Origin of the sequence: Burkholderia sp. BCC1208 (assembly GCF_902833095.1) — a bacterium.
Classification (GTDB): Bacteria; Pseudomonadota; Gammaproteobacteria; order Burkholderiales; family Burkholderiaceae; genus Burkholderia.
Map to the genome: position 1 here is coordinate 288,358 of NZ_CADFDY010000007.1, position 56,282 is coordinate 344,639.

Here is a 56,282-nt window from a genome sequence, read left to right on the forward strand (position 1 = left end):
GGCCGCCGTGGCCAAGGGCGAGACCGCCTGCCCGCTGATCTCGCGTGCACGCGCCACCGAGCTGCTCGGCACGATGCTCGGCGGCTACAACATCCAGCCGCTGATCGAGCTGCTGTCGGACGAAGCCGTCGCCGCGGTGGCCGCCGACGCGCTGAAGAAAACCCTGCTGATGTTCGACCAGTTCCATGACGTGAAGGAACTCGCCGACAAGGGCAACGCGCACGCGAAGGCCGTGCTGCAAAGCTGGGCCGATGCCGAATGGTTCACGAGCCGCCCGGAAGTACCGGAAAGCCTGACCATCACCGTGTTCAAGGTCACGGGCGAAACCAACACCGACGACCTGTCGCCGGCGCCGGACGCCACCACCCGCCCGGACATCCCGATGCACGCGCTGGCGATGCTGAAGAACGCACGCCCGGGCATCACGCCGGAAGAAGACGGCAAGCGCGGGCCGGTCAAGTTCATCGAATCGCTGAAGGAAAAGGGTCACCTGGTCGCCTACGTCGGCGACGTGGTGGGCACTGGCTCCTCGCGCAAGTCGGCCACCAACTCGGTGCTGTGGTTCACCGGCGAAGACATCCCGTTCGTCCCGAACAAGCGCTTCGGCGGCGTGTGCCTCGGCGGCAAGATCGCCCCGATCTTCTACAACACGATGGAAGACGCCGGCGCGCTGCCGATCGAGCTCGACGTGTCGCAAATGGAAATGGGCGACGTGGTCGAACTGCGCCCGTACGAAGGCAAGGCCCTGAAGGACGGCCAGGTCATCGCCGAATTCCAGGTGAAGTCCGACGTGCTGTTCGACGAAGTGCGCGCCGGCGGCCGCATTCCGCTGATCATCGGCCGCGGCCTGACCGCGAAGGCACGTGAAGCGCTCGGCCTCGCGCCCTCGACGCTGTTCCGCCTGCCGCACCAGCCGGCCGACAGCGGCAAGGGTTTCTCGCTCGCGCAGAAGATGGTCGGCCGCGCCTGCGGTCTGCCGGAAGGCCAGGGCGTGCGCCCGGGCACGTACTGCGAACCGAAGATGACCTCGGTCGGCTCGCAGGACACCACGGGCCCGATGACCCGCGACGAACTGAAGGATCTCGCGTGCCTCGGCTTCTCGGCCGACCTCGTGATGCAGTCGTTCTGCCACACCGCCGCTTATCCGAAGCCGGTCGACGTGAAGACGCACCAGACGCTGCCGAACTTCATCAGCACGCGCGGCGGCATCGCGCTGCGCCCGGGCGACGGCGTGATCCACTCGTGGCTGAACCGCATGCTGCTGCCCGACACCGTCGGCACCGGCGGCGATTCGCACACGCGCTTCCCGATCGGCATCAGCTTCCCGGCAGGCTCGGGTCTCGTCGCGTTCGCGGCCGCCACCGGCACGATGCCGCTGGACATGCCGGAATCGGTGCTGGTCCGCTTCAAGGGCAAGATGCAACCGGGCGTCACGCTGCGCGACCTCGTCAACGCGATTCCGCTGTACGCGATCAAGCAAGGCATGCTGACGGTCGCCAAGCAAGGCAAGAAGAACATCTTCTCAGGCCGCATTCTCGAAATCGAAGGCCTGCCCGACCTGAAGGTCGAGCAAGCGTTCGAGCTGTCGGATGCGTCGGCCGAGCGTTCGGCTGCCGGTTGCACGGTGCACCTGAACAAGGAGCCGATCATCGAATACCTGAACAGCAACGTCACGCTGCTCAAGTGGATGATCGCGCAGGGCTACCAGGATCCGCGCAGCCTGCAGCGCCGCATCGCGGCGATGGAACAGTGGCTGGCCGACCCGCAACTGCTGTCGCCGGATGCCGACGCCGAATACGCGGCCGTCATCGAGATCGACCTCGCCGACATCCACGAGCCGATCGTCGCGTGCCCGAACGATCCGGACGACGTGAAGACGCTGTCGGACGTCGCCGGTGCGAAGATCGACGAAGTGTTCATCGGCTCGTGCATGACCAACATCGGCCACTTCCGTGCCGCGTCGAAGCTGCTGGAAGGCAAGCGCGACATTCCGGTCAAGCTGTGGGTCGCGCCGCCGACCAAGATGGACCAGAAGCAGCTGACGGAAGAAGGCCACTACGGCGTGTTCGGCACGGCCGGCGCGCGCACCGAAATGCCGGGCTGCTCGCTGTGCATGGGCAACCAGGCACAGGTGCGCGAAGGCGCGACGGTCATGTCGACGTCGACCCGCAACTTCCCGAACCGCCTCGGCAAGAACACGAACGTGTACCTCGGCTCGGCGGAACTGGCGGCGATCTGCTCGCGTCTGGGCAAGATCCCGACCAAGGAAGAGTACATGGCCGACATGGGCGTGCTCACCGCCAACGGCGACAAGATCTATCAGTACATGAACTTCGACCAGATCGAAGACTTCAAGGAAGTGGCCGACACCGTGCAGATCTAAGCATGCAGTCGGGTTGCGGCGGGTGGTCGACGTCGCAGCGCACCGAAAGGCGCCGCGGGCCGAATGGCCGCGGCGCTTTTTTTATGCGTCGGCGAACGGAAGCGCCTGCGCGGTCAGTCGTACAGCGCGTGAAGCCGCTCGACCACGTCGAACGGCAAACCTTCGTCATAGCCGTCCGCTTCGTCGAGATCAACGTACTCGCGACCGTCGGCGGGCTGCAGCATCAGTGCCGGCACGGGCCGCGCGACCGGTACATCCGGATAATCGTTCGGGCCCGCGCCATCGAAGTCATGCGGATCGAACCAGATTCCGCGACCGGCGTAATAGCCTTCCGCATAACGTTGCTCGATTTCGCGAAGCAACCGGAACGTCTCCAGTTGATACGACGTGTCGCCCAGATCGCTTTCGTTCGCATACTGCACGAACCACGCGGCGCCGAGATTCCAGTAGATCAGCAGCGCGGTCGCGCGATCGATGTTGCGGTTGTCCAGCAGCCAGCGCAACGCACGGCCGTTGTCGTCGTAATTGGAGCGTGCGGCGAACCGGTGCCACTGCTCGGGTGTCGCGCCCTCGAGCCAGGTCCGGACGATGTCCCACGCCTTCTGTTCGATTTCGGAGTCGTCCATGGATTGCGCCTTGCGGAATGAGCGGTAACGGGAAGGGCTTCGATGACCGGCGATTCCAGCGCCGCTTCGCGACACTCATGCGGCGCCGCCGCCCGGCTCGCGACGGATCACCAGTTCGTTGAAGCCGGTGCCCGCATCGGGCTCGCGCGAGAAACGATGCGCGGGCAGCAGCGCGAGCAGGATCTCGGCCGTCGTGCGCACCACGCAGCCGTGCGCGACATGGCCGCCCGTCACGCGGCCGTCTGCGTCCGAGACCGACATATGCAGATGCGCGCCGTCCGGCGACACCGAACCGGCCAGCGTCAGGATTTCGAGGTCGCCGCGCAGCTCGGTCGGCTGGTCGGCGCCGGCGAAGCGCAGCTGCGCGACGCTCAGGCTACCGATGCCCTGGATCACGAAGGCCGCGTGCGAGTCGTGGCGACGCAACGCCGCTTCGATGGCGCCGCGCAGATCGTCGCCGGGGGAAAGGCGCAGTGGATGGGCTTGCATGGTCGATAACCTGTTCGTCAGCGGATTGTCGACCAAGGGTAAGTTCACGCCGACAATCCCGCAAGTCACCCCGCTCCGCCCGTCCCAGCCCGCCTCTCCCGCCTGCGTCTGCGCGCCATGCCGGCACCGCACTCATGAGAATTGCTGATGAATCCACCGCCAAAGAATCGTTTGTTGCGGTGGAATCCGACTTCGATAATTTGTCCCGAGGCCCGCATCCTGCCCCGCTCAGGTCAGGGCAACACATTCAACAGATGCCCAGGAGACGAGACAATGAACGCCCCCGCCGAAGTCAAACAATTTCCGCTGGTCCAGCTCGAAACCGTACTGAAGCCGATCGACCAGGCCACCGGCCTCGGCAACGAGTTCTACACCGACGAGCAGTATTTCAAGCACGAGCGCGATGCGGTGCTGAGCCGCGACTGGGTCTGCATCGGCTTCGCCGACGATATCAAGCAGAACTCGTCGGTCCGACCGATCGATTTCATGGGCCTGCCGCTGCTGATGATGCGCAACCGCGAAGGCGTGCTCCAGGTGTTCCACAACGTCTGCAGCCATCGCGGCATGAAGCTGGTGCACGAAGCCGGCGAGATTCAGGGCGTGATCCGTTGCCAGTATCACTCGTGGACCTACGATCTCAACGGCGTGCTCAAGGGCACGCCGCACGTCGGCGGAATCAACCAGCACAAGGACCCGCGTTTCGCCTGTGAAAAGCACGGCCTGAAGGCGCTGCGCAGTCACGTGTGGATGGGCATGGTGTTCGTGAACCTGTCGGGCACCGCGCCCGATTTCGACGAAGCGATCAAGCCGCTGACCGATCGCTGGCAGCCGTTCCTCGGCACCGATGGCCTGTCGCTGATCCGCGCGCCGCACGACAGCGGGTCGTGGTCGCTGGAGGTCAACTGCAACTGGAAGCTGGCCGTGGAGAATTACTGCGAGGCCTATCACCTCCCGTGGGTTCATCCGTCGCTGAACTCGTATTCGCGCCTGGAAGACCACTACAACATCGCGTTCGCCGACCGCTTCGCCGGCCAGGGCAGCCGCGCGTACAACCTCGCCGACGTCGAAGGTACGTCGCTGCCGACCTTCCCGACGTGGCCTCGCGATCGGCTGCGCACGGCCGAATACGTCGCGCTGTTCCCGAACGTGCTGCTCGGCATCCAGGCCGACCACGCGTTCGCGATGGTCCTGCAGCCGGTGGCGGCAAACCGCACGGTCGAGCATCTGCGGCTGTTCTTCGTCGGCGACGACGCCGCGCACGATCCGGGCTATGCGGCAAGCCGGCACGCGGTGCTGGCCGCGTGGCGCGTGGTGTTCTCGGAAGACATCGGCGCCGTCGAAGGCATGCAGGCCGGTCGCCAGTCGCCGGGCTTCAAGGGTGGCGTGTTCTCGCCCGAAATGGACGCGCCCACCCATTATTTCCATCGCTGGATGGCCAGCCAGGTGCTCGAGAACGGACAGGCGCACTAGGAGCCCGCAATGGAAAACGCACTCAACCGACACTGGCTGAACTATATCGACGGCGAATGGGTCGACAGCCCGCGCCGCCTCGACGTCGCGAACCCGGCCGACGCGGAACCGTTCGCGACCGTTGCATTGGCATCGACCGACGACGCCGAGCGCGCACTCGACGCCGCGACGCGCTGCGCGGACAGCGGCGCGCTGACCCGCCCGCGCCCTGCAGAACGCGTCAAGTGGCTGCTGCGCATCGCTGACGAAATCCGTGCGATAACGGAGGAAGGCGCGCGCATTCTTTGTCGTGAAAACGGCAAGCGCCTGAGCGACGCACGTGACGAGTTCGTCGAGGCCGCGCGCTACTTCGAATACTACGCAGGCCTCGCCGACAAGCTCGAAGGCATCTCGGTGCCGCTCGGCGACGACTACGTCGACTTCACGCACTACGAACCGATGGGCGTGTCGGTGCAGATCGTGCCGTGGAATTTCCCGGTGTCGATCTGCGCGCGCTCGCTGGCGCCGGCACTGGCCGCCGGCAACGCGGTGATCGTGAAGTCGCCGGAACTCTCGCCGCTGGGCATGTGCACGCTGTTCGAGGCAATCGAACGCGCAGGCCTGCCGCGCGGTGCGGTACAACTGCTGTGCGGCCTCGGTAGCGAAGTCGGTGCCCATCTCGCCGCGAGTCCGAAGACCCGGCAAATCGTCTTCACCGGCTCGGTGCCGACCGGCCGCGCGATTCTCGCGGCCGCCGCGCAATGGGCGACGCCCAGCGTGATGGAACTCGGCGGCAAATCGGCGGCCATCGCGTTTCCCGATTGCGACCGCGAACAACTGCTCACCAGCGTGAAGAGCGGCATCTTCTTCAACGCGGGCCAGGTGTGCTCGGCGATGTCGCGCCTCGTCGTGCATCGAAGCATTTACGACGAAGTGGTTGCCGCTGTCGCGAATCTGGCGCGCGACCTCGTCGCCGGCCGTGGCGAACACGACCCCGACCACACGCCGCTGATCAGCGCGGACCAGCTCGACCGTGTCGCGTCGATGTGCCGCGAGGCGATCGAAGCGGGCGCGCGGGCCGTCGCCGGCGGCGATCGGCTCGGCGGCCGCGGCGGGCACTACATGCAGCCGACCGTGTTCGCCGACGTGCATCCGCGGATGAAGATCGCACGCGAGGAAGTGTTCGGACCCGTGCTGGCCGTGATCCCGTTCGACACCGAAGACGAAGCCGTCGAGATCGCGAACGGCACGCCGTTCGGCCTCGTGGCCGGCGTGTTCACGCGCGACGTCAATCGCGCGCTGCGCTTCACGCGGCGCCTGCGCGCCGGACAGGTGTTCGTCAACGAATGGTATGCCGGCGGCATCGAAACGCCGTTCGGCGGCATCGGCCTGTCCGGGTTCGGCCGCGAAAAAGGCCAGGAAGCGATCTACAGCTACGTGCGGACGAAGAACGTGGCGTTCCGCGTCGCCCGCGACTGAGAGAGACACGACGATGAAGAAGTGGCTCTGTGTCATTTGCGGGCTGATCTACGACGAGGCCGAGGGCTGGCCCAAAGACGGCATCGCCGCCGGCACGCGCTGGGAAGACGTGCCGGACGACTGGAAATGTCCCGAGTGCGGCGTCGGCAAGTCCGATTTCGAAATGATCGAAATCGGCAACGACGCGGCGTCGGCCGCACCGGCCGTGCCAGTCGTGCCAGCCGTGCCGATGCCGTCGCCGCCGGCCGTCGCCGCCGGGCCGACGCGCGCGCCGATCGTCATCGTCGGTTCGGGTCACGCCGGCTACAGCCTCGCGCAGGCCGTGCGCCAGCGCGATCCCGACGCCGACATCGTGATCCTGACACGCGAATCGGGTCATCTCTATTCGAAGCCGGCGCTGTCGATCGCGACCTCGCAGGGCCGCAGCGCGGACGCGCTGATCGTCGAATCGCCGTTCGACATCGAGCGGCGCCTGAAGCTGCGCGTGTACCCGCACTGCGACGTGCTGGCGATCGATGCGGCGTCGCACGTCGTGCGCACCGCGTTCGGCCCGATGCCGTATGCGAAGCTCGTCCTCGCGCTCGGCGCGAGCCCGATCCGCATCGACGTCGCGGGGCGCGCCGACGCGCTGCTCAGCGTCAACAACCTCGACGACTATCGCGAACTGCGTGGCCGGCTGCACGGCGCATCGCGCGTCGCGATCGTAGGCGACGGGCTGATCGGCTGCGAATTCGCGAACGACCTGGCCGCCAGCGGCTTCGACGTGAACGTGATCGGTCTCGGTCAGTGGCCGCTCGAACGCCTGCTGCCGAAGCAGGCCGGCCAGCACCTGCAACGCGCGCTCGCCGGCCTCGGCGTCGGCTGGCATCCGCGCAACTCGGTCGCGGCCATCGATGGCGAGCCCGGAAGCTGGACGCTCACGCTCGCGAACGGCAGCCGGCTCGACGCGGACGTCGTGATTTCCGCGGTCGGCCTCGCGCCGAACGTCGCGCTCGCGGCCGCATGCGGAATCGACGTCGGCCGCGGCATCCGCACCGATGCGCAACTGCGGACCAGCCTGCCAGACGTGTACGCGCTCGGCGATTGCGTCGAGATCGACGGCCGGCCGGCACCGTACCTCGCGCCGATCAATCACGGCGTGAGCGCCCTGGCACGCACGCTGACCGGCCAGCCGACCGACGTGTGCTACCCGCCGATGCCTGTCCATGTGAAGACGCCCGTTGCACCGCTGAGCTTCCTGCCGCCGCCCGCAGCAGCAGCCGGTGAATGGCGCGTCGACGCAACCGCCGACGGCTTCAGCTGCGCGCACGTCGACGGCGCGGGCCGCCTGTGCGGCTTCGCACTGATCGGCCAGCAAGCGCAGACGCTGCGGGCCGGCTGGGTGAACGCGTGCAAGTCCGCCACCGGCCAAACCGTGTCCTGACATTCCAAGAACATCATGAACCTGCCCCACGACGACAGCAGTTGCGGCTGGTATGCTGCACTGCCCCTTCCCGCGCCCGCGAACCGGCTTGCCGGTCGCCAGGTGGCCGACTACGCCGTGATCGGCGCCGGCTTCGTCGGCCTCGCGGCCGCCCGCCGGCTCGCGCTTCACGAGCCCGACGCCCGCATCCTGCTGGTGGATGCGCAACGCGTCGGCGAAGGCGCATCGGGCCGCAACTCCGGCTTCGTGATCGACCTGCCGCACAAGTTCGCGCTCGAAAATCCGGACCCGGAATTCAAGCAGCGCCTGTTGCGCCTGAACCGCGCGGCAATCGCGCAGCTTCAGGCGCTGATCGGCGAACACGACATCGCGTGCCAGTGGTCGCATGCCGGCAAATATCAGGGCGCGGTCGGCGAACGCGGCCTCGCCTATCTCGAACACTTCGAGAAGCTGATGAGCGGTCTCGGCGAACCGTTTCGCTCCGTCGAAGGCGCGGCGCTGAACGCGGTGCTCGGCACGTCGCACTACAGCCGCGCGGTGTACACGCCGGGCTGCTATCTGATGCAGCCGGCCGCGCTCGTGCGCGGGCTCGCCCGCTCGCTGCCGGAAAACGTCGAGCTACTCGAGCACTCGCCGATCCTGCGCGTCGAGCGCGACGTCGGCGGCTACGCGCTGCACGGCGCGAACGGGCAGATCCATGCGCGGCGCCTGCTGCTCGGGACGAGCATCTTCACGCGCGAATTCGGCTACCTGCAGAACCGCCTGCTGCCCGTGATGACGTTCGCGAGCTGGACCGCGCCGCTGGACGACGCACAGAGCCGACGCTACCGTGGCCGGTTCGACTGGGGGCTGACGCCGGCCGACCATGCGGGTACGACCGTTCGCATGACGCAGGACCGACGCATCATCATCCGCAACACGTACCGGCACGTGCCGAAGTACGGCCGCAGCGTCGACGAAGCCGCGCGCCACGCAATTCGCGCCGATCACCGCAACGCGTTCCTTGCGCGCTTCCCGGAACTGTCGGACGTGCCGTTCACGCACACCTGGGGCGGCGTTTATGCGATCTCGCGCAACTTCACCAACTTCTTCGGCGAACTGGAAGACGGCGTGTTCGCATCCGCATGCGACAACGGCGTCGGCGCGGCATGGGGCACGATCTCCGGCACGCTGCTGGCCGACCGCGCGGTCGGCGCGTCGTCGCCGCTGCTCGACGACATCCATGCGGTCACCGGCATGCCGTCGCTGAACCCGCCGGAGCCGTTGCTCGGGCTCGGCGTGCGGACCCGCATCCGGCTCGCCGCGTGGAAAAGCCGGAGCGAGCTGTGAACGCCCGTGCCGACGCGACCGCCTCGGCCCGGCTAGTCGACCACGCCGATCTCGGCTTCGTGGTGCGCGGCGGCCCGCCGGGCGCCGCGTATGTTGCGCGTGCGCTGCCGGACGACGTGTCGCCGAACCTAGGCATCGGTTTCGCCCGCTGGGAAGGGGCGAAAGTGAGCTGGACCACGCTGTACGAAGAGGCGATCTTCACGATCGAAGGCTGCCTCGAAGTCGATACCGGCGGCGTCACGCATCGCGTCAGTCCGGGCCAGGTACTGTGGCTGCCGAAGTACACGACGCTCGTCTACTCCGGCTTCGCGCTGTTCGGCTACGTGGTCTATCCGGGAAACTGGAAACAGACGTGCGACGACGCGGATCGGGACGAGCCCGAGCGCCACGCGCCGCCTCGCTGAGCGGCGGGTTCGGGTAGTGTCGTTCTCGACTTGACGGCGCCCGCGGCTCGGGCAGAATTCGGTCGAGAACCAGCCCGACCAGCAGGACGCCCGGCGGGAAACGCGCGCCGGGCGCGTTTCCCGTCACGCCGCCGAAACGGGACTCGACTGACAAAAAGCTGTACGGAGACACCCGTTCCCCCATGAAGATCCAGCCATTGCCGCCGTTCAAGGCATTGATCGCTTTCGAGGCGACCGCGCGCCTCGGCAGCTTCACGCGCGCGGCGGACGAACTCAACGTCACCCAGGGCGCGATCAGCCGGCAGATCGGCCTGCTCGAAGACATGCTCGGCGCCCATCTGCTCGATCGCACCACCCGTTCGGTGCGCCTGACGCCGACCGGCGAGCAGTACTTCCAGTCCTGTCGGGAGTCCTTACTATCGCTCGCCGAGGCCACGCAACTGGTCAAGCGCTGGCACGGCGATCAGCAGGTGACGGTCGCGACCAGCACCGCGCTCGCGTCGCTGTGGCTGCTGCCGCGCATTCCGGAATTCAACGAGACGCACAGCGGCATCGACCTGCGCATCGTCGCGTACGACCACGTAAAGGATTACCGCAAGCTGGAGTGCGACCTCGCGGTCTACTACTGCAAGAGCCCGCCCGAATCGATCAAGAGCACGCCGATCTGCAGCGAGGAAATCTTTCCGATCTGCAGCCCCGCTTATCTCGCGCGCCGTCCGGAGGTGCGCCGTGCGGAAGATCTCGCGTCATGCACCTGGCTGTGGCTCGACGAATCGGAGCGCGACTGGGTCACGTGGCCCGACTGGTTCCGTCGCCTCGGGCTGCCGGCCGTCGCTCCGCGCAACAAGATCAACCTCAACAACTATGCGATGGTGATCCAGGCCGCGTTGAGCGGGCAAGGCGTCGCGCTCGGCTGGCGCAACCTGATCGACCCGTACCTGCGGGACGGCACGCTGGTGCGCGCGGTACCGGAAACGCTCGAAACGGACGGCCAGTTCCTGATTCTCGAGCCGTCCGGCCCGCATGAACGGCGCAAGAGCGTCGGCAGTTTCCGCGACTGGCTGCTGTCGCTCCGCTAGATTCGACACGTCGCGTTTTTCGTTATTCCTTCACGGCGTTTTCGTCGGACGGAATGCGTTCGCGTGCGCGCACCGCAAGCGCGCCGGACAACGGTTCCGCACGCTGCGTCTATTACAAAAAATGATGAATCGACGCACGAAATATCGTTTGTCCGGCCCGGCCGATTTCCACACACTCTCCTTGCCAGTTGATCCAGATCAGGTCGTCAGAACCTTCATCGGCTGGACCTGCCGTCCTGCACAAACACAAGGAGACATCATCGTGTCAAAAGCCCTATCTTCCACGCCGAGCGCGCGCACGCAGCGCGCCGGCGCGCAATCCGTCAAGCACCGGCGCTTCCTGGCGAAACTCACGACCGTGATTTCCGGCGGGATGTTCATTGACGGTTTCATCCTCGGCTGCATCGGCATCGTGATGCCGGCGATCAGCCGCGACCTGCAACTGTCGCCGGCCTGGGAAGGCCTGATCGGCGCATCCGCGCTGATCGGCATCTTCATCGGCGGCCCGCTCGGCGGATGGCTCGCCGACAAGGTCGGGCGCCGACCGATGTTCACGATCGATCTCGCGATCTTCCTCGTCGGGTCGGCCGCGCAGTTCTTCGTGACCGATGCATGGCAACTGTTCATCGTGCGCGTGCTGATGGGCATCGCGATCGGCGCCGACTATTCGATCGGCTGGCCGCTGCTCGCCGAATTCTCGCCGGCCCGCCTGCGCGGCAAGCTGCTGTCGATCGTCGAGCTCGCGTGGTACGTCGGATACCTGATTTCCTATGCGGTGGGCTACGGTCTCACCGTATCGTCGACGGCCGGCTGGCACGTGATCCTCGGCCTCAGCACGGTGCCGACCGTCATCGTGTTCCTGCTGCGCCTCGGCACGCCCGAATCGCCGCGCTGGTTGATGAGCCAGGGCCGCACGGACGAAGCACGGGCGCTCGCGGAAGAGCACATGGAGCCGGAAGAGCTGCACGACCTCCAGTCCCAGCGCGCGACCGGCAAGCAAGGCTTCGGCCGCCTGTTCTCGGCCGACTACCTCAAGACCACGATGTTCGTGTCGATCTTCTGGGTGTGCAACGTCACGCCGTACTTCGCGATCGGCTCGTTTGCGCCGATCGTGCTGGAGAAGCTCGGGCTCAAGGAGGGACTGACGGGCGGCCTGGTGCTGAACGGCGTCGCGGTGCTGGGCACGATCGTCACGGTGATGTTCGTCGAGCGTGTCGGCCGTCGCATGCTCGGCATCCCGCCGTTCTTCATCTCGGCGGCCGCGCTGGTGGGCGTTGCACTGTTCGCGCATGTGTCGCCCGTCGTCATTCTCGTCTGCTTCTTCACGTTCTCGCTGGTCAACGCGATTTCCACGACGCTGTGCGGCGTCTATCCGGGCGAAGTGTTCCCCACGGAAATCCGCGGGATCGGCGTGGGCTTCGCGACCGCGTTCTCGCGCATCGGCGCCGCGCTCGGCACGTTCCTGTTGCCGCAGGTCATCAGCGCGTACGGGGTCAACGTCGCGCTGCTCATTGCCGCCGGCATCTGTCTGTTCGGCGGGATCGTGTCGTACTGGCTGGCACCTGAAACCAAAGGCAAGCTGCTGAGCGAAGTGTCCGCCCCGCAACGGGGAACGGCAGCGGTCCGCACGGCCGGCTGACACGGACATCCGCCGTCGAGGGCGGGCGCATTGAACGTGCATGCGCTCGGCCCCGGCGACGACGTGCTTCGCGAATGGGCCGACGCCGGGCTCGCGCTGCTGGGTCTAGCGAAAGCAGATCGACGGACAGTGCCGATGCGTGGCGAGCCGAACGAACGCAAGCCTCACACCGCAAACCGCTCGCTCGCGAACTGCGCATCCGGCACGCCCGCGGCAATCGCCGCATCACGCGCCGCCTGCACGAGCGGCGGCGGCCCGCACACGTAGATATCCGGCGACGCCCCCGCTTCTTCGAGCGCCGCGCGCAACGCGTCGACCGGCGTGCCGCGATAGCCGCCCCACTCCCCGCCCGGCCGCCATACGCACAGCTCGACGCGCAACTGCGGCAGCTCCGCCTGCAAGCGCGCCAGCTCGTCGAGCATGAACAGTTCGCTTTCCTGATTGACGCCGAAGAACAGTCGCGCGTCCGCCGTCTCCTGATAATCGGCCATGCGTCGCAACATCGACAGGATCGGCGCGAGCCCCGTGCCGCCGGCGACGAGCCAGCGTGGCCGCAGGCTATCCGCGAACATCCCGAAGCCGCCCATCGGCACACGGACGGTCAGCGGATCGCCCGGCCGCGCCCGCTCGCGCAGGTAGGTCGAAAACCATCCGCCAACCCGCAGCCGGATCAGGAATTCGAGGCGACCGTCCCAGTTGCTCGTGTTCGCCAGCGAATACGGGCGGCGCAGGCCGCTGCCCGGCACCTCCAGCTCCGCGAACTGGCCGGGCTCGAACTCCACGGCCGAACCGGAAGCGTCGTCGGGCTGGACCTGCAGCTCGATGCGCATCGTGTCGGCCGCGACCGTCTCGAGCGCCGCGATCCGCGCGGTGCGCACGGGCACCGGATGCAGCAGCACCTTGGTCCGGTCATACGGCGCGGCGATGCGCAGATCGCCGCGCGGCGTGGTCCGGCACAGCAGGACCGCACCGCGCTGGCCGGCGGGCAGCACGCCCGCGCTGTCGGGCTGCATCTCGTACGCGCCGTCGACGACGGTCGCCTGGCATGCGCCGCAGCTTCCGCGCCGGCATTGCGACGGCAGCGTGATGTCGGCGTCGGCCGCCGCCGACAGCAGATCCTGTTCGGCCGCGCAACCGAAGCCGAACCGCTCGCCGTCGCGTGTCGTGATCTCGATCCGGTAAGTCATCGAACGGTCCCGGTCAGGCGGCCGTGCGCGCCAGCGACGCAGCAAGGTCGGCGCCGGCGTCGCCGATCGGCTGGATGCCGAACTGTTCGACCAGCACCGCGAGCACGTCCGGCGTGATGAAGGCCGGCAACGTCGGCCCGAGGCGGATGTTGCGCAGGCCGAGCGCGAGCAGCGTCAGCAGCACGGCCGCCGCCTTCTGCTCGAACCACGAGATCACGAGCGACAGCGGCAGGTCGTTCACGCCGCATTCGAACGCGTCGGCGAGCGCCGTGGCGATCCGGATCGCCGAATAGCTGTCGTTGCACTGTCCGACGTCGAGCAGGCGCGGAATGCCGCCGATCTCTCCGAACGCATGCCGGTTGAACCGGTACTTGTTGCAGCCGAGCGTCATCACCACCGTGTCGTCGGGCGCCTGCTCCGCGAACTCGGTGTAGTAGTTGCGGCCCGGCGCCGCGCCGTCGCAGCCGCCGATCAGGAAGAAATGGCGGATCCGGCCGGCCTTCACCGCATCGATGACCTGGTCCGCGACGCCGAGCACCGCATGGCGGCCGAAGCCGACGGTGATCGTCTCCTGCGGCGCGGTGGCCGGGAAACCGGGCAGCGCCTGCGCGGCGCGGATCAGCATCGAGAAATCGTGATGCTCGAGATGGCGCACGCCCGGCCAGCCGACCGGCCCTGTCGTGAAGATCCGCTGCCGGTATTGCGCCATCGGCTCGATGATGCAGTTGGACGTCATCAGGATCGGCCCGGGGAAATGCGCGAAGTCGCTCTGCTGGTCCTGCCACGCGCCGCCGTAGTTGCCGACGAGATGCGGAAAAGCCTTGAGCGCCGGATACGCGTGGGCCGGCAGCATTTCGCCGTGCGTGTACACATGGATACCGGTGCCGGCCGTCTGTTCGAGCAGCGCGTGTAAATCGCCGAGATCGTGGCCCGACACGAGGATCGCCTTGCCCGCGACCGGCGACACGCGCACGGCCGTCGGTTGCTGCGCCCCGAAACGGCCGGTGTTCGCGCCGTCGAGCAGTTCCATCACCGTCAGGTTCAGTCGGCCAAGTTCGAGAGCCTGGGCGAGTAGCGCGTCGACGTCGTCGGGTTCGCTGGCGAGAAACGCGAGCGCCGCTTCGACGCCTTCGTAGATGTCGTCGCGCTCGTAGCCGAGCACCCGCGCATGATGCGCATACGCACACACGCCCTTCAGCCCGTACAGCACCAGCGCGCGCAGGCCGACGATGTCCGCGCCTGCGTCGTCGAGCCCCTTGTCCACCCCGACGGTGGCCGCCTGCGCGAGCAGGCCGGTCAAATCGGCCGCCGGCTGCCACGTCGCCGGCCCCTGCGGTGCCGGCACGATCGTTCCGGCCGCGCGCGCGTGCGCTTCGCATAGCGCCTTCACGCGGTCGCGCGTCTGCGCTGCTTCACGCAGCAGCGCGACGAAACGCGCCGCGTGGAAATTCACGTTGGTCAGCGTCGTGAACATCGCGTACAGCACGAACCGGTCCGCGTCGCGATGGGGCTTGCCCGCCGCCCGCGCGATCGCGCCGTATTGCGCGACGCCCTTCACCGCATGGATCAGCAGGTCCTGCAGATCGGCCGTCGTTGCATCCTTGCCGCAGTTGCCTTTCGTCGACGCGCAACCGGGCCGTGCGCCGGTCCGGTCGGTCTGTTCGCATTGGTAGCAAAACACGGTGCTCTCCTTTCTCGATCATGGGGGCGCGGATCGGCGCGACGGCGGCGGAACGCAGGTTCCTTGCCGCCGGGCATCTCGCCCGCTTCAAGATGCGTGTTTCATGCATCTTTTTCATGATGTTTCGGCGCGCCTTTCGCTGCCGTGATGCAGATCAACAAACGGCACGCACGCGGTGAGGCAACTTGTCGCTACGACCGCTCGCCGGCCTCGGTTGCGGGTTCGTTGTCGTTGCCGTCGCCGTTCTCCTCGCCGGCATCCGCGCATTCGATGCCCCAGTCGCCGTACCGGTACCAGTCGTCGCCGAGCAGTTCGCTCGGGTGCTGCGTGCGGCTGGAGCCGTTGCCGCAACGCATCGCGTGGGTCGGACAGTAGTTGTCGCATCCCCAGCAGATCCGCTCCGGATGGACGGGATGCAGCGGAAACTTCTTGGCCATGACGAGTCGTCCTCCCGGTGTCGTGTCGTGCGTAACCGTTCGACTCTAGTTCACCGGCGCAACGAGCCCCCTGCGGCATGGTTTCGCACCGGCTGTCGCCCGTCGGCTAGGCATGCGGACGCGATTGGTCTAGTCTGCACGGTATTGCGCGACGCAAGCCGCCTCAACCCGAATTCCGTGTGATGACGACCATTCCGAACCGACGATCCCGCCTGCGCGGCGGCCTGCTTGGCGTGCTGTACGGCGAACAGGCGTTGCCCGATCGATGGATCGCGACGCTGCGCGGGAAAGAGACGGTCGAGGACTGGCTCGCGAAGTTGTGAATACAACCTCACAGGCCGGCCGCCCAAAGCAAAAAGACCCGGCCCACATCGGCCGGGTCTTTCCGTTCACTTCATCCGCCGCGGCGGAGTGCGCTTACGCCTCCAGCGCCTCCAGCACCTTCCCCTTCGTCTCGATCCCGACGAAGTGCACGGTCAGCGCCGCGATCAGCGGCACGACGCCGATCAGGTAGAACGCCGGCGCGAGGTTCCCGCCGATGATCGCGTGCGGCACGACCATCGGCGCGACGAACGACGCGATCTTCAGCCACGCGCTGCCGAGTCCGCAGCCCGACGCGCGGATGCTCGTCGGATACTGCTCCGGCGTATAGACGTATGCGGTAATGAATCCCGACGCCATCAGCCCGAGCGACAGCGAGCAGAAGATCGCGACCACATACACCGACGACGCGTGATAGATGCCGGCGAGCGCCAGCGACAGCGCGCACAGCACGAACGACCACACGATCACCGGCTTGCGGCCGAGCTTGTCGACCAGCAGCGCGGAGGCCAGCGACCCGAGCACGCCCATCACCGAGCCGATCACCGCGAGGTTCAGCGCGAGCTGCAGCGGCGCGTGATAGAAGTTCTTGTAGATCGTCGGCAGCCACGTGGACAGCCCGTACTGGATGAACCCGCAGGTCGCCCACAACGTCGCCACCGCGAGCGTGCGCTTGCGATAGGCGGCGCTGAACAGGTCGCTCATCCTGCGCTTCGGATGCTGGCGCACCATCTCGTCGAACGCGGCCACCTGCGTGACCGGCGGCAACTCGCCGCGCACCGATCCTTCGAACACGCCGACCGCGTGCCCGGCTTCCGCGAGACGCCCGCGCGACGCGAGCCAGCGCGGCGATTCCGGCACGAGGCGCGTGAGCACGAGCGACAGGATCAGCGGCAGCCCGCCGACGAAGTACATGATTTCCCAGCCGAAGCGCGGCACGAGCCATGCGCCGAGCGCCATCGATACCAGCAGGCCGATCGGGAACACGATCTCGTACAGCAGCACGAAGCGGCCGCGGCCATGCGCGCGCGTGATTTCGTTGATGTACGTGGCCGCGACCGGCAACTCGCCGCCGAGCCCGAGCCCCTGCAGGATCCGCAGCAGCACGAACACCTCGAACGTCGGCGCGAAGCCGCACGCGATGCTCGTGATGCCGATCACGGCCGAACTCCACGCGATGGCCTTCACGCGGCCATGCTTTTCCGCGAGCGCGGGAAACAGGAATGCGCCGATCAGCTGGCCGATCGCGCCGGACGCGATCAGCATGCCGATCTGCGTCGGCGACAGCCCCCATTTGTGAATCAGCAGCGGCAGCGTCGCCGCGATCGTGATCACGTCGAAGCCGTCGAAGAACGTCGCGGCGCCGATCAGCACGCGTGCGCGGATCTGCATCGCGTTGGCCGGAAGCCGCTCGAGCCGCGCGATGATCGCGCCGGGCGTGGAAGCGGCAGCTTCCATCGTGGCCCTGCCGGCCACGACGTTGTCGAAAGTGCTCATGCGGGGTGTCTCCTGGATCTCTTTCCGGTCGGGCCGGTTCAGGCAAGCGCTTGGGTCGTGTCTGCCAGGGCTTCCGTATCCACTGCCCGGCCCTGATTCATCCACTTGCGCGCGAGCTTCAGCTCACGCGCGTTGTTCACGGCGATGACACCTCTCACATGCCCGTCGCCAACGAAAAACAGCGTCGCACGGCGCGCGGCGAGATCGCCGCGCACGACGAGCTGCGCATCGGCCGGCAGATCCCCGAGGATCTGCAGGTTCACGTCGTACTGATCGGACCAGAACCACGGAATCTCCGCGTACGGCGCGCGCACGCCGAGCACGGCTTTCGCGGCCGCGATCGCCTGGTTCTGCGCGTTCGCCCACGATTCGAGCCGCACGCGCCGCTTCAGCCAGCCGTTGTGATGGTTCGCGACGTCGCCGCACGCGAAGATCGCGGGGTCGCTGGTCGCGCCGTATTCGTCGACGACGATGCCGTCGTCGACCGCGAGCCCCGCGTCGCTCGCCAGCGACGCATTCAGCGCGAGACCGATGCCGGCCACCGCGAAATCGGCGTCGATCGTCGTGCCGTCGGCGAGCGTCGCGCGCACCTTCGACGCGTCGTCCGGCTGCGGGCCGAGCGACGCGAGCGCCGCGCCCATGCGCACGTCGACACCGTTCGAACGATGCAGGTCGAGCAGGAAGTCGGACACGATTTGCGGCACCGAACGCCCGCACAGCCGCGGCGCGCCTTCGACCACGACGGCGTCGACGCCGAGCTTGCGCGCGGTCGCCGCGACTTCGAGGCCGATCCAGCCGCCGCCGATCACGAGCACGCGGCGGCTCGCCCGCAGCTTCTCGCCGAGCGCGGCCGCTTCGTCGAGCGTGCGCAGATAGTGCAGGTTCGGCGTGTTGACGAGCGCATCGGGCAAGCGGCGCGACGTGCCGCCGGTCGCGATCACGAGCCGGTCGTATTCGATCTCGCGGCCGCTTTCGGTCTTTACCACGCGGCGCGTGCGGTCGATCGACGCCGCGCGTTCCGGTTGCCATGCCTCGACGTTCAGCGCGTCGAATTCGTCCGGCCGCACGACGCGCACGGTGTCGATATCGGCGTCGCCGGCCAGCACGGCCTTCGACAGCGGCGGACGCTCGTACGGCAGGTGCGGCTCGTCGGCGATCATCACGAGACGGCCCGCATACCCTTGCGCGCGCAACGTCTTCAACACCCAGCCGGCGGCCTGGCCGCCGCCGATCACGACGACCGTGCCCGGCGCGGGCTGCGCGGGCGTATTCGCTTCGGTCATGATTTGCGCTCCGTCATGAACTTGCCTTCCGGCGCCTTCGCGTTCTTCTGCCGGCGCGTGTTGCCGTCGAGGCCGCCGTCGACGGCCCACTCGGCGAACACGGTCGGGCCCGGTTCGAATTCGCGCGGTTGCCATTCGGGCGTCAGCACGTCCTCGTCCGCGTAGTACTCGATCAGCGCGCCGGCCGGATTCTGGAAGTACCAGAAGTACGCGGACGACACCGGGTGACGCCCCGGGCCGAGTTGCGTTTCCCAGCCGCAGCGGTCGATGTGCATGCCGCCGCCGAACACTTCGTGGATGTCGCGCACGGTGAACGCGACGTGATTCAGGCCGCGTTTGCCGTTCGGCAGCGCGAGCAGGAACAGGTCGTGATGGCCGCCGTGCGGCGCGCAACGCATGAACGCGCCGCGGCCCGGATAACGGTCCGACGTCTCGAAGCCGAGCAGCTCGTGATAGAACCTTTCCTGCGCGTCGAGGCAGTTCGTGAAGAACACGACGTGCCCGACCTCCACCGGCTCCGCGCGTGCATAGATCGGGCTCGGCTGGTCCACGCGCAGCGTCTGGCCCCAGACGTTCGACGGCGAGCCCGCGATGTCGAGTGCGCGCTTGCGCGTGACTTCGACGCGGATCGCCATCCCGTTCGGGTCGATGCAGCCCACCGCATCGGCATGTGCGTAGTAGCCCGGCTGGCCGGCGAACCTGTCGCGCAGCACGTCGAGTTCCTGTTGCGTCGCGACGCCCCACGTGACTTCCCGCAGCGTCGGGCCCGCTTCGAACGCGGGCGGCAGCGACGGATCGTCGGCTTTCACGACCAGCACGGTGCAACCGTTCAGCGTCTCGAAGCGCGCACGCGTGTCGTCGTGCGCGACTTCCTTCAGCCCCCAGTCGGCGAAAAAGCGCCGGCACGTCGCGAGGTCGTCGACACCGTACGTGATCTGCTCGATACCCAAGATGCTCATTGCGTCATTCCTTTTCGCTCAGTTCGCCCACGGCAGCGGCGCGTCGTTCAAGCCCCAGTAGAGGCTCTTCTGCTGCATGTACTCGCGGATACCGAGACGCCCCTTCTCGCGCCCCATCCCGCTCTCCTTCCACCCCGAGAACGGCGTGGAGATCGAGAACAGCTTGTACGTGTTGATCCAGACGGTGCCCGTCTCCAGCGCACGGGCGATACGCCACGCGCGCTTGTAGTCGCGCGTCCAGATGCCGGCCGCCAGCCCGAACACGCTATCGTTCGCCTGCGCGATCAACGACGCTTCGTCGTCGAACGGCATCGCCACCAGCACCGGCCCGAAAATTTCTTCCTGGCAGATGCGCGCGCTGTTCGGCAAGCCTTCGAGAATCGTCGGCTGATAGAAGAAACCGTTCTCGCGCCCATCGCCCGCCGGCCGCTCGCCGCCGCACAGCAGGCGGCCGCCTTCTTCCAGCCCGAGCGCGACGTAGCGTTCGACCGATTCGCGATGCTTCGCGGTGATCAGCGGGCCCATCTGCGTGTCGGGCCGCGTCGGGTCGCCCACGCGCAGCTTGCGTGCACCGGCCACCAGACGCTTCATGAATTCTTCGTACACCGAACGGTGCACGAACAGCCGCGAACCGGCGATGCACGCTTCACCCGACGAGCTGAAGATGCCGTACAGCACGCCGTTGACCGCGTGATCGAGATCGGCGTCGTCGCACACGATCGTCGGCGACTTGCCGCCGAGTTCGAGCGACACCGGCATCAGCTTCTCGGCCGCGATGCGCGCGATGCCGCGGCCCACTTCGGTGCCGCCGGTGAACGACACCTTCTTCACGAGCGGATGACGCACGAGCACGTCGCCGATCACCGAGCCCTTGCCCGGCAGCACGCTCAGCACGCCCTTCGGCACGCCGGCTTCCTCGCAGATGCGCGCCAGCGCGAGCGACACGAGCGGCGTGACCTCGGCCGGCTTGAGCACCACCGCGTTGCCGCCGGCCAGCGCCGGCGCGAGCTTCTGCGCGTCGGACGCGATCGGCGAATTCCACGGTGTGATCGCCGCGATCACGCCGATCGGCTCGTACACGCTCATCGTCAGGTAGTCGCCGCGCGACGGCGTCAGTTCCTCGTCGAGCGTTTCGAGGCAGGCCGCGAAATAGCGGAACGTGTTCGCGGCGCTGGCCACCAGCACGCGCGTCTCGCCGATCGGCTTGCCGTTGTCGCGGCGCTGCAGGTTCGCGAGCGCCTCGTGGCGCTGCATGATGAGATCCGCGATGCGGTACAGCACCTGCGCGCGCTGGTGCGGCTTCAGCCCGGCCCAGTTGGCGCGGCGCCATGCGGCGTCGGCCGCCACGACGGCGTCGGCCGCGTCTTCCGCGTTCGCCGTGGATACTTCCATGTTCAGCGACTGGTCGGCCGGATAGATGCTCGCGTAAGGCGCGCCACGGCCGCGCCGCCACTCGCCGCCGATCAGGATGTCGCCGTTGGGTACGAGGCTCGTATCGAAAGGAGTCATGTCACAAGTCCACAAATCTGTCTCTGCACATCCGCCCTCGCCGTGGCGCGGGCGGACGCTCGATGGTCCGGTCAGATCACGCAGCGGGCCGCGCGGTTGCGCAGCGCGCGAATCGCGCTGTACGCCGTCAGCGCGGACGTCTTCGGGTTGTCGGGCAACGGCTTGCCGCTCATTTCCAGCGACATCTCGCCAAATGCGCCCCGCGCGGTGATGCGGTGCACGTTGCGCGCGATCGCCGGATCGGCGATCAGGCGCACGTGCGTCGCGTCGAGGCCGAGGCCCGCGAGCGCAACCGTCGCCGCGACGTTCGCGTTCTTCGGGTACAGCCGCGCGGCATCGCGCGCAGTGCCTTCGAAAATCACCATTTCCTCGGTCATCGCGCGCAGGTCGCACAATTCCTCGGCTGGCGTGCCGAGCCAGCCGAGCGGCGGCTTGCGCCCGACGTACAGCACTTCGTCGAGGCCGCCCTGCTTCGCGGACGCCAGCGCGTCGATGCCGCCGATCGCGCCGGACAGCAGCGTCACCGTCGTGCCGCCTTCGTCGGCCGCTCGCGACAGCACGTCGAGCAGCGCGAGATCGGACAGCGCGCCGATCGATGCGACCGCGCAGTCGGTGCCGGCCTTCAGCAGCGGCACGACGTGATCGACGAGCGCGCTGTGGCCCGCGCATTCGAGCGCGAACTCGGGGCGACGGGCCAGCGCGTCGACCGACGACACGACCTCCACCGCGCCGCCGAGCTCGCGCTGAACCGCCGCGCGCTGGTGTTCCGGCACGATCACGTGCGCGACGCGCAGCGACGCATCGTGCTCGACCGCGTGGTACACGGCCGCGCCGATCGCGCCGAAGCCGATCATCGCGATGTCGACGGGTGCGTCGGCCCGCTTTTGCCCGTTACGCATACTGGCGCTCCGTCGGCGCTTCCTTCTTCACCGGCGGGCCCGCGAATGCCGACGCGAACGAGCCGACCGACAGCATGTCGACCTCGACCATCACCGGCCCTTCCTTCGCGATCCCTTCGCGCACGATCGCCTCGGCCTGGTCGAGCGACGTGATCCGGTAGTGCGTGAGGCCGAAGCTCGCGCAGAACTGCGCGAAATCGGGCTGGTGCAGCTGCACGAAGCAGCGGCGGCCGCCGTAGTGCGCGTCCTGGATGTTGCGGATCACGCCGTAGCACTGGTCGTTCATCAGCACGATCATCACGTTCGCGTTTTCCTGCACGGCCGTCACGAGCTCGCCGACGTTGACCATCAGGCCGCCGTCGCCGACGAGGCAGACCGTCTTCGCCGCGGCGCCCGCGAGCGCCGCGCCGATGCCCATCTGGATGCCCTGGCCGATGCCGCCGCCGAGCGCATGCACGCCCGAGCGCGGCTCGAAGATCTTCAGCAGGCGGTTGCCCCACGTGCTGTTCGAGATCGTCACGTCGCGCACCCAGTTGTAGTCGCGGCCCACCGCGCCCTGCAGCGTGTCGACGAGCTTCTTGTATGGCCCGAGGCCCTTCGCCACGTCGGCCACTGCCTCCTCGCGGGCCGCCGCGAGATCGGCCGCGAATTGCGGATCGACCGACAGGCGGCCTTCGAGGCGGTCGGCCAGCTCGGCCAGCACGCGCTTCGAATCGCCATGCACGAACAACGCGTTGCGATAGCCGCGGTTGTCGGCGAGCGCATCGGCATCGACACGGAACAGCGGCTGCGGCAGCGCGAGCTTGTACTTCAGCGTTTCGTTGCCGCGCAGGCGCGAGCCGACCACGACGAGCGCATCGCAGGTCTTGTAGAACGCTTCGATCGACGCGTGCACGTTGAACGCGCCGAGCGTCGCCGGATGATCCTCGGGCAGCACGCCGCGGCCCTGCACGCTCGTCACGACGCCGAAGCCGAGCTTCACGAGGCGTTCGACTTCCGCGCGCGCGTGCCGCGCGCCGCCGCCGAGCCACAGCAGCGGGCGACGCTTGGCCGCGAGTGCGTCGGCGAGCTTCGCGACGCGTGCTTCGTCGTGCTCGCGCACCGCGACGTGTGCGGGTGCGAGGTCTTCCGGCCATTCGATTTCGGCCGCCTGGATGTCGATCGGAATCTCGACGGACACGGGGCCCGTCGGCGCGGTCTGCGCGATGCGCACGGCTTCGCGGATCGTCGGCAGCACGGTTTCGACCGTGCGCACCCGGAACGCGGCCTTCGAGATCGAGTCGAGCATCGACAACTGATCGGGCGCTTCGTGGATGTACGCGAGATCCTGATCGAGGTACGGCGTCTCGATCTGCCCCGTCACGTGCAGCAGCGCGGTGCCGGCCGTCAGCGCCTCGACCATCGCGCCGGCCGCGTTGCCCGCCGCCGTGCCGGTGCTCGTGAACGCGACGCCGAGGCCGCCCGACACGCGGGCCAGCCCGTCGGCCATGTTCAGCGCACCCGCTTCACCGCGCGCACCGACATACCGGATGTTGCCGCGCGAATTGATCGCGTCGAGGATCGGCATGTTGTGGATCGAGATGACACCGAATGCGGTTTTCACGCCGCACTGCTCGAGAAAGGCGGCAATCAGCTCGCCAACCGTGGTTTTTTCAGACATGGCGTGCAAAGCCTCCAGAAACGTCGATATGGCTGCCCGTCGTGTAGGACGACAGATGCGTTGCGAGATAAAAAAGTGCCCAGGCGGCCTCGTCAGGCTTGCCGAAGCGATTCAGCGGAATGTGCTTCTTGCGGGCGAGCGCGCCCGTCCAGTCCTCCCAGCTTTCGCCGGGCTGCGCCTGCGTGTCGTAGCGGCGGCGCCACTGCCCCGACTCGACGATGCCGATCAGGATCGAGTTCACGCGGATCCGCTGCGGCGCCAGTTCGGTCGCGAGCGACTTCACGAGGCTCAGCACGCCGGCGCGCGCCGACGACGTCGCGACCATGTGCGGCTCCGGCTGCAACGCGAGCAGCGAGTTCACGCAGGTGATCGTCGGCGCCTGCGCGTCGCGCAGCAGCGGCAGGAACGCGCGCGTCGGGCGGATGATGCTGAAGTACTTCAGTTCGAGTTCTTCGCGCCACGCGTCGTCGGTCGTATCGGCGAAGGTCGACACGCGGCCCTGGCCGGCGTTGTTGACGAGCATGTCGGCGCGGCCGAAACGCGCGGACACCGCTTGCGCGAATCCGGTCACGTCGGTTTCGTCGAGTACGTTGCAGCGCACGGCCAGCAGTTGCGCATCCGCATACTTGTCGCGAAGCATCGCTTCGGCGCGGGCGAGGCGGTCGCCGTCGCGGCCGCAAATCGCGACCGATGCGCCTGCCTGCAGGAACCGTTCGGCCGTCGCGAGGCCGATGCCGGACGAACCGCCCGTCACCGCCGCCACCTGCCCGGTCAGATCGATCTGGATCATCGGAGTCCTAAAGCCTTGAGAAACGTGTGCTCGTCATCCGAGCGGTAATTGAGCCGCCGCGACAATTCCGCCGCCGCGCGCTGCACCTTGTCGATCAGCCCGTCCGCGATCAGCGCCGCGTCGATCTCCGGACGCGGCACCGTCACCGTGATGCACGCGACGATCCGCTGCGTCTCGTTGCGCACCGGCGCCGTGACGACCGAGATCCCGCGCTCGAACGACGAATTGCTGACGCCGTAGCCGCGCAGCGCATCCTCGCGGATCACTTCGTACAGCGCATCGACCGTTTCCGGCGTCGCGCTCGTCATACGGTTCAGCACGCCTTCCGGATACAGCGCATGCAGCTCCTTCAGCGACAGGTCGCCCATCAGCACGTGGCCGTGCGTCGTCGCATACGCGGGCAGCCGTGTGCCGACGTTCACGCGGATCGAGCTGAACACCGGCGACTGGCTCTGCGCCTTCGCGACGAACACCACGTCGCGGCCGTCGCGGATCACGATGTGCGTCGTGAAGCCGGTCGCATCGCGCAGGCTCTCGATCACCGGCAGGCCGAGATCGGTCAATTCCAGCGAGCTCAGGTATTCGAAGCCGAGCCGCAGCACGGCGATGCCGAGCTTGTAGTTGCGATCCTTGTCCGCGCGTTCGAGAAAGCCGAGCGATTCGAGCGTCTGCAGCAGACGGAACACCGTCGTGCGCGGAATGCCGAGCCGCTTCGACAACTCGGGCGCGCCGAGCACGGGCTCGCGCGGCGAGAATTCGGCGAGGATGCGCAGCCCGCGCTCGAGGCCCGGTACCACGTAGCTGGCCTCGGCCTTCGCGTTTTCGGATTCGTTTTGTTGCAGCGGTTCGCTCATGCCAGCCCCCACTGCTGATCGCATTGCCGGCAGAACGAGTCGATCAGTGCGGAATAAACGGCCGGCGCCTCCACGTAACCCGCATGCCCCGCCTGCGGAATCACCTGCAGCCCGACGTGCGCGGCCGCGGCGATCCGTTCGCACGCGGCAGGCGGCGTGATCGCGTCGTTCGCGCCGACGGCCACGGCCGTGCGGCCGCGGAAGCCGGCGAGATCGGCCGCGAGATCGGCGTTCGCGAGCAGATGCGTGGCCTGCGCGTAGCCGGCCGGCACGATGCGCGCCATGTTCCAGCGCACCCACGCCCGAGCCTCCTCGTTCGCGAAACCCGACAGCATGTTGCCGCTGCGCTGCTCGGCGAGCCCGGCCGGACCGAGTTCGGCGAGCATCGCGAGCCGCGCGTCGCGGCGCGATTCGCGAGTGTCGGCCGGTGCGCTGCCGTAGCCGCCCGCGGGCGACACCAGCAGCAGGCCGGCGATCCGCGCGGGCATCACGCGGGCGAGACCGCCTGCGATGATCGCGCCGAGCGAATGACCGACCAGCACGCAGCGTTCGATGCCGAGTGCCTCGAGCCACGCGTTCAGCGATGCCGCGTAATCGGCGGCGGCGGGCGACGCGCCGTGCACGGGCGTCGACACGCCGTAACCGGGCGCATCCCACGCGAGCACGCGACGCGACGCGCCGAGCGTGTCGAGCTGGCGGACCCACGATGCGGCGCCCGAGCCGATCCCGTGCAGCAGCACGACGGGCAGCGCGCGGCCCGCATGCTGCGCGCCGGCCTCGCGGTAGCCGATCGTGCCCGCCGCGCCGGCTGCGCAACGCTGCTCGGGAAACTGCCCGAGCAGCGCGGCGAATGCCGCGTTGCGGTCGCGTTCACGTTTGTCGATGACACTCATTGCTTTACCCGCTCCGTCTCAACGCTTGATCTTCGCGAGCGGCGAATCGGGCGGATACGTCGGCGTGATCGGCTTCGACGAACCGAGCATCACGCACATCAGCGCGTCTTCCTCGCCGATGTTGATTTCCGTGCGATACACGCCCGGCGGCACCGAGATCAGGTCGCGCTCGCCGAGGATCGCTTCCCACGTCTCGCCGTCGCGTTCGCAGATCACCTTCATCTTGCCGCGCAGCACGAAGAAGATTTCCTCGACGTCGACGTGGATGTGGCTCGGGCCGATGTTGCCGGCCGGGATGACCATCGTCGAGAACGTGAAGTTGCCGGCCGGCACCGTGTTGACGTCCTTCGCGACTCCCGTGCCGCCCGTGCCGACATAGCGCATCTGCGCACGGCGGTACTTCGGGTCGTAGTCGGCCTGGAACTTCAGTGCGTCCCAGTCGTAGCGTCGCGTCGCGTAGCGCGCGACACGCCCTTCCATCCAGTCGTTGAAGCTTGCGCCTTCCGGCTGGTCCCACGACTTGCGTTCGAGATCGGCGTCCGCCATCGTCCTCTCCTTCATTCCGAGTGAAAACTTCGATTCAATTCGATTCAATTCATGACGAAGCCGCCGTTGACCGGCAGCAGTTGCCCCGTCACGAAGCGCGCGCCGTCCGACAGCAGGAACAGCACGGGGCCCGTCACGTCGTCGGGCACCTGCGCGCGTGCGAGCGCGCGGCCCTGCAGGTAGAACGCGTGGCGTTCCGCCGGCACGTACGCCGTCGCCTCGACTTCGGTCAGCCCCGGCGCGATCGCGTTGACCGTCACGCCGTGCGCGCCGAACTCGCGTGCCTGCGCATGCGTCATCGCGATCACCGCGCCCTTGCTGGCGACGTACGCGAGCAGCTTCGGCGCACCCCACAGCGCGGTGTCCGACGCCAGGTTCACGATCGCGCCGCGACCCGACTGCGCAAGGTGCGGCAACGCCGCATTGCTGACGAGCCACACGCCGCGCACGTTCACGTTCATCACGGCGTCCCACGTCGACACGTCGAGCTCCGTCGACAGCTTGCCGCCCGAGTTCGTGATCGCCGCGTTGTTGATCAGCGCGTCGATACCGCCGAGCGCCGCCGCGCCCTGCGCGACGAATGCGTCGATGCTGGCCGGATCGGCGAGGTCGAGCGGGAAGAAATGCGCGGTGTGGCCGGCTTGCGCGAGCCGCGCGGCCAGCGCGCGGCCCTCTTCCGCCAGCACGTCGCCGAACGCGACCTGCGCGCCCGCTTCGACCAGCGCCTTCACGAATGCGGCGCCGAGACCGCGCGCGCCGCCCGTGACGAGCACGCGGCGACCGGGCAGTGCCACGACCGGTGCGGACTCAGCCATTCGCGGGCTCCGAAGCGGCGTGTGCCGCGCGATGCGCGTCGAGCGCGGACAGGTGCTCCTGCGCACGCTGGCGCAGCATCCGGCGCACGCGCGTGATACCGATGTCGTGCTGGTACAGGTATTCGTGATCGCGCGCATGCGGCGCGAGGCTTTCGAGGACGTAGCGATCCTGTTCGAGCACGTCCCAGTGCAGGCCTTCGAGACGGTTGCGGTACATGAAGCGCCACACGTCGCGCTGCCAGCCGCTGACCTTGCGGGTACGCCAGAAATAGACCTGGCAGTGGTCGCCGTCGACCGGCGTCGCGAAGCCGATGATCCCGAAGTTGCCGCCGGGGCCGAACTTCTGCTTGTACGGAATCGCGAGGCGCATCCACAGGCAGCCCGTTTCGCCGAGTTCGACCCAGTCGAAGTTCACGTCGCGCTGGCCGATCTTCTCGAACATCAGGCCCGTTTCCGTCTTGCGCACGCGCATGTCGGCCTGCTTGTCGCCTTCGGCCATCGAGTGCGACGTCGCGTGCAGATACGCGCCGTGCATCGGGTCCATCACGTTGTCGATCGCGTACTGGTAATTGCACTTCCAGTTCGACACGCACAGGAAATGGCCGTACTCGTCGGCGACCAGTTCTTCCGGCAGATTCAGCGGCGCCGGCTCGCCGTGCGCTTCGTCGCCGAACCACAGGAAGATCGCGCCGGCTTTCTCTTCGACCGGATACGACTTCACGCACTTCGTGCCTTCCATCGGACAGTTCGACACGGCCGGCACGCGGTTGACCGTGCCGCCGCCGTCGACTTCGATGCCGTGATACCAGCACGCGATGTTGCCGCCGAGGTTCCAGCCGAGCGACAGGCGCGCGCCGCGATGCGGGCAGCGGTCTTCCAGCGCGTGGACTTTTCCTTCGTGATCGCGCCACAGCACGATCTGCTCGGACAGGCGCGTGAGGCCGACCGGTGCGTTCGACACCTGCCAGCTCGGCGCGACGGGATACCAGTAGTTCTTGATGCCGCGGTCGAGGTAGTCGCGAACCGGGTCGTGTTGGGCTTCGTGTTGTGCGGGGGACGTCATCAGTGTGCTCCGGATGCGGTTGTCGTCGGGTCGGCGGTCACGCGGCACGCGCGCTCATTCCGCCAGCGAGGCCATTTCGGCGCGGAAGCGCTCCGCGGTCCACGCGGTGCCGTCCGGCGCGCGGAAGCCGATGCGGTTCAGGCCCGCGACGACGTCGTCCAGTTCGGTCGCGCCGCTCTCGAACACGCGTTCGAGCGCATCGCCGAGGTCGTTCTCGTACTGGGTCGGTTCGGCCTTGCGGTTCTGCCAGACCTGGTTCTCGACCTGGCCGGGGATTTCGATCTGCCCCTTGCCCGCGATGTTGTTCGGCTGCGGCGCCACCCACGGCTTCAGGAAGGGATTGAAGTTGACGGTTGCTTCTTTCATGTCATTCCACCTTGATCTGGATTTCCTCGCCGGCGAGGCGCACCGCGTACTGCTTCAGCGCCCGTCCGCCCGGCCCCTTCAGGCATTCGCCCGTCTTGATGTCGAACACGGCCTCGTGCAGCGGGCATTCGACCGTGCCTTCGTCGACGAACCCCTGCGTCAGCAGCGCGTACGCATGCGGGCACACGTTCTCGAGCGCATACACGTCGTCGCCGACGCGGTAGATCCCGATTTCCACGCCGTCGGTCCGCTTAAACTCGATCGGCGTGTCTTCCGACAGCGCGCCGGCATGACCGGCGCAAATCCATTGTTCAGACATCTCGCACCCTTCCTTCTGATCGACTCTCGGTTTGTTCCGATTTGTTCCATATTAGGAACAGCAGTTTATGGATGGTGATTATAGGAGCGACTTTCCACGAGTAAAACAAAAAGCTGCATGTCCTAGGGAAAACACCGACCGTCAGGTCGACGAACCCTTTCGCCTACCTGATCGAATGTAATTTTTTGTTATGCAGCGGGGATTTATCGGCTTTTTTGAGACCTCGCGCCGGGTCGGCTGGCATCGGCACGGCGCCCATCCGTCCCGAAAAATTTATTTTTGTTCCGGCGCTTGACGCCTCTATACTCCATTCCATCAGAGGCACATTGTTCCTTATATGGAACATACAAATGCCCATGTGGCGATGAACATGCGCGACGGCCGGCCGCCGCTGCGCAAGCCGCCACACACGTTTTCATCAGGTTGGAGAGTCAGGAGACAAAATGGTCAAGCATGCGGTAGCAGCGGCAGTCATCGGAATGGGCGCCGCGTCGGGCGCGTGGGCGCAGAGCAGCGTGGTGCTGTACGGCAGCCTGGATGCGGGTGTCGCGTACGTGAACAACGTCGGCGGCCACGCGAAGTGGGCGATGATCCAGGGCAATACGCAGCCCGATCGCTGGGGACTGAAGGGTAAGGAAGATCTCGGCAGCGGGCTGTCGGCGATCTTCCAGCTGGAAAACGGCTTCTATACGAACAACGGGCAGTTCGCGACCGCGAACACGATCTGGAATCGCGCGGCGTTCGTCGGCCTCAGCTCGGAGCGCTACGGCACGCTGACGCTCGGCCGCCAGACGCCGCTCACGTTCGACTATCTCGATCCGCTCAGCACGGCGTACCTCGCGATGAGCTGGTACGCGTTCCACCCGGGCAACATCGACGGGCTGGCCGCGACCGGCAACGTGCCGTACAACAATTCGGTGAAGTACCGCTCACCGACCTTCGCGGGCTTCTCGGCCGCGGCGACGCTCGCGCTCGGCAATACGACGAACTTCTCGACCGGCAAATCGGTCGGCGTCGCGCTGAACTATGCGAACGGGCCGTTCAAGGCGTCGGCCGTCTACTCGAACGAGCACGACCGCGCGATCCTGATCAGTCAGACGGGCATCGCGTCGTTCCAGGGGCAGAACACCGCGAACGGCTATCTCGCGAACAAGGTCGAGAACATCGGCGCGGGCGCGTCGTACCAGATCGGCGACTTCCTCGTGCACGGCCTCTACACGCGCGTGAAGATGCAGTCGAACGGGTTTTCCGACACGTTCCAGAGCTACGACGCGGGCGTGAACTACCGCAGCAGCGCGTTCAACACGATCGCGGGCGGCGCGGCGACCACGACGCTGGCCGGCCGCCGCTGGACTCAGGTCGAACTCGGCGACATCTACGCGTTGTCGAAGCGCACGCAGTTGTATGCGAACGTGCTGGTTGAACACGGTTCGGGCGGCGCAAAGGCCGCGTTCTTCACGGCCGGCACGTCGAGCACCGCGAACCAGGTGATCGTGCTGACCGGGATTCATCACTCGTTCTGAGCGACCTCGGGCGTTCGGCGCCCGAAAATGACAAGAGCGGCCCGCGGGCCGCTCTCTTCGTTTGCGATGCCGCGCGCCGCGGCCGGTTCGACGCGCGCGTCAGAACATCGCGACCTTGTGGCGCGCATGCGCGAACGTCGGGTCGCTTTCGAGCGGTCGATAGTTCAGCCGTTGCGACAGGTCGACCGCCGCGCCGCACACGGCTTCGACGAGCCGCTCCTTCTCGCCGGCGTCGCCGATCTCCGAGCGCGGCACCGTCGCGGTGATCGCCGCGACGATCGAGCCCGAGTGATCGCGCACGGGCGCGGTCACGGCCGAAATGCCGCTCTCGAACGCCGCCTCGCTGACGGCGTAGCCGAGCCGTGCGTAATGACGCACGCGTTCGTACAGTTCGTCGACGGTGCCGGGCGTACGCTCGGTGAACTGTTCGAGTTTCTTCTCCGGATAGAGCTGCCGCAACGCATCGCGCGTCAGGTCGCCCATCAGCACGTGCCCGTGCACCGTCGCATGCGCGGGCAGGCGCGTGCCGACGTGCACCTTCACCGAACCGAACATCGAAGCATTGCTCTGCGCCTTCGCGACGAACACCACGTCGCGCTGGTCGCGGATCAGCAGGTGCGTCGACAGGCCGGTCGAATCGCGCAGCCGTTCGAGCACGGGCGCGCCGAGATCGGTCAGTTCGAGCGAATTCAGATATTCGAAGCCGAGCCGCAGCACGCCGACGCCGAGCCGGAAATAGCGGTCGCCGTTCACACGCTCGAGAAAACCGAGCGCCTCGAGCGTCTGCAGCAGGCGGAACGTGGTCGTGCGCGGAATGCCGATGCGCTTCGACAGCTCGGGCGCGCCGAGCACGGGCTCGCGCGCGGAGAATTCGGCGAGAATCCGCAGTCCGCGTTCGAGCCCCGGCACCAGATAGGACGACGCGCCGCCCGACGGCTCGTCGTCGCCGGGCGCTGCCGGATCAGGTGCATCGCTCATCGTTGTCTTGACCATGTGGACATGGACGAAAGGAAGTCGGTCACGAAACAGGCCATGGATCGTCGTGGATATTCAGTCATGCTACCTCAGTGCGCGCGTGGGCTCGCACCGGCGCGCGGCGCCGCGAGGCGGCATGCGTGCGGGCGCCGCCATGACGCGTCATTCAAGGTCGAGAGGATAGCAGCGTTGGACGGCGCGACGCCATGCGGATATCGCCGAACGGCGGGAAGGCGGCCGCGCGGCGCTCGCGCGCGGCCGTCAACGGGTAACGGTGGAAACAGCGCGGGATTCGACGCCGGACAGCCTACAGGCGCGACAGATAGACGCGAATGGTCGTGCGGTCGTACGCAAAGCCGCCGGCCGGATCCGGCTGCAGCACCCGCGCCAGATCGACCGGATGCAGCCATCCGGCGCCCAGCAGGCCGCCGTTGATCCCGCGGATCCGGGTGCCGCCAACGGCGATCGCGGCGTGAAAGACATTCGCGCCGCGGGCGAAGCCGACCGCGGTGCCCGCGGGAATGCTCGCGCGTCCGTCCCATTGATCGCCGGTCTCGAAGTTGAAGCGCGTCTTCCACAGCTGGCCGATCGTGTCGAGCAGCGCACCGGGCGCGATCATCGCGTCGGCTCGCAGCAGATACCGGACATACGCCGCGGCGTCGTAGCAGACGCCGCCGGACACGTACTCGTCGATGTTCGCCATCCCGAACATCAGCGCCTGCGCGTGTTTTTGCCGCTCGGCGATGCCGGATTGGGCGACGTGCCCGCCTAACTGGGTCAGTTGCACGGATAGCTCCTCTCAGGAAAGCGGGACATCATTGTCCCGCCGATTCGATATCTTCATATCTTATTATGATATCCGCTGCCGTCTACCCGGTCCGGAACGTCATGGCATGCGCGCCGCCGACGCCGGTGCGGCCGCCGCCGCGTCGGGATTCGGCGCGAGCCGAAGGCGCACGCGCAACGGCTGCAGCATGTCGGGCGGCGGCGACTCGCTCAGCGGGCCGGCCGTCAGGAGTTGCCGCAGCGTCGCGTCCGCATCCGGATCGCCGAGCGACGCGAACTCGATGCGCGTGACGGCGCCGTTCGCGCCGATCCACGCACGCACGACGATCGCGGGCGGCGGCGCATCGGCGTGCGCGTTCAGTACTCGCGTCTCGAGATAGCGGTGGAGCCGATCGGCCGCGTCGCCGTCCGCTTCGAGCCACGTCTGGAACTGCCGCCCGGCGAGCTGGCCGTAACGGATCCATGCCTGCGGCACGTCGGCCGTCTGCGGCGCGGCCGACGTGGCACATACGGCCAGCGCACATGCGACGACGATTGCCCGCAGCCACCCGGATGCGCCCCACTCCTGCGTTCGCTTCATCCCGCCTCCCGTTTCGACAAATCGCCCCCGCGCCGTTTCGTGCGCGGCCCTCGCGCCGTCATTCACGCAGTCCTTCGCACTGCGCTCGCATTGCCTTCGTGTCGCACGGCTGTACCCGCTCACCCGATCTCGATCGGTACATACAGCCGCGTACCGCCGCGCTGCACCAGCAGCGCGACGTTGCCGTGCGCGGCGTCGATCCCGGCCATCAGCGCGCCGATGCTCGCGACCGGCGCGCCATTGACCGACAGCACGACATCGCCGGGCTGCAACCCCGCGCGCGCGGCCTGGCCGCTCGCCTGCTCGACGACGAGGGCCTGGCCGACGCCGAGTTGCTGGCGCTCCCGCTCCGTCGCGACCCGCAGCACGAGCCCGAACCGCGCGGGCCCCTGTTCGCCGCCGGCCGATGCCGTGCCGCTGTCGAACGCGCCGACCGTCGCGATGACGTGCATCGCCCGGCCCGCGCGCCACACGAGCAGATCGGCTTGCCGCCCCGCCCGCATGCCCGCAATCGTGCCGAGCAGGTCCGCCGATTCCGCGACCGGCTTGCCGTCGACCGCGAGCACGACGTCGCCCGCCTGCAGGCCCGCGTGCGCGGCCGGGCCGTCCGGCTCGACCATCGTGATCAGCGCGCCGTCCGGGCTCGCGAGGCCGAACGAGCGCGCAAGCGCCTGGCTCACTTCCTGCAGGGCCACGCCGAGCCGGCCGCGCGTGACCTTGCCGGTGCGCAGCAACTGGTCCTTCACGTCGAGCGCGATGTCGATCGGAATCGCGAACGCGAGCCCCTGGTAGCCGCCCGTCTTCGAGAAGATCATCGAGTTGATCGCGATCACGCGGCCGCTCAGGTCGAACAGCGGGCCGCCCGAATTGCCAGGATTGATCGGCACGTCGGTCTGGATGAACGGAATCGCCTGCTCGCCGGGCAGCGCGCGCGACTTCGCGCTGACGATGCCCTGCGTGACGGTATTCGCGAACCCGTACGGCGACCCGATCGCCATGACCCAGTCGCCGACCTCGGTGCGCGCCGGGTCGCCGGTCGCGACGACCGGCAGATCGTGCGCGTCGATGCGGATCACCGCGACGTCGGATACCGGATCGCTGCCGATCACCCGCCCCTTGAACTGGCGCTTGTCGGTCAGCTTCACGTCGATGGCGACCGCGTCGCCGACCACGTGCCGGTTGGTCAGGATCACGCCGTCCGCGCCGACGATGAAGCCGGAGCCGAGACTCACCTCCTCGCGGTTGCCGATCACGCGCCGCGCGAGAAACGGCGCGAGCGGATGATCGGGCGCGATGCCGGGCGGCAACTGGATCCCCATCTGCGTGACTTCGCGCGTGACGCTGATGTTGACGACGGCCGGGCCGACGCGCCGGACCAGCGCGGCGAAGTTCGGCATCACGACCGTCGATGGCGCGGCAACCGCTTGCGCGGGCCGCTCGGCGGACTGTGTCGTCGCGCAAGCGCAGGCAAACGCGAGCGCTCCCGCGATCACCCACGACGACGCCGTCCGACCCGTGTGCCTGCCCGCTTTCATGTGACTGCTCCTCGTCGGTTCGCGCCGGCACGCCGCCGGCTCGTCGCTGCCCCGCGCCACGCGACCGGCCGCGCCATCACTTACCTCGGCGGCACCGCGATCGGCGCATCGGGCCGTTGCGGCGTCACCGACCGGCCCCAGTTCGAGCCGAAGCGATTCCGCTCGGTCGACAGGTTGAACGTGCCGAGCCGGTTCGACGGCTGTTTCGACAGCCGCTCCGCATCCGTTTGCGACGCGCCCGCCTGGGGCTCGGCCTTCGGCTTCAGTTGTTCGCTCAGGCAGTCGTACGACAGCGCGCGCTTGCCGTCGACTTCCGCGTCGACGCACACCGGCTTCGCCGCCGAACCCGGACCAGCCGGCGCGGGCACGCTCGCTCCCGCGCGGCTGCCCTGTGCATGCGCGCCGGCCGCCAGCAGCAGGCAGGCGATCGCCGCGATGCCGTTTCGTCGCATCTTCATCCATGCCTGCATCGGTAACGACTCCGTTGCGCGCATGTCGTCATCCTCCCGCGCCAGGCCCCGGCGCGCGGGCCAGGAAGCGTCCGAACGCCGCGCGATCGGCTGCGTCGACGGCCGGTTCGCCCGCATCGACATGCCGCGCCCACGCATCGCGCATGCCGTCGACCGGCTGCCACGCGTGCACCTGCGCGCCGGTCGGATACGGCGTGACGAGCGGCTCCCGGTAGTCGACGCGAAACAGCGGGGAGGCGTCGTTGCCGGCCGTCCACAGATCGCCGACGTCGCGCACGCTCGCGTCGAACCAGAAGCGCACCCAGCGAACGGCGGGCGGACGCGCATCGTCGGCCGGCATACCGGCGCCGGGCATACCGGCAGCGGGCGTACCGGCAGCGGGCGTACCGGCACCGGGCATACGGGCACCCGACGCAGCGGCGCCCGACGCCTCCGGCACGCGCAGGAACCCGGCCAGGACGAGCAGTACGGCGGCGAGATCGTCGTCGCGCAACGTCCGGTATGACCAAAGATCCGCGACATCCGCGCACGAGATCACCGCGATGAAGCGCCCGATCGTGAGCGCGGGCCACGCGTGCCGCATCAGCGCGTAATGGCGCGGCCATTGCGCAATGAAACGGTCCCGATGACGCGCCGCGACCTGCACGTCGCGCGAGCCGCGAATCGTCGGTTCCTCCGGTTGATACTGGCGTGTGGTGAGCACGCACTGCGCCGAACATCGCGCGCTCCGGTGCCGCGCATAGCCGCCCGCACCGGGCAGCGGCTCCAGCGCGCCGAAGCAAAGCGGACAATGCGTCGGCCACTCGCCGGGCCGGCCCGGCCACGGGTTCGCCTTCGGCATGCGCGGACGGTCGGAGGCGGCGCCGGAGCGACGACGCCCCGGCGTACGCGCGTCGGGCGCCTCGACGCGCGGCGTCGAACGGAGCGTGGCCATGAGCGCGCCTACCGGGCCGACGCGAGCGCTTTCTTCAGCGCGTCTTCGTTGATCGGTGCGTTCGCGGCCAGCTTCGCGAGATACGCCTGGGCATTCTGCTGCGTGCGCTGGGCGCGCAGCATCGCACGCAGTTGCTCCTTCACGTCGGCCAGCGGACGCGGCGCGGCCGCGCGGATCTCGATCAGCTTCACGACGTGGAAACCGGCCGGCGTCTGGATCGGCGCGGATACCTGGCCCGGCTTCAACGCGTCGGCTGCCTGACGGACCGCCGGCACCATCGACTGATCGGGCACGAAACCGAGATCGCCGCCGTTCGCGGCGCTCGCCTTGTCCTGCGAGTTCGCCTTCGCCAGCGCCGCGAAATCGCCGTTGCGCGCGCGGCTCGCGAGATCGGCGGCCTGCTTGCGCGCCTTGTCGAGCGTCGCGGCATCCGCGTTCGGCGGCACCGCGATATAGATCTGCGCGACGTGCAGCGCGCGCGGCGCCGTGAATGCCGCGCGATTCTTGTCATAGGCCGACTGGAGCTCCGCGTCCGACGGGTAGTCGGCCGGCGGCGTATTCACCGACGCGAGATAGCTGCGCACGACGATTTCGCGCTGCGCCTGCTCGACGGCAGCCTGCACCTGCGGCTGCCGGTCCCAGCCCTTCGACTTCGCTTCGGCCAGCACGGCCTTCTGCGCGAGCGTCGAACGCACGACCTGGTCCAGCGCCGCGGGATCGGCCGCGAGACGCTCGCGCCCTTCCGCGCTCACCGTCTTCAACAGCCCGGCGATGTCGGCCTGCGTGACCGACGCCTGCGCGGCATTCGCGATCACGTCGTCCTGGGCGCATGCCGCGAGCGGCGCGCCCAGTACGAGACCGCCTGCCACCATCGCCAGCATCTTCATCTTCGTCATCATCGTTCGACTGCCTTCTGGATTGCTTCTTTTGAATGCGGACGCCGTATCAGCGCGCGCCCGTCAGCGTCACGCGCAGGACGAGCGGTTGCGCCATCCCGCGTGGCGGTGCGATGCCGATCTCCCTGCCGGCAAGTGCCTCGTGCAGCGCGGCGTCGAGCGCCGCATGCCCGGCCGCCGCGCTGTCGACCCGCGTCACCCGCCCGCGCCGGTCGACCCACGCTCGCACCGGCAGTACCGGCCCGTCGTCGCCGGCATCGGCCAGCGCGTCGGCCCAACGTTCGACGTCCGCGCGCAGGCGGCCCGCGGCCGCATCGTCGCCATCGAGCGCCGTCTGCAGCCACCGCGCGACGTGTTGGGCGTACCTGCTCCACGCGGCGGGCACGTCACGCGCGGCCGTCGCGTCGGCTCGCGCGCGTCCCGGCAGCAACGCGCGCAGCGCGGCACCGAGCCGGTGCGCGACGATCACGATTGCGCGGCCGCTTCGACGGTTGCGGCCGTGGCGTGCGGTTCACCGGCCGCTGCCCGCGCCACCGCTTCCTGCTCGGCCATCGCGGGGCGGTTGCGCAGGTGCAGCAGGAATTCCTGGATCAGCCGATCCCACAGCTCGACCGTCGAACGCAGATAGCGCTCGGACACGCCGCCCGCGACGACGACGTCCATCTCCAGCGCGAGAAACTGCCCGTGGTTCGCGAGACGCGCGAAGCGCTTGGTGCGGTTCCAGTCCGCGACGAGTTCGGCCGGCAATTCGCCCTGCACTTGCAGCACGCACGACAGCGTGTAATCGATGTACGGCAGCGCGGCGAGCGGCGTGTCGGCCCCCTGCGGCGCGAGCGGCGCTGCCGGGTTGCCGAAGCGCACCGCGAAGCCGACGCCCTGGCTCGCGCTCATCAGTTGCACCGCGCCGTTCTGCTCGGCGGCCGTCACGCGATAACCTGCACGGCGCAGCACGTCGGCCAGGTGGTCCGCGCTGATCGCCTCGATCGGCGCATCGTGTGCCGCGCGTTCGGCGCCGGCGTTCGGTTGCTGGTCTTGCATGTCGAGGTTCCCCCTGTTCGACGAATCGATGGATTCCAATGCGGTATCGGGCGACACGCTCACGGTGCGCTCGCCGCCGATGCCGGTGCCGCGGCGGCCGCACGCGCGGCCGGATCGTACTTTCCCGCATACAACGCATCGCCGTAGCGCTGCGCGAGATCGTCGTATTTCACGCGCGCCGACTGTGCGAACGGCTGGCGCGACGAGAAGAACGTGCCGATCCCGACATGCTCGTACGCGTCGAGAATCTCGTGCCCGACGCGATACAACTCGGCATTGTGTGCCTGGCAGGTTTTCAGTTGCGTGTCACGCGCGGTGACTTCCTTCTGCAGTTGCGTTTGCTGCGCATCGCGGGCGCGCGATACGGCGAGCAAGTCCTCATAGGACGCCTTGTATTTCGCGAGCGACTTCGCGTCCTGCTCGCGGCCGGCCCGCTCCTGCGCGAGCGCGCGCTTCGCGGCCGCCTCGGCGCCCGAGTCGCCGCGCGCCGCTGCAAGCTGCCCCTGCATCGCCTTCAGTTGCGCGAGCGCATCGTCGCGCTGCTTCTCGGCCGCCGCCTTGTCGCTCTGCAACTGCGCCTGGGCGTCCTGCAACTGGCGCAGCTCCTGCACGGTCGAGCGCAACTGGCTGCGCAGCTTGTCCTCGATGCTCTGCGCGTGCGCGCCGACGGCCGCGAGCAGCAGCGCGCCGGCCACGGCGGCCGCCAGCATCGTGCGAGTGATCGTATTCATTCGCGGCTCCGGTCAGAAGCGAGCATTGAGCTCGATCTGCAGCACGTCGATCGATACCGGCGGCCCGTACACTTCCTTCGAGCTCAGGTAGCGCGCCGACACCCACGTGTCGCGCGCGACCGCATAGGCCGCGCCGATCACGTAGCCGCGTGCGTTGGTGCCGCCGAGATGGAAATCGGGATCGTTGAACGCGTCGAGCACCGCGTCCGGCTGCAGGTACTTGTACGCGATCGAGAAATTCCACTGGCCCTTCTCGCGCGGCTCCGGCTCGCCGACCGTCGCCTTCGCGAGGAAGCCGTTCGGGCCGCTGCGATAGTCGGCGCGCGTCGCGTTCACCGACGTCGCTTCGTAGTTGTTGACCGGCAGCGACGCCGCCGCGAACGCCTTGTTGTCGTTGTACGCGAGGTTGCGCACGAATTCGCCGTCCAGGCGCAGCTTGAAGCGGTCGGCCACCACCGTGTCCCACTGCGCCTTCAGGTCGAGCAGCCGGTAGTTGTACGCAAGCCCGAAGAGTTGCGGCTGCGGCGTCATCCCCGGCGCGAGGTTCGGGTTCTGCACGATGTTGCGCAGCGCGATCAGCGTGTTGCCGCCCTGCATGAATGCGGGCGCCTCGTTGTCGGTGTTGCAGCTCGTCGCGCCGAGATACAGCGCGCACGGCGACGACAGCGTGCCGCGCATGTTCTGGAAGTCGTAGTACGCGACCGCGCCGCGCAGCCGGTTCTTCGCGTCGATCTTCCAGTCCGCGCCGAACTGCGCGCCGAACATCCACTTCGTGTCGCTGCCGGCCTTGTCGGTGCTGTTCGACGGGAAGTTCTCGCTCGTGTACTGGATCGGGAACACGCCGAGCGTGCCGAACAGCGTGACGTCCGGATTCCACGGCAGCGCATGGCGCAGGTTCGCCGCGAGCCCGTCCATCATCAGGTCGTCGGCGAACACGAGATCCGACTTGAAGAACGGATTGTCGAAGCGGCCGGCCGTCAGGTTCAGCCACGGCGTCGGCCGGTAGGCGAAGAACGCCTTGTTCAGCCAGATGTTCTTCTTCGCGAAGCCGCCGCCGGCGGTCGACGTGGTCGATACGGGCCCGTTGTCGTTGCCGCTCGCGAGCTGGATGCCGGCGATCATCTCGTCGGACAGCGTCGCGGTCACGCCGAGCCGCGCACGGTAGCGCAACAGGTTGTTGCGGTTCTGCGTGGTGTTCTGCGTCGGCAACTGCGTCGTGTTGGTGTTCGGGTTGATGTCGAACCCGTTGCCCTGGTTGATCGCCGCGAAGTTCGTGACGTTGTTCGCGTTGCGGCTGCCGTAGAAGTGATACTCGTCGCGCACGCGCAGGTCGCCGTCGAGCTTGATCCGCGATACCCAGTCGGGGAACGTGTTCGGCTGCGCCCAGTTCTCGGCCTTCGCCTGTGCGATCACTTCCTGCTTCACCTGGTCGCGGATCTGGTCGCGCACGAGCTGCGGTACGTACGGCACTGCGACGTCGCCCGGCTGCGTCGGCGGATTGACCACGCCGCCCGCGACGACCGGTGCGCCCGACCCGCGCGCGGCCCGCGCGTGCACGGCCTCCGTGCGCGCCTCGCTGATCAGCTCGTTCGCAATCTGCTGCGTGAGCACGCCTCGCTTGACAAGCAGGTTGATCAGGTTGATCACCACGCTTTCCGTCGGCGCGGCCTTCCCCGATGCCGCCTGCGCCTCGAGCGATTGCCCCTGCGCGACGGATGCGCACGTCAACCCGAGCGTCAGCACCGCCGCGCCGACGCGCGACAGGCGCGCGGGCGGCGCGCCGTTGCAGGGCACCCCGCCCCGTCCGTTCATCTTCCGAATCATCGATTACTCCGAGAAACACCGTCGTTCGTGGCAGAAAGGAAAAGAGCACCCTTGACAGGCGACTTCGTCCGCAGGCTAGGATGGCCGGCATGATCCTTGTCTATCGCTACCGGGTGAAGTCGCTCAACGGACTGCTCAACAAGCAGAGCCGTGCGGTGAACTACGTCTGGAACTTCTGCAACGACACGCAGAAGCACGCGCTCAAGTGGAACAAGAAGTGGCCGACCGGTTTCGACCTGAACGTGCTGACCACCGGCAGCAGCAAGGAACTCGGTATTCACTCCGGCACGGTCAACGCGACGTGCGAGCAATACGCGAAGTCGCGTACTCAGCACCGTCGGCCCTACCTGCGCTATCGCGGCAGGAAATCGCTGGGCTGGGTGCCGCTGAAGGGGCGTGACCTGAAGCGCGAGGGTGACGCGTTTCGTTTCGCCGGCAACACGTTTCGCGTGTTCAACAGCCGCCCGCTTCCCGAAGGCAAGATCAAGGACGGAACCAACTTTGCGCAGGATGCACGCGGCAACTGGTTTCTCAACATCGTGATCGAGATGCCCGATGTTCAGGCCCGCCCGATCCGTTCCGGTGTCGGTATCGATCTCGGCCTGAAAGACTTCGCCACACTTTCGACCGGCGAGAAGCTGCCCAATGACCAGTTCGGCCGACGAGCGGCGGAAAAGCTGGCGAAAGCGCAGCGAGCACGAAAGCACAAGCGGCATATCGCGAAGTTGCACGCCAAGGTCGCGAATGCCCGTGCCGATTTTCAACACAAGCTTGCGCTCGATCTTGTGCGGCGCTTCGATTACCTCGCGGTCGGCAACGTGTCGGCCGTCAAACTCGCCAGAACCAGGATGGCGAAAAGCGTCTACGACGCATCCTGGTCGTCCTTCCGAAACAAGCTCCGTTACAAGGCGATGGCGCACGGGGCCACGTTCGAGGAAGTCGACGAACACGGTTCTACCCAGTCCTGTTCGTCGTGTGGGTCGAAAGACAGCACGACGCGGCCGAAAGGTATCGCAGGGTTGCGAATAAGAGAATGGACATGCAGTGAATGCGGTGTCGTACATGATCGTGATACCAACGCTGCGTTAAATATTCTCCGATGCGGACGTGCATCGCCAGGTGTGGGAATCCTCAGCCATTAGGCAGAGGATGACGTCAACGAAGCACTCCGAACAATTTTCGTTTCTTTTCCGGCAGCATCCGTGCGACGGACCTGCCCCATGATTCTTTCGTGGTCTCTCGCGCGCATCGTCATGCCGGCTTGCGGCCCTGGAGCTTGACGAGCACCGGGTACGACGTCGCCGGCGGCGGCACTTCGTCGACCTTGCCGAGCGCCTCGACCGCCGCCACGACGGCCGCGTCGATCTTCCCGTCGCCGGTCGACTGCGCGACCGTCACCTTCGTGATCCGCCCCGACGCATCCATCCACAGGTTCAGGCTGCCGGTGAACCGCGCACCGCCGGCCTCCTGCACGCCCTTGTCCTGTTCGATCGCACGCTGCAGCACGTACACCATGTACTGCGCATAGCTCGCATTGCCGAACTTGCCGCCCCCGCCGCTGCCGACCATTCCCGAGCCGTCGCCCGCGCCGATGTTGAAGCTGTCGGTGCCGGCCTGCGCGGGCGCGTTCATCGTCATCTGCTTCGGCTGGTTGTCCGACGGCTTCGGCGCCTCCGAAGGCTTCGGCGCGACGGTCGGCTTGTCGACCGGCGTCTTGACCTCTTCCTTCACCTTCTCGGGCGGCGGCTTCTGTTTCGGCGGCGGCGGGGGCGGCGGCAACGGAATCACCGTCGTCACCTGCGGCGCGCTCACGCGCTTCACGCCCGCGGTGTCCCCCGCGAAATGCCAGATCAGCGCGGCGAGCCCCGCGAGCACGAGCGCGATCGCAACCGGCTTCACGAAGCGGCCGGGGCCTTTCTGCGGCGGGCCGCCGTTGTAGGTCATTTCCATCGCGCTAGCCGCCCTGCTTCGCCTTGCCGGTCACGAGCCCGACCTGCGACAGGTCGAGCCGGCGCAGCAAGTCGAGCACGTCCATGACCTTCTGGTACTGCACGGCCGCGTCACCCTTCAGCACGATCGGGAATTCCGGATTGGTCGCCTTCTCGGTGCGCAGCCGGCTTTCAAGCTCGTCCATCGTCACCGGATACGCGTCGAGGAACACCTGCCCCGAATCGGCGACCGTGATCGCCTTCGTCTTCGGCTTCGCGAGACTCGCGGACGAGCTCGCCTTCGGCAGGTCGACCTTGATGCCCTGCACCGACGCGGTGGTCATGATGATGAAGATGATCAGCAGCACGTACGCGAGGTCGAGCATCGGCGTGATGTTGATGTCGTCGTACGGCTTGTCGTCGTCCTGAACCTGCATGGTGGTCTCCTGCGTGCGGTCAGTCGGCCAGCACGGCGTGATCCGGCGTGCGGTGAGCTTCGGCCAGGCGCGTGACGAATTCGTCGACGAACACCTGCATGTTCGCGGTCACGTTCTTGTTGCGGATCAGCAGGTAGTTGTAGCCGAACAGCGCGGGAATCGCGACGAACAGGCCGGTGACGGTGGCGAGCAGCGCGGCCGCGATACCCGGTGCGATCGCGTTCACGTTCACGTCGCCGGCCGCCGCGATCGCCGCGAACGTGATCATCACGCCGACCACCGTGCCGAGCAGGCCGAGGAACGGGCCGCCCGAGATCGCAATCGTCAGCAGCACCATCGATTTCGACAGCCGCTGGTTCTCGCGCACGAGCGTCGCGTCCATCGACGCGCGGATCGCCTCGATCGATTCGCTCGTGATCACCGTGCGGCCGTTGCCGTCCATGCGGCTGTGGATTTCATGCACGCCGGCCTTGTACAGCCGGTATAGCGACGACTGGTACAGCCGGCGGCCGTCGACGCTCGCTTCGTCGACGTGCGCGAGGCCGACCAGGTGACGCCCGGCCACCTCGCGAAAGCGCTGCACGAAATACTGGTTCGCCTTGTCGACGGTGCCGACGTAGCGTGCCTTGGTCCACATCACGATCCACGACACGAGCGCCATGCCGAGCAGGATCGCGATCACGACCCACGCGTCGACGGTCACCGACTGCACGATCACGCCGAAGTAACCGAAGCCGAAGCCCGACTGCTTCTCGTCGGCGCCGTACGCCACGAGCTTCGATTCCGAGCCCTGGGCGAGTGCGTCGACGGCGATCGCGGCCGGCGAGCGCGCGATCTTCGACAGGCGCAGTTCGTCGAGCGCGCCCGCATACTCGGCGAACCCGGCCGGCGCGCCGGCGACGTCCGCGCCTACGGCCGCCGCGCCAGTCAGCGCGGGCAGCGTCGCCGCGACCTGCGTGGCCTGCTTGCCGTTCACGTAGACGGTCAGGTTCTTGCCGTCGGCCGTGACCGCGAGATGGGTCCACTGATTCGCGGCGACGGGTGGAACGGCAGGCGTGCGCACCGGCGCCGGAGTGCCGGCCGCACCCGCCACTTCCGCGAACGGCACGCCGTTGTCGAGGCCGATCAGCAGCGCATTCGCGCCGTCGCGGCGGCTGTACAGCAGCGTGTTCGGCGCCAGCGCCGACGGCTTGACCCACGCGCTGAACGTGAAGCTGCCGCCTGCGGCCAAGTTCAGCGACGGGCTCGCCGGCAGCGTCAGCGACCCCGTGCCGTCGAACCGCGCGCCCTTGCCGACGATGCCGTCCTCGACCGTGCGGAACGCCGCGTTCTGCGCATTGTTGCCGTATGCGGTCGCGTCCTTCGGCGGGGCGCCAGCCGCACCGTTGAAGTGATAGACGAGCGTGTAGTCGGCATCGAAGGTCTCGGCCGGCTTGCCGCCGTCCGGCGCCTTCTTGTTGCCGTAGTACATCCAGATCGATTCCGCGGCGCCGGCCGGCATCTTCGGCACGTCGACCCAGATCAGCGCGACGCCGAGCACCGGATCGTATTGCTCGACATGGAAATTCAGCGGCGTCTTGTCGTCGGCCGCGACGAAGCGGATGTCGGCGCCGTTGTCGGCCAGCCCGTCGAACTGGAAGTTTCCCGAATGCAGGCGAATCAGCAGCGGCACGCGGCCGGCCGAATCCGCGAGGTTCGCGCCCTTCGGGCTCGCGTCGATCGTGATCGCCTTTCGGTACGACCAGTCGTTCTGCCACCATGCGTTCGCGATGCCGGGCAGCACGCCGAGCATCACCGCCAACAGGAAAAACAAGACTCGCTTCACGATCCACTCCCCGAATGGGCGGGCGCCGCGCTCGTCGCATCGCCCCGCCACGATCAAAAAATCCGTCAGAATCCCAGCCTTACGTAGAAATCGAACCGCGGGCTGTACCGCCGCGTATAGACGCCGGCCTTCAACGGCCAGCCGGCCTCGAAATCCGCGCTCGCGTATTTCATGAGCTGCAGCCGCGTGCCGACACCGACGCTCATCAGGTTGAAGCGCGACGTCTGCTCCGGCAGCGGGCTCAGCAGCCACAGGTGCGCCGCGTCGAAGAACGCATGGAAGCGCCATTCGTTCACCCGGCTGCCGACCGCGCCGCCCAGCCACTTCGACAGCGACGGGCTGCGCAACTCCAGCGACGCGATCACGCCGCTGTCGGCCGTGTCTTCCGCCTGCATGTAGCCGCGCACGCTGTTCATCCCGCCGGCTGCGAACTGCTCGCTCGACACGAGCGGCGAGTTCGAGATCTGCGCGTTCACGTGCGCATTGGCCTGCATGTCGTTAGCGAAGCGCTGCGTGTGATTCACGTCGAACTTGCCGTACACGAAATCGGGCGTCGCGTTGTAGCGCTTGTTGTCCCACGCGCCCCAGTCGCTGCCGAGGCCGCGGATGTTCGTCGTCAGCGATGCGGAGAACGACGTCTGCGAGTTCTTCAGGCTCAGCTGGCCGTTGTACGACAGCGTCACCGGCACGTATGTGAGCGGCGCCGTCGAGCCACCCTGGCCCGGCAGCGACACGTCTTCGTCGTAATGCTTGCGGTCGATCTCGATGCTGACCGTGTGCGCGTAGGTCTCCGTCGCCGGCAGCGAATAGATCGCGGTGAAGCCGTACGTGGTGCCCTTGCCGAGCACGTTGGTGTTGCCGACCGACGCGACGTTGCTGTCCGAATGCACGACCGTCGCAAGAAAGCTCCAGCGCGAATCCTTGATCGGCGCGAGATACGAGAACGCGTAGACGCGCGCATCGTTCGGATGCTGCGGCGCGATCACGTAGGTGCCGGAAATCACGTGGCCGAGTTGCCACAGATTCGAATAGCTGAGGCTCGCGGTCGTGCGCAGCGTCGACGTGCCGGGGCTGTTGTCGTTGTTCAGTTCGAGCGAGCCGTGCAGCGGGCTGTGATCGTCGACCTTCAGGTCGACGTCGACCGTCTGCGGCAGCGCACCCGGCTTCAGCACCGGGATCACCTGGCGGTCCGCCGAGCGGTTCAGGTCGGTGAGCTGCTGCTGTGCCTGGTTGAAATCGGGCACCTTGCCTTCGGCCAGCGCGGGCACCGCGTCGCGGATGTTCTGCGGCGAGTTGTATTGCGCGCCGTCCACGCGCAAGCGCCCGACCTTCGCCTCGGTCACCTGCAGCAGGATCACGCCGTTCTTCACCTGCTGCTGCGGCAGCTCGACCACGACCGACTGGTAGCCGCGATCCTGGTATACCTTCTGCAACGCATCGCGGGCCGCGTTCACGTCGGCGAGCGTGCGGCCCGGCCCTTCGAACGGATACACGGCCTTCTCGATCTCGAGCGTCGGCAACGTCGTGTTGCCGCGCACCACGAAGGCATTCACGTCGAACGTCTGCGGCGCCGACGGTGCCGCCTTCGCGGCCGGCGCGGTGGTGGCTTCCTGCGCATGGACGCCCGGCGCGAGGCTCAGCCCTCCGACCAGCACGGCGCCGGCCAGGCATCGGCAATTCAGCCGCCATCGTTCGCGTGACTTGCGGTCTACTCTCGGCGGCATGCGCCATTCCCCTTTGTTGTTCCGGACCGCAGCGAAGCTGTCGCGAACCCGCCGCTCGCCCCGCTATCAGTTGCCTGTTTCACTTTGATGACGATTGATTCGCCATCCTTATCATGAACCGCGAGATGCTCGATATACTTTCGATCCGAACTCAGCCGTGATGCGTCAGCGCCGCCTGCGCATCGGCGTGAAAACCGAACTGCGTCACTGCGAACTGCAACAGCGTATCGACGCACGTCGCGAGCGATGCGCGGCCGGTATCGAGCGTGAGATCGGCTGCCACCGGCGGTTCGTACGGCGCCGAAACACCCGTGAATTCCGGCAGCGCGCCACGCCGCGCCTTCGCATACAGTCCCTTCGGATCCCGCGCCTCGCAGCACACCAGCGGCGTGCTCACATACACTTCGCGGAATGCCGGCCCCACGATCGCTCTCGCCGCATCGCGCATCGCCGCGAGCGGCGAAATGACCGCGACGATCGCCAGCGCGCCGGATTCGCTCGTCAGTGCCGCGACTTCGGCAATGCGCCGCACGTTTTCGAAACGATCCTGCACCGTGAAGCCGAGATCCCGATTCAACCCCGTGCGCAGCCGGTCGCCGTCGAGCACCACCGGATGCATGCGTCGGTCGCGCAGTCGCGCCGCTACCGCATCGGCCAGCGTCGTCTTGCCCGCGCCCGACAACCCCGTGAGCCACAACACCCCGCCGGCCCGCGGCGACGACGCGCGCCGCCCTGCGCGGGCCCCGTCTACCGATAAGGACGAAACGACATCGGAAAACCCGCAACGATCGATCGTCATCACGCGCGCTCCGCCGCCTTCGCGGGTTCGTCGTCCTCGCGCGGACGCGTCTGCCAGAAGCCGCCCTGCATCGTCACGATCGACGGCGTCTCGGCCCATTGATGCGGGCTCAGGATTTCGGCACGCCGCACGTTCGGGATCACCTGCACGTCGAAGATCTCGTCGACGCCGTTGAAGAACTGCAGGATGCCGAGCACGTCGCCGGTGTTCGCGTCGAGTGCGGCGACCCCCGCGACCAGCACGTCCGATTCGCTTTCGATCGGCAATCCCTGCGGACCGCGTTTGTCGCGCAACTTCGACAGCCCGACGAACAGCACGCCCCCGTATTCGGCGAGACCGTGCGTGAAGCCCGGCAGCTTCGCGAGCACGCGCCGCGCGCCGGACTGCGGATCGATCTGCAGCACGTGGCCGCGACCGCCTTCGAGCACATGCAGGCGCCCGCCGATCACGCGCGGCGAATGCGGCATCGACAGCCCCGATGCGACGATCCGGCCGGACGGCACCTCCATCACGATGCCGCTGCCGGCCATTCCGCTACGCCAGCCGAACGGCTCGTTGCTCATGCCGAGCGCCGTCGCGAACCGCACCTTGCCGTCGGCGAACGCCATGCCGTTCAGGTGGCAGCGATCGTCCGGCGTGGTCTCCGTCACGAACGGCGGCTGCCAGATCGGCGTGAAGTTGAAATAGCCGTCGATCACGCTGATGCAGGAATAGCGTGTGTTGACCGCGAGCAGCACATGCTTGTCGAACGCCATGTCGTGCAGGTCGAGATCGCCCGTGTAATAGGACATGCGCGGCACGAACATCGCATCGTAGTGATCCGGTCGGGCGGGATAGCGCGGCGCGAGCGTCGACACGTTGGCGAACACCATCAGCTCGTGCATCGTGGCGACCGCGAGCCGCTTGCCCGACACGGCCATCCCCATCGAGCGCGGCAACAGGCACGCGGACAGCGTGGGCACGCCGTCGTCGACGCCGATCACGGCCACGCCGGACGGGCGGCGGCTCACGGCCAGCGAGCACCCGAGCGCCTCGAGCACCTGCAGGAAGCGCCCGGTGTCGCGCAGGTTGATGACCGGCGACAACGCTTCCGCCTGCCGCGCCGACACGTCGTCCGTCGGCGCGCCGCTTTCGCCCGCCGGCCGGGTTTCCTCGAACTGTTCCACTGTCATGCACCTGTCGGCTTCCCGCCGCCTGATGAGAAAAAATGCCCCGCTCGCAGACTCCCGCCCGCCGACCCGATGCACGCGCATCGGTCGCGAACGGGGCCGCGTACGGCGCACCAAGTCGCAGCTCCCACCTACCTAGACGGAACGAAGCGCGCATTGCCGCAATGTTTTTTTGCGTGACGTCGAGCGATCCGCCGGCATGGGCAAGCGATCGACGCAAGCGGCCTGCATGCGTGCGGCCGCGCCCTCGCGGGAGACTCGCGAGACGCGGCGCATGACCTTGCGTGGCCCCCGTTTCGTGTACATGTCGTTGCCTGGCCGACGCGCGGCGCTTCGGCGGCCCGCCGGCAAACGAGGCGCCGTCCGGCCGGCCCCCGAGCGAAAATGCGACGGCCAGCGTGCGGCCCGACAATCCTCCGGTTTCAACCGGGAAGTTTTTGTGACATTCGACTGAAGATATTCACGAAACACGCGCGAAACACGGGGCGCGATCGTCGGGACCGTTTACGCCGCACCGCAAACCGCGAGCACGTACGAAATCCTGCGGCTTGCAGCCGCCCGCTTCGTCCTAGCTATTGAGAACGGAACATGTCAACGACAGGACACTCCATGTCATTCGCCACGATGCTCGTACGGTGGCTCGCCGGGCGGTTGGCCGGCGCCGCCGGTATGCCGGGCCAGTTGCGTCCGCGCGCCGCTCATGCCGCGTCGAATCCGCCGCTGCGCTGGCGCTCGCCGTGGCTCGCGTGGCAACTGCTGTCGTGGACCTCGCTCACGCTGCTCGCGCCGCCGATCTGGACGATCGGCACGCTGCTGCTGATCAATCCGTCGAGCGACCAGCCGCTGTTCTGGGCGTTCGCGATGGCGATCGTGCCGGTCGCGAACGGCGTCGCGATCGTCGCGACGAACCAGCGGCATCACCGCACGCCGTTCACTCGCCGCCCCGCGGTTGCAGCCCACACGTTCGCGATCGCGATGACCGTCGGCTGCACGCTGTTCGTGCTGCTGCTGTGGCGCTCGCACGCGATCGCCGGCCTCGTCGGCCCGCTTGCCGACGACGGCATGCGTCCCGCGACGCTCGCGTGCTGGGTCGCGGGGCTCGCCGCGCTGTTCGGCGTCACGTCATCCGCGCATGCGAGCATCGCGCATGCGTGGCTGGCGTTCGAGGTGTGAGCGCGCCGCGCCGACACTGCGGGGGCACGCGAATGCATCGATACGGGACAGGAAGGACGGCGCACGCACGGCGCGAACGCGGCATCGCGATCGTGATGGTGCTGCTCGTCGTCGCGCTGGCGGCCACGCTCGCGGCCAGCGTGCTGTGGCGCCAGCAGGTCGCGACGCGCGACGTCGAGAACCAGCGGCTCGCGACCCAGACGATGTGGATCGAGCGCGCCGCGGTCGAGTGGGCACGCGCGACGCTGCGCGCGCAAAGCGCGACGTCGAACGTCACGTTCGTCGGCCAGCGATGGTCGGCGCCGGTCGCCGACGTGCAGCTCTCGGACCTGCTGCCGTCCGACGCGCTGGCGGTCAATGGGGAGCTGTCGCGCGCATGGATCTCGGGCAGCGTCGAGGACGCGCAGGCGCGCTTCAACCTCATGAACCTCGTGTCGCGCGCGGCGCCCGGCAAGCCGTGGCAGTCCAACGGCGAAGGCGTGCTGGCGTACCGGCGCCTGCTCGGCCAGTTGTCGCTCGATCCTGCGCTCGCGCAACCGACGGCCGATTACATGCTGCGTTCGCTGCGCGACGCGAACGGCCCGGGCGGCTGGCCGCTGCAGCTCGTGTCCGTCGACGATCTCGCACGCGTTCCCGGCTACGACGCGCATGCGATCGAAGCGCTCGCCCCGTTCGTCACGATCCTGCCCGACCTGACCGTCGTCAACGCGAACACCGCGACCGAACCCGTGCTCGTCGCCGCGATCCCGACGCTGTCGGCGAGCCAGGCCAAGCGGCTCGTCGATCGGCGCGCGACCGCCTACTTCGTGAGCACCGGCGACATCGCCGAATACCTGCTGCCCGCGCAGGGCGGCAACCCGACGTTGCCGGACGGCGCGGCCGTCGGCGTGAACAGCGGCTACTTCATCGTGCATTGCCGCGTGCATTCGGCGCGGATCAACGCGCGCATCGACACGCTGATCGCGCGCTACGGCAGCGGCAATTTCGCGTGGACGTCGGTGATCTGGGTGCGGCGGCTGACGAGTTGAATCCGGATGCGGCAGGTACCGGCGCGGCGAACGGCGAGCCGGGCCGGCAACGTACGATCGGCGCCGACTAATTCAGCGACGACTCGCTCAACGTCACCGGCCGCAGGCCCTGCGCCGCCGCCGCATCGAACGACAATCGCGTGAAGCTCGTCTCGCGCACTTCGCCGAGCAGCCGGTTCCAGTCGTCGATCGACACGAGCAGCGCGATCGGCCGGTTGTACTTGGTGACCATCACCAGCGCCTCACCGGCGTACCGCAGCGCCTTCGACGGATTGCTGCTGAAGTCGCGCGTCGCCATCGCGATCGTGCGCAGGCTGAACACGCTCGCGGCCGGATCGTCGCCGTTGTCGTGCAGCAGGCACTCGAGCGTCGCGGCGCGCAGCAATGCCTGCGACTTCGAGGACAGCCGGCTGTCGCGGCGGCGCCGCCGTTCGCTGCGCGGGTCGACGTGCACGGCAAGCATCCGCACGATCTGGCCGAGCGTCGTCGCGGGCAACTGATCGTAACGCTGCCACCAGTCCGGCGGCAGCGCGATCATCATGCCCGCATAGGTGGCCGTCACGCCGTCGGCGATCAGCGACGGCAGGCGCGCGACGTCGCGCGCATCGAGGTCGAGCGCGCCGCCGACGACGCGCGTCATCACGCTGAACGCGTTGTAGGCGAACGCGGCGATGCCGCTCGCCAGCAGCGCCGCACGCGCGGGCACGGCGCCGAACGGCGTGCCGCCCATGACGGGCTCGAGCGCGAGCGGCAACGCGTCGCGCCAGCGCCGGCGCGACAACGCCACGACCTGCGGCGCGTCGAACCGCTCGGCCGACAGGTCGGTCAGCAGCGTGACGATTTCGCCGGACGCCTCCGCGCCTTCCCATTCGATCTGGCGAAACGTGTCCGACGTGCCGCCTTCACCGGCCATCCCGACGGATCGTTCGCGAACGCGCCCGGCACCGACCACGCCGGCATCCTGCCAGTCGCCCAGCGGCCGGCAGGCGGCCGAACGGCCGTATTCGCGCAGCACGAACGCGCCGCCGCGGCGCGGCCAGCCGGACAGGATCGCATCCGTATCGAAGCGCCCGTCGACGATCCACAGCTCGCCGGGCCTGACCGTTTCGAGCAGCGCGCCGACGAATGCGCGCTCGTGGGACCGGCCACGCTCGCAAGGCAGCAGGTCGACGATCATCCCGAGATCCGGGTCGTACACCGGCAGGACGCGCGCACCGCCTGCCACCGCATCGCGCGCCGGGTCGTCGCACGCCCGCCCGCAGTCGCAACCGTCGGCTCGCGGCGCACAGGCCTCGGCGGCCCCATCTAGCACGCGCAGCCGCATCCCGTCGACGGCGCGCGCGCCATCGACGTCGCGCATCGCCGCGACCGGCAGCAGCAGGTCGACACTGTCCCTGACCAGCGCGCGCCCCCAGCCGGATCGCCACCGGCTCATGCAATCGTGCAGCGCCGTCACGGCCGCACCAAACCCCGGCGCGACAGTGCCGGCGGCATCCGGTATCCGCTGCCACGCGGCAATCGCCGCGATCGCGTCGACGGCAACGGCAAACAGCGCCTCGCGGATCGACTCGCCGTCGGGTTCGTCGCCGCCCCCCGCCGCGGCGCCGACCCAGTCGTCGTGCAGCGCGCATTGCAGGACGAGCCGCGCCATGATCGTCATCGGGCTCTGTTCGACGAAGCGTTCCACGACCGCGCGCATCATCGGGTTACCCCACGCTGTCCGGTCGATCGTGCGGGCCGCACCGGCATGCGCTCGCGCGCGTCGCAACGCGTTCGCACTTGACGCGGCGCGATCGACCCCGCAGCATCGTGAGCGACCCGATCCGCGCGACGCCGCGCCGTCGCGGCGGTTCGCCCGCAATCAATGCACGAGGCACCGGCATGTACGTAGATCCCCGCGTGGCGCACGGCCGCGCCCGGTTCGACCTGAGCGGCTCGCCGCGGCTCATCGCCGACGAGCGCCGCTGGGAGATCAGCGATGTCGTCACGCGCGGCCTCGACGATTTCAAGGGCGTGCGCAATCGCCGCAACCTGCTGCGGCTGCTCGAGCGTCAGATCGCGCCGAAACTCGTGCGCCTCGGGCTCGAACCGTACGTCGGCGCGCTCGGTCACGCGGAAGGGCTGTTCGTTCATTTCTCGACGATGAGCGCCGAACACGGCTTGCGTGAATTCCAGCTTCAATTGACGGTGCCCGACCTCGTGCTGCGCAGTTTCGCGTCGAACGTGATCCGGCCACACGCGGTCGCGCGCTGCATGCAGCGCAACGGCGTGATGTCGCTTGCGGAAATCGAACATGAGACGCGCATCGCGTTCGTCGCGGCGCGCGTGATGCGCTCGCTGGCGATCGCGGAAGGCTGGCAGCAGATCGGCGTGCCGACGCCGCACGGGCTGTTCGTCGGCACGCTGACGCAAGCGCGCGACGTCGCGATGAATACCTATTTTCGCCCCGGCGACAACGACCGCCCGTCGCGCTGGAGCGGCTTCTCCGCCCTCTTCTCGACGATGCCGGACTGGCGCCCGGAACAGGTCCGGCACGGCGGCGAACTGCTGCAATGGATGGTCAACCATATCGTGGCCCTGCAAGAATCCGCACCGTTCGTCGAACGCTTTCCGTTTCTACGCGAGCCGCTGCGCGACGCCGACGATCCGCTCGACGCCGCATGGAACGGCGCGCGCGCCGACCATCGTGCATGACGGGCGATCCGGGGGCCCATTCCGGCCCCCGTTCCCCGGTCTCCACGCCACCGCCCCTCTTCACGGCCCCTCGCTCTCTCATATACAAGGTCGCAGCGGCCCCGCCTAACCCGCAGACTTTCTTGCAACGCCCATGCGGCGCGTCAATGCGTGCGCGTCGACCCGCCCGGCTCGCCGGGCTCCGGACGGCCGACCGTCTCCAGCACGGCCCACATCCAGATCAGCTCGCGCACCGTGCGCGCATGCTCGTCGCTCTGCGCGCGCCAGCGCCCGAAAGCGTTGCGTTCTTGTTCAGTCGTGTCGCCGGCGCGCAGCCACAGCAGCCAGCGCACCGCGCCCTCGCGGATCGCGTCGGCGCGCGTGTCCGCGTCGCCGGAATCCGTATCCCGTTGCGATTCGTTCATGATCACGCCACCGCCCGAAGCTCCCTCGACACACATCCCCCCACCGCGCATCGCTGCGCGGCCGGGGCGCTTGCCACCCACGCCTCGGGTCCGACGACGCACCACCGGGCCGTCACGCGTGACGGCCCGGCGTTTGCCGGCCCTCATGGATAAGGTCGTATCGACGCGCCGTAACCCGCAGCACGGGCAGCCGAGCGGCAGGCGGAGTAGCGGCCTGAAGGAAGCGGGATAAAGGAAGGAAAGCGGAACGCGGAGAAAGCAGCTCAGCTCAGCTCAGCTCAGCTCAGCAGCACGATGTTGCCGGGCAGGCGCGTGATGTGCGCACCGTACAGGCGGCCGACCATGTCGATCACGTCGTCGAGCCGGGTGATCGGAAACTGCGCCTGCATTCGGTTCGCGCCGAGCGATGCGCTGCGCAGGATGACCTTGCCGCGCCGGTAGCGGTTGATCTCGTCGACGACGTCCGACAGCGGCACGCCGTTGAACACCAGCATGCCGCGCCGCCACGCGCTGACGGCGCCCGGATCGGTCCGCGACACCGGCTGCACGCCGCGGTCGTCGTAGACGACCTGATCGTCGGCACTGAGCGTACGCCCGCCGCGCGGATGCTCGAGCGTGACCGTTCCGGACAGACACGTCACGCAGACCTGGGAGCCCGTACGCCGCACGTTGAAGCGCGCGACCAGCGCCCGCATGCGGCCGCCGCCCGCCACCACCGTGACCGGCTGGATCGGCGTCGCGCGGCCGGCCGGCGGCGCGACCGCGTCGATTTCCGCCTCGCCCGCGACGACTTCGACGCCATGCGCGGCATCGCTTGCCGGCAGCACGTCGAGACGCGTTTGCGTATTCAGTTCGACCGTCACGCGCGACGACAGCGCGACGCTGCGCTGCTCGCCGGTGCCCGTGTGGTAATCGGCCGCGATGTCGCCGAGCGACGGCCACAGCTGCATCGGCGGCCGCACCGCGAGCCATGACGCGCCCGCCGCGACCGCGAAGCCGATGAACGCGCGCCGCCCGGTGCGCATCGTGCGTTCGCGCCTGGCGACATGTGCCCAGGCAGCGGCCGTGCGCTCCTCGTGCGCGAGTTCGGTCGCGGCCGTGCGCAGCGAGCTCCAGGTGCCGCGCAGCAGATCGGCGGCTTGCGGACGATCCGCACACCAGCGCTCGAACGCGTCGGCGTCGGCCTGGCTCGCGTCCCCCGAGCGCAGACGCAGCAGCCACGCACTCGCTTCGTCGAGTTCGTCGTGGGCAGGTTGGGCCTGGGCTTTCGTCATCGTCCGGATGCTCAAAATTTGCGCGGGCCGCCTCGCGTGCCCGTGTACGGATCGCCGTCTTCCTGCATGCGCTGCAGGCAGTACTTCATCGCCGCGCTCAGCTCGCTTTCGACGAGCCGCAGCGAAATGCCGAAATGCTCGGCGATCTCGCGATTCAGCAGGCCGTCCACGCGGGCGGCCAGCAGGATCGCGCGGCGCCGCGGCGGCAGGCCGCGCAGCACGTCCTTCAGCGTCTCGACCTTGCGGCGCGCCGCGACGATGCGCTCGGGATCGGCCAGTTCGTCGGGCATCTCCAGCAGCGTCTCGACGTCGTCGTCGTGCAGATGCCGCCGTTCGCGCCGATGCTGGTCGATCGCGACATTGTTCGCCATCCCGAGTATATAAGCGTCCGCGTTCGTCACCTGCGTGGAGACGTTCGCGTTCTCGAGGCGCAGCCAGGTTTCGTGCAGCGCATCGGCGGCGCCGTCCTTCGACCCCGTCACGCGTTCGAGCCGCCTGACCAGGTACGCGTAGCGCGTCGCCAGCAGATTCCGGAGCCCGGAGCGGTTGCTGTCGGACATGGCGGCCTAGCCCCGAACGACCGGCTGCGGCGCCGGGCAACGGAAATGCACGCCGTTGCCGGCCGGGCGCAGCAGGATCGTGACCGGCTGCGGCAGGTCCGCAGGCGGCGCGTCGTCCAGCTTCAGCGCGCGCAACGCGCGCATCACCGCCGCGTCGCGGGCGGCCGAACCGCTCGATGCCACCATGTTGACCGCCACCACCGCCCCCCTGTTGTCGATGCGCACCTGCGCGACGAGTCGATAGCTGCCCGGCACCGCCGCCGGCTGCGCGCACAGCGCATCGATCAGATGCGCCTGCAGCAGGCCCGCGAACGCGCGCCGATCGCCGGAATCGCCGATCCCGTCGATCGGCAGCGCCGCATCCGCCGGCGGGTCGGCCGGAGCGGGCGGCGTCTCGGCGGCCGGCTGCGCGACGATGATCGCTTCGTCCGGGCGCGAGAATTTCGCACTCAACCCCGTTCCGGCCAGCATCCGCTCGAGCGCGTCGCGCGGCGCGAAATCGCCCTGGACCGGCGCACTCGTGCGCCCGTCGAGCAGCGGCGCCGGCGCGAGCACGATCAGCTCGGTGAGCCGCGCGAAATCCCGCAACGTCTTCG

The 56,282-nt window shown here is 67.9% G+C and carries 55 protein-coding genes (2 of these 55 only partly in view); 14 read left to right on the forward strand and 41 right to left on the reverse strand.

The window, feature by feature from the left end; translation table 11 throughout:
• Positions 1–2,383: the 3' portion of a bifunctional aconitate hydratase 2/2-methylisocitrate dehydratase gene (gene acnB / locus HWX09_RS18600; protein ID WP_027780933.1), read on the forward strand. It extends 203 nt beyond the left edge of the window; 2,383 of the gene's 2,586 nt are visible here — the last part of the coding sequence; the start codon falls outside the window, past its left edge; its stop codon occupies positions 2,381–2,383.
• Between the two features lie 113 nt (positions 2,384–2,496).
• Here acnB and HWX09_RS18605 read toward each other — a convergent pair whose 3' ends face one another.
• Both HWX09_RS18605 and HWX09_RS18610 read right to left on the reverse strand, forming a co-directional pair.
• Entirely contained in the window at positions 2,497–3,009 is a 513-nt protein-coding gene (locus HWX09_RS18605; protein WP_027780934.1) for a DUF4274 domain-containing protein, read from the reverse strand.
• Between the two features lie 75 nt (positions 3,010–3,084).
• Entirely contained in the window at positions 3,085–3,498 is a 414-nt protein-coding gene (locus HWX09_RS18610; RefSeq protein ID WP_027780935.1) for a PPC domain-containing DNA-binding protein, read from the reverse strand.
• 273 nt (positions 3,499–3,771) lie between these two features.
• On the opposite strand from HWX09_RS18610, the gene HWX09_RS18615 reads away from it, so the two are divergent.
• From HWX09_RS18615 to HWX09_RS18645, 7 genes are all read left to right on the forward strand, one after another.
• Entirely contained in the window at positions 3,772–4,968 is a 1,197-nt protein-coding gene (locus HWX09_RS18615) for an aromatic ring-hydroxylating dioxygenase subunit alpha (protein ID WP_027780936.1), read from the forward strand.
• Between the two features lie 9 nt (positions 4,969–4,977).
• Positions 4,978–6,426, forward strand: coding sequence for an aldehyde dehydrogenase family protein (locus HWX09_RS18620; protein WP_027780937.1), 1,449 nt, complete (start codon positions 4,978–4,980; stop codon positions 6,424–6,426).
• Positions 6,427–6,439: 13 nt separating this feature from the next.
• A complete protein-coding gene (locus HWX09_RS18625; RefSeq protein WP_027780938.1) occupies positions 6,440–7,849 on the forward strand; it encodes an FAD-dependent oxidoreductase in 1,410 nt (469 codons plus the stop codon).
• A 15-nt stretch (positions 7,850–7,864) separates the two neighbouring features.
• Entirely contained in the window at positions 7,865–9,178 is a 1,314-nt protein-coding gene (locus HWX09_RS18630) for an FAD-binding oxidoreductase (protein WP_080681166.1), read from the forward strand.
• Positions 9,175–9,582 carry an ethanolamine utilization protein EutQ gene (locus HWX09_RS18635; protein WP_051421292.1) on the forward strand — a complete coding sequence of 136 codons (408 nt, stop codon included), beginning with the start codon at positions 9,175–9,177 and terminating at the stop codon, positions 9,580–9,582. The genes HWX09_RS18630 and HWX09_RS18635 overlap by 4 nt, the downstream gene beginning before the upstream one ends.
• Before the next feature lie 182 nt (positions 9,583–9,764).
• On the forward strand, positions 9,765–10,661 hold the full coding sequence (locus tag HWX09_RS18640) for a LysR substrate-binding domain-containing protein (protein WP_027780940.1): 897 nt from the start codon (positions 9,765–9,767) through the stop codon (positions 10,659–10,661).
• 262 nt (positions 10,662–10,923) lie between these two features.
• Positions 10,924–12,300 carry an MFS transporter gene (locus tag HWX09_RS18645; protein WP_051421293.1) on the forward strand — a complete coding sequence of 459 codons (1,377 nt, stop codon included), beginning with the start codon at positions 10,924–10,926 and terminating at the stop codon, positions 12,298–12,300.
• Between the two features lie 164 nt (positions 12,301–12,464).
• Here the strand turns inward: HWX09_RS18645 and HWX09_RS18650 are convergent, their stop codons facing one another.
• The 3 genes from HWX09_RS18650 to HWX09_RS18660 form a co-directional block, all read right to left on the reverse strand.
• Positions 12,465–13,487, reverse strand: coding sequence for a 2Fe-2S iron-sulfur cluster binding domain-containing protein (locus HWX09_RS18650; RefSeq protein ID WP_027780942.1), 1,023 nt, complete (start codon positions 13,485–13,487; stop codon positions 12,465–12,467).
• 13 nt (positions 13,488–13,500) lie between these two features.
• Complete coding sequence (gene hcp, locus HWX09_RS18655; RefSeq protein ID WP_027780943.1) at positions 13,501–15,168, reverse strand: hydroxylamine reductase; 1,668 nt, start codon at positions 15,166–15,168, stop codon at positions 13,501–13,503.
• A 191-nt stretch (positions 15,169–15,359) separates the two neighbouring features.
• Positions 15,360–15,605, reverse strand: a complete 246-nt coding sequence (locus tag HWX09_RS18660; RefSeq protein WP_027780944.1) for a DUF3079 domain-containing protein — start codon at positions 15,603–15,605, stop codon at positions 15,360–15,362.
• A 182-nt stretch (positions 15,606–15,787) separates the two neighbouring features.
• On the opposite strand from HWX09_RS18660, the gene HWX09_RS18665 reads away from it, so the two are divergent.
• The gene (locus HWX09_RS18665; RefSeq protein WP_155257266.1) at positions 15,788–15,928 is read left to right on the forward strand and encodes a hypothetical protein; all 141 of its coding nucleotides are present in this window, start codon (positions 15,788–15,790) and stop codon (positions 15,926–15,928) included.
• Between the two features lie 94 nt (positions 15,929–16,022).
• Here the strand turns inward: HWX09_RS18665 and HWX09_RS18670 are convergent, their stop codons facing one another.
• The 14 genes from HWX09_RS18670 to HWX09_RS18735 form a co-directional block, all read right to left on the reverse strand.
• Positions 16,023–17,423, reverse strand: coding sequence for an MFS transporter (locus HWX09_RS18670; RefSeq protein WP_027780945.1), 1,401 nt, complete (start codon positions 17,421–17,423; stop codon positions 16,023–16,025).
• Positions 17,424–17,461: 38 nt separating this feature from the next.
• Positions 17,462–18,706 (reverse strand): FAD-dependent oxidoreductase, encoded by a 1,245-nt coding sequence (locus HWX09_RS18675; protein ID WP_027780946.1) that lies wholly within the window; start codon positions 18,704–18,706, stop codon positions 17,462–17,464.
• Positions 18,703–19,665, reverse strand: coding sequence for a VOC family protein (locus HWX09_RS18680; protein WP_027780947.1), 963 nt, complete (start codon positions 19,663–19,665; stop codon positions 18,703–18,705). Before HWX09_RS18680 ends, HWX09_RS18675 begins: the two co-directional genes overlap by 4 nt.
• Positions 19,666–19,683: 18 nt before the next feature.
• Complete coding sequence (locus HWX09_RS18685) at positions 19,684–21,174, reverse strand: aldehyde dehydrogenase (protein ID WP_027780948.1); 1,491 nt, start codon at positions 21,172–21,174, stop codon at positions 19,684–19,686.
• A 71-nt stretch (positions 21,175–21,245) separates the two neighbouring features.
• A complete protein-coding gene (locus HWX09_RS18690; protein ID WP_027780949.1) occupies positions 21,246–22,073 on the reverse strand; it encodes an aspartate dehydrogenase in 828 nt (275 codons plus the stop codon).
• Positions 22,066–23,733: a thiamine pyrophosphate-binding protein gene (locus tag HWX09_RS18695; RefSeq protein WP_027780950.1), complete on the reverse strand. Its 1,668-nt coding sequence runs from the start codon at positions 23,731–23,733 to the stop codon at positions 22,066–22,068. The genes HWX09_RS18690 and HWX09_RS18695 overlap by 8 nt, the downstream gene beginning before the upstream one ends.
• Positions 23,726–24,523 (reverse strand): SDR family oxidoreductase, encoded by a 798-nt coding sequence (locus HWX09_RS18700; RefSeq protein WP_027780951.1) that lies wholly within the window; start codon positions 24,521–24,523, stop codon positions 23,726–23,728. The genes HWX09_RS18695 and HWX09_RS18700 overlap by 8 nt, the downstream gene beginning before the upstream one ends.
• The gene (locus tag HWX09_RS18705) at positions 24,520–25,377 is read right to left on the reverse strand and encodes an IclR family transcriptional regulator (RefSeq protein WP_027780952.1); all 858 of its coding nucleotides are present in this window, start codon (positions 25,375–25,377) and stop codon (positions 24,520–24,522) included. Before HWX09_RS18705 ends, HWX09_RS18700 begins: the two co-directional genes overlap by 4 nt.
• The gene (locus HWX09_RS18710) at positions 25,374–26,270 is read right to left on the reverse strand and encodes an alpha/beta fold hydrolase (protein ID WP_027780953.1); all 897 of its coding nucleotides are present in this window, start codon (positions 26,268–26,270) and stop codon (positions 25,374–25,376) included. The genes HWX09_RS18705 and HWX09_RS18710 overlap by 4 nt, the downstream gene beginning before the upstream one ends.
• A gap of 18 nt (positions 26,271–26,288) precedes the next feature.
• A complete protein-coding gene (locus HWX09_RS18715; protein WP_027780954.1) occupies positions 26,289–26,816 on the reverse strand; it encodes a cupin domain-containing protein in 528 nt (175 codons plus the stop codon).
• Positions 26,817–26,860: 44 nt separating this feature from the next.
• Positions 26,861–27,631: an SDR family oxidoreductase gene (locus tag HWX09_RS18720; protein ID WP_027780955.1), complete on the reverse strand. Its 771-nt coding sequence runs from the start codon at positions 27,629–27,631 to the stop codon at positions 26,861–26,863.
• A complete protein-coding gene (locus HWX09_RS18725; protein WP_027780956.1) occupies positions 27,624–28,694 on the reverse strand; it encodes an aromatic ring-hydroxylating dioxygenase subunit alpha in 1,071 nt (356 codons plus the stop codon). The genes HWX09_RS18720 and HWX09_RS18725 overlap by 8 nt, the downstream gene beginning before the upstream one ends.
• 54 nt (positions 28,695–28,748) lie before the next feature.
• On the reverse strand, positions 28,749–29,060 hold the full coding sequence (locus HWX09_RS18730) for a recombinase-like helix-turn-helix domain-containing protein (protein ID WP_027780957.1): 312 nt from the start codon (positions 29,058–29,060) through the stop codon (positions 28,749–28,751).
• A gap of 1 nt (position 29,061) precedes the next feature.
• On the reverse strand, positions 29,062–29,379 hold the full coding sequence (locus HWX09_RS18735; RefSeq protein WP_006489883.1) for a non-heme iron oxygenase ferredoxin subunit: 318 nt from the start codon (positions 29,377–29,379) through the stop codon (positions 29,062–29,064).
• 443 nt (positions 29,380–29,822) lie between these two features.
• Here HWX09_RS18735 and HWX09_RS18740 point away from each other — a divergent pair, with 443 nt between their 5' ends.
• Positions 29,823–30,902, forward strand: coding sequence for a porin (locus HWX09_RS18740; RefSeq protein ID WP_027780958.1), 1,080 nt, complete (start codon positions 29,823–29,825; stop codon positions 30,900–30,902).
• Between the two features lie 99 nt (positions 30,903–31,001).
• Here HWX09_RS18740 and HWX09_RS18745 read toward each other — a convergent pair whose 3' ends face one another.
• From HWX09_RS18745 to HWX09_RS18795, 11 genes are all read right to left on the reverse strand, one after another.
• On the reverse strand, positions 31,002–31,895 hold the full coding sequence (locus HWX09_RS18745) for an IclR family transcriptional regulator (protein ID WP_027780959.1): 894 nt from the start codon (positions 31,893–31,895) through the stop codon (positions 31,002–31,004).
• 289 nt (positions 31,896–32,184) lie between these two features.
• Entirely contained in the window at positions 32,185–32,664 is a 480-nt protein-coding gene (tecA, locus tag HWX09_RS18750; protein ID WP_027780960.1) for a type 6 secretion system effector deamidase TecA, read from the reverse strand.
• A gap of 99 nt (positions 32,665–32,763) precedes the next feature.
• On the reverse strand, positions 32,764–33,243 hold the full coding sequence (locus HWX09_RS18755) for a hypothetical protein (RefSeq protein WP_034185226.1): 480 nt from the start codon (positions 33,241–33,243) through the stop codon (positions 32,764–32,766).
• Positions 33,244–33,362: 119 nt separating this feature from the next.
• Entirely contained in the window at positions 33,363–34,778 is a 1,416-nt protein-coding gene (locus tag HWX09_RS18760) for a Do family serine endopeptidase (RefSeq protein WP_027780961.1), read from the reverse strand.
• An 80-nt stretch (positions 34,779–34,858) separates the two neighbouring features.
• The gene (locus HWX09_RS18765) at positions 34,859–35,236 is read right to left on the reverse strand and encodes a hypothetical protein (protein WP_027780962.1); all 378 of its coding nucleotides are present in this window, start codon (positions 35,234–35,236) and stop codon (positions 34,859–34,861) included.
• A 40-nt stretch (positions 35,237–35,276) separates the two neighbouring features.
• Positions 35,277–36,182 carry a hypothetical protein gene (locus HWX09_RS18770; protein WP_027780963.1) on the reverse strand — a complete coding sequence of 302 codons (906 nt, stop codon included), beginning with the start codon at positions 36,180–36,182 and terminating at the stop codon, positions 35,277–35,279.
• A gap of 8 nt (positions 36,183–36,190) precedes the next feature.
• Positions 36,191–37,081, reverse strand: a complete 891-nt coding sequence (locus tag HWX09_RS18775; RefSeq protein ID WP_027780964.1) for a peptidylprolyl isomerase — start codon at positions 37,079–37,081, stop codon at positions 36,191–36,193.
• Between the two features lie 46 nt (positions 37,082–37,127).
• On the reverse strand, positions 37,128–37,547 hold the full coding sequence (locus HWX09_RS18780) for a hypothetical protein (protein ID WP_230469037.1): 420 nt from the start codon (positions 37,545–37,547) through the stop codon (positions 37,128–37,130).
• Entirely contained in the window at positions 37,544–38,116 is a 573-nt protein-coding gene (locus HWX09_RS18785) for a YbjN domain-containing protein (RefSeq protein ID WP_027780966.1), read from the reverse strand. The genes HWX09_RS18780 and HWX09_RS18785 overlap by 4 nt, the downstream gene beginning before the upstream one ends.
• A 59-nt stretch (positions 38,117–38,175) precedes the next feature.
• Entirely contained in the window at positions 38,176–38,847 is a 672-nt protein-coding gene (locus tag HWX09_RS18790; RefSeq protein ID WP_027780967.1) for a hypothetical protein, read from the reverse strand.
• 12 nt (positions 38,848–38,859) lie between these two features.
• The gene (locus HWX09_RS18795) at positions 38,860–40,671 is read right to left on the reverse strand and encodes a putative porin (protein WP_027780968.1); all 1,812 of its coding nucleotides are present in this window, start codon (positions 40,669–40,671) and stop codon (positions 38,860–38,862) included.
• Between the two features lie 89 nt (positions 40,672–40,760).
• Here HWX09_RS18795 and HWX09_RS18800 point away from each other — a divergent pair, with 89 nt between their 5' ends.
• Positions 40,761–41,813 carry an RNA-guided endonuclease TnpB family protein gene (locus HWX09_RS18800; protein WP_027780969.1) on the forward strand — a complete coding sequence of 351 codons (1,053 nt, stop codon included), beginning with the start codon at positions 40,761–40,763 and terminating at the stop codon, positions 41,811–41,813.
• 109 nt (positions 41,814–41,922) lie between these two features.
• Here the strand turns inward: HWX09_RS18800 and HWX09_RS18805 are convergent, their stop codons facing one another.
• The 6 genes from HWX09_RS18805 to HWX09_RS18830 all read right to left on the reverse strand — a co-directional run bounded on the left by HWX09_RS18805 (position 41,923) and on the right by HWX09_RS18830 (position 48,556).
• Positions 41,923–42,621, reverse strand: coding sequence for a TonB C-terminal domain-containing protein (locus HWX09_RS18805; RefSeq protein ID WP_027780970.1), 699 nt, complete (start codon positions 42,619–42,621; stop codon positions 41,923–41,925).
• A gap of 4 nt (positions 42,622–42,625) precedes the next feature.
• Positions 42,626–43,036 (reverse strand): biopolymer transporter ExbD, encoded by a 411-nt coding sequence (locus HWX09_RS18810; RefSeq protein WP_027780971.1) that lies wholly within the window; start codon positions 43,034–43,036, stop codon positions 42,626–42,628.
• Positions 43,037–43,055: 19 nt separating this feature from the next.
• On the reverse strand, positions 43,056–44,861 hold the full coding sequence (locus HWX09_RS18815; RefSeq protein WP_027780972.1) for a MotA/TolQ/ExbB proton channel family protein: 1,806 nt from the start codon (positions 44,859–44,861) through the stop codon (positions 43,056–43,058).
• A 65-nt stretch (positions 44,862–44,926) separates the two neighbouring features.
• Positions 44,927–46,585 (reverse strand): ShlB/FhaC/HecB family hemolysin secretion/activation protein, encoded by a 1,659-nt coding sequence (locus HWX09_RS18820; RefSeq protein WP_230469038.1) that lies wholly within the window; start codon positions 46,583–46,585, stop codon positions 44,927–44,929.
• 151 nt (positions 46,586–46,736) lie between these two features.
• Positions 46,737–47,384, reverse strand: a complete 648-nt coding sequence (gene cysC, locus HWX09_RS18825) for an adenylyl-sulfate kinase (RefSeq protein WP_034185227.1) — start codon at positions 47,382–47,384, stop codon at positions 46,737–46,739.
• On the reverse strand, positions 47,384–48,556 hold the full coding sequence (locus HWX09_RS18830) for a TIGR03032 family protein (protein WP_027780975.1): 1,173 nt from the start codon (positions 48,554–48,556) through the stop codon (positions 47,384–47,386). The genes cysC and HWX09_RS18830 overlap by 1 nt, the downstream gene beginning before the upstream one ends.
• A 606-nt stretch (positions 48,557–49,162) precedes the next feature.
• On the opposite strand from HWX09_RS18830, the gene HWX09_RS18835 reads away from it, so the two are divergent.
• Both HWX09_RS18835 and gspK read left to right on the forward strand, forming a co-directional pair.
• The gene (locus HWX09_RS18835) at positions 49,163–49,726 is read left to right on the forward strand and encodes a hypothetical protein (protein ID WP_027780976.1); all 564 of its coding nucleotides are present in this window, start codon (positions 49,163–49,165) and stop codon (positions 49,724–49,726) included.
• Between the two features lie 32 nt (positions 49,727–49,758).
• Complete coding sequence (gene gspK, locus HWX09_RS18840; protein WP_027780977.1) at positions 49,759–50,754, forward strand: type II secretion system minor pseudopilin GspK; 996 nt, start codon at positions 49,759–49,761, stop codon at positions 50,752–50,754.
• 67 nt (positions 50,755–50,821) lie between these two features.
• Here the strand turns inward: gspK and HWX09_RS18845 are convergent, their stop codons facing one another.
• Entirely contained in the window at positions 50,822–52,441 is a 1,620-nt protein-coding gene (locus HWX09_RS18845) for a transposase (protein ID WP_244135817.1), read from the reverse strand.
• Between the two features lie 194 nt (positions 52,442–52,635).
• Here HWX09_RS18845 and HWX09_RS18850 point away from each other — a divergent pair, with 194 nt between their 5' ends.
• Positions 52,636–53,448, forward strand: coding sequence for a hypothetical protein (locus HWX09_RS18850; RefSeq protein WP_027780979.1), 813 nt, complete (start codon positions 52,636–52,638; stop codon positions 53,446–53,448).
• Between the two features lie 143 nt (positions 53,449–53,591).
• Here HWX09_RS18850 and HWX09_RS18855 read toward each other — a convergent pair whose 3' ends face one another.
• The 4 genes from HWX09_RS18855 to HWX09_RS18870 all read right to left on the reverse strand — a co-directional run.
• Complete coding sequence (locus HWX09_RS18855; RefSeq protein WP_230469040.1) at positions 53,592–53,852, reverse strand: DUF4880 domain-containing protein; 261 nt, start codon at positions 53,850–53,852, stop codon at positions 53,592–53,594.
• 278 nt (positions 53,853–54,130) lie between these two features.
• Positions 54,131–55,126, reverse strand: coding sequence for a FecR domain-containing protein (locus HWX09_RS18860; RefSeq protein ID WP_027780981.1), 996 nt, complete (start codon positions 55,124–55,126; stop codon positions 54,131–54,133).
• Positions 55,127–55,137: 11 nt separating this feature from the next.
• Positions 55,138–55,686, reverse strand: a complete 549-nt coding sequence (locus tag HWX09_RS18865) for an RNA polymerase sigma factor (RefSeq protein ID WP_011354683.1) — start codon at positions 55,684–55,686, stop codon at positions 55,138–55,140.
• A gap of 6 nt (positions 55,687–55,692) precedes the next feature.
• Positions 55,693–56,282, reverse strand: the 3' portion of a protein-coding gene (locus tag HWX09_RS18870) for a secretin and TonB N-terminal domain-containing protein (protein WP_027780982.1). Its footprint extends 157 nt past the window's final position; the window shows 590 of its 747 coding nt (coding positions 158–747); its start codon lies beyond the right edge, outside the window; the stop codon is at positions 55,693–55,695.

Bases quoted from the DNA above. Each gene is read 5' to 3' on its own strand.
- gspK (WP_027780977.1), top strand. From the start codon at position 49,759: ATGCATCGATACGGGACAGGAAGGACGGCGCACGCACGGCGCGAACGC.
- HWX09_RS18820 (WP_230469038.1), bottom strand. From the start codon at position 46,585: ATGCCGCCGAGAGTAGACCGCAAGTCACGCGAACGATGGCGGCTGAAT.
- HWX09_RS18790 (WP_027780967.1), bottom strand. From the start codon at position 38,847: ATGAATACGATCACTCGCACGATGCTGGCGGCCGCCGTGGCCGGCGCG.
- HWX09_RS18630 (WP_080681166.1), top strand. From the start codon at position 7,865: ATGAACCTGCCCCACGACGACAGCAGTTGCGGCTGGTATGCTGCACTG.
- HWX09_RS18730 (WP_027780957.1), bottom strand. From the start codon at position 29,060: ATGAAAGAAGCAACCGTCAACTTCAATCCCTTCCTGAAGCCGTGGGTG.
- HWX09_RS18855 (WP_230469040.1), bottom strand. From the start codon at position 53,852: ATGAACGAATCGCAACGGGATACGGATTCCGGCGACGCGGACACGCGC.
- HWX09_RS18670 (WP_027780945.1), bottom strand. From the start codon at position 17,423: ATGAGCACTTTCGACAACGTCGTGGCCGGCAGGGCCACGATGGAAGCT.
- HWX09_RS18860 (WP_027780981.1), bottom strand. From the start codon at position 55,126: ATGACGAAAGCCCAGGCCCAACCTGCCCACGACGAACTCGACGAAGCG.
- HWX09_RS18865 (WP_011354683.1), bottom strand. From the start codon at position 55,686: ATGTCCGACAGCAACCGCTCCGGGCTCCGGAATCTGCTGGCGACGCGC.
- HWX09_RS18710 (WP_027780953.1), bottom strand. From the start codon at position 26,270: ATGAGTGTCATCGACAAACGTGAACGCGACCGCAACGCGGCATTCGCC.
- HWX09_RS18690 (WP_027780949.1), bottom strand. From the start codon at position 22,073: ATGCGTAACGGGCAAAAGCGGGCCGACGCACCCGTCGACATCGCGATG.
- HWX09_RS18665 (WP_155257266.1), top strand. From the start codon at position 15,788: ATGACGACCATTCCGAACCGACGATCCCGCCTGCGCGGCGGCCTGCTT.
- HWX09_RS18775 (WP_027780964.1), bottom strand. From the start codon at position 37,081: ATGATGACGAAGATGAAGATGCTGGCGATGGTGGCAGGCGGTCTCGTA.
- HWX09_RS18830 (WP_027780975.1), bottom strand. From the start codon at position 48,556: ATGACAGTGGAACAGTTCGAGGAAACCCGGCCGGCGGGCGAAAGCGGC.
- HWX09_RS18660 (WP_027780944.1), bottom strand. From the start codon at position 15,605: ATGGCCAAGAAGTTTCCGCTGCATCCCGTCCATCCGGAGCGGATCTGC.
- HWX09_RS18640 (WP_027780940.1), top strand. From the start codon at position 9,765: ATGAAGATCCAGCCATTGCCGCCGTTCAAGGCATTGATCGCTTTCGAG.
- cysC (WP_034185227.1), bottom strand. From the start codon at position 47,384: ATGACGATCGATCGTTGCGGGTTTTCCGATGTCGTTTCGTCCTTATCG.
- HWX09_RS18715 (WP_027780954.1), bottom strand. From the start codon at position 26,816: ATGGCGGACGCCGATCTCGAACGCAAGTCGTGGGACCAGCCGGAAGGC.
- HWX09_RS18680 (WP_027780947.1), bottom strand. From the start codon at position 19,665: ATGAGCATCTTGGGTATCGAGCAGATCACGTACGGTGTCGACGACCTC.
- HWX09_RS18765 (WP_027780962.1), bottom strand. From the start codon at position 35,236: ATGAAGATGCGACGAAACGGCATCGCGGCGATCGCCTGCCTGCTGCTG.
- HWX09_RS18720 (WP_027780955.1), bottom strand. From the start codon at position 27,631: ATGGCTGAGTCCGCACCGGTCGTGGCACTGCCCGGTCGCCGCGTGCTC.
- HWX09_RS18755 (WP_034185226.1), bottom strand. From the start codon at position 33,243: ATGAAGCGAACGCAGGAGTGGGGCGCATCCGGGTGGCTGCGGGCAATC.
- HWX09_RS18605 (WP_027780934.1), bottom strand. From the start codon at position 3,009: ATGGACGACTCCGAAATCGAACAGAAGGCGTGGGACATCGTCCGGACC.
- HWX09_RS18745 (WP_027780959.1), bottom strand. From the start codon at position 31,895: ATGGTCAAGACAACGATGAGCGATGCACCTGATCCGGCAGCGCCCGGC.
- HWX09_RS18705 (WP_027780952.1), bottom strand. From the start codon at position 25,377: ATGAGCGAACCGCTGCAACAAAACGAATCCGAAAACGCGAAGGCCGAG.
- HWX09_RS18850 (WP_027780979.1), top strand. From the start codon at position 52,636: ATGTACGTAGATCCCCGCGTGGCGCACGGCCGCGCCCGGTTCGACCTG.
- HWX09_RS18695 (WP_027780950.1), bottom strand. From the start codon at position 23,733: ATGTCTGAAAAAACCACGGTTGGCGAGCTGATTGCCGCCTTTCTCGAG.
- HWX09_RS18795 (WP_027780968.1), bottom strand. From the start codon at position 40,671: ATGATTCGGAAGATGAACGGACGGGGCGGGGTGCCCTGCAACGGCGCG.
- HWX09_RS18760 (WP_027780961.1), bottom strand. From the start codon at position 34,778: ATGAAAGCGGGCAGGCACACGGGTCGGACGGCGTCGTCGTGGGTGATC.
- HWX09_RS18810 (WP_027780971.1), bottom strand. From the start codon at position 43,036: ATGCAGGTTCAGGACGACGACAAGCCGTACGACGACATCAACATCACG.
- HWX09_RS18650 (WP_027780942.1), bottom strand. From the start codon at position 13,487: ATGACTTACCGGATCGAGATCACGACACGCGACGGCGAGCGGTTCGGC.
- HWX09_RS18800 (WP_027780969.1), top strand. From the start codon at position 40,761: ATGATCCTTGTCTATCGCTACCGGGTGAAGTCGCTCAACGGACTGCTC.
- HWX09_RS18675 (WP_027780946.1), bottom strand. From the start codon at position 18,706: ATGACCGAAGCGAATACGCCCGCGCAGCCCGCGCCGGGCACGGTCGTC.
- HWX09_RS18610 (WP_027780935.1), bottom strand. From the start codon at position 3,498: ATGCAAGCCCATCCACTGCGCCTTTCCCCCGGCGACGATCTGCGCGGC.
- HWX09_RS18805 (WP_027780970.1), bottom strand. From the start codon at position 42,621: ATGGAAATGACCTACAACGGCGGCCCGCCGCAGAAAGGCCCCGGCCGC.
- HWX09_RS18620 (WP_027780937.1), top strand. From the start codon at position 4,978: ATGGAAAACGCACTCAACCGACACTGGCTGAACTATATCGACGGCGAA.
- HWX09_RS18770 (WP_027780963.1), bottom strand. From the start codon at position 36,182: ATGGCCACGCTCCGTTCGACGCCGCGCGTCGAGGCGCCCGACGCGCGT.
- HWX09_RS18625 (WP_027780938.1), top strand. From the start codon at position 6,440: ATGAAGAAGTGGCTCTGTGTCATTTGCGGGCTGATCTACGACGAGGCC.
- HWX09_RS18785 (WP_027780966.1), bottom strand. From the start codon at position 38,116: ATGCAAGACCAGCAACCGAACGCCGGCGCCGAACGCGCGGCACACGAT.
- HWX09_RS18615 (WP_027780936.1), top strand. From the start codon at position 3,772: ATGAACGCCCCCGCCGAAGTCAAACAATTTCCGCTGGTCCAGCTCGAA.
- HWX09_RS18835 (WP_027780976.1), top strand. From the start codon at position 49,163: ATGTCATTCGCCACGATGCTCGTACGGTGGCTCGCCGGGCGGTTGGCC.
- HWX09_RS18685 (WP_027780948.1), bottom strand. From the start codon at position 21,174: ATGACTCCTTTCGATACGAGCCTCGTACCCAACGGCGACATCCTGATC.
- HWX09_RS18725 (WP_027780956.1), bottom strand. From the start codon at position 28,694: ATGACGTCCCCCGCACAACACGAAGCCCAACACGACCCGGTTCGCGAC.
- HWX09_RS18735 (WP_006489883.1), bottom strand. From the start codon at position 29,379: ATGTCTGAACAATGGATTTGCGCCGGTCATGCCGGCGCGCTGTCGGAA.
- HWX09_RS18700 (WP_027780951.1), bottom strand. From the start codon at position 24,523: ATGATCCAGATCGATCTGACCGGGCAGGTGGCGGCGGTGACGGGCGGT.
- HWX09_RS18740 (WP_027780958.1), top strand. From the start codon at position 29,823: ATGGTCAAGCATGCGGTAGCAGCGGCAGTCATCGGAATGGGCGCCGCG.